The organism is Staphylococcus pragensis (assembly GCF_004785665.1).
Classification (GTDB): Bacteria; Bacillota; Bacilli; order Staphylococcales; family Staphylococcaceae; genus Staphylococcus; species Staphylococcus pragensis.
Map to the genome: position 1 here is coordinate 1 of NZ_SRPJ01000010.1, position 44,948 is coordinate 44,948.

General features: G+C 35.4%; 39 protein-coding genes, 8 tRNA genes and 2 rRNA genes. All 49 read right to left on the reverse strand.

The window, feature by feature from the left end; genetic code table 11:
* Positions 1 to 142: 142 nt before the first annotated feature.
* Positions 143 to 218 (reverse strand) — tRNA-Ala (locus E2558_RS11405).
* 15 nt (positions 219 to 233) lie between these two features.
* Positions 234 to 307: transfer RNA gene (locus tag E2558_RS11410), tRNA-Pro, on the reverse strand.
* Between the two features lie 30 nt (positions 308 to 337).
* Positions 338 to 414: transfer RNA gene (locus E2558_RS11415), tRNA-Arg, on the reverse strand.
* Between the two features lie 14 nt (positions 415 to 428).
* Positions 429 to 517 (reverse strand) — tRNA-Leu (locus E2558_RS11420).
* Positions 518 to 523: 6 nt separating this feature from the next.
* A tRNA-Gly gene (locus E2558_RS11425) sits at positions 524 to 598 on the reverse strand.
* A gap of 23 nt (positions 599 to 621) precedes the next feature.
* Positions 622 to 694, reverse strand: a tRNA-Lys gene (locus tag E2558_RS11430).
* Positions 695 to 699: 5 nt separating this feature from the next.
* Positions 700 to 775 (reverse strand) — tRNA-Thr (locus tag E2558_RS11435).
* Positions 776 to 788: 13 nt separating this feature from the next.
* Positions 789 to 864: transfer RNA gene (locus E2558_RS11440), tRNA-Val, on the reverse strand.
* 10 nt (positions 865 to 874) lie between these two features.
* Positions 875 to 989: ribosomal RNA gene (gene rrf / locus E2558_RS11445) — 5S ribosomal RNA — on the reverse strand.
* 470 nt (positions 990 to 1,459) lie between these two features.
* The gene (gene lysS, locus E2558_RS11450) at positions 1,460 to 2,950 is read right to left on the reverse strand and encodes a lysine--tRNA ligase (RefSeq protein WP_126566309.1); all 1,491 of its coding nucleotides are present in this window, start codon (positions 2,948 to 2,950) and stop codon (positions 1,460 to 1,462) included.
* Between the two features lie 276 nt (positions 2,951 to 3,226).
* Complete coding sequence (gene folK / locus E2558_RS11455) at positions 3,227 to 3,706, reverse strand: 2-amino-4-hydroxy-6-hydroxymethyldihydropteridine diphosphokinase (RefSeq protein ID WP_126566307.1); 480 nt, start codon at positions 3,704 to 3,706, stop codon at positions 3,227 to 3,229.
* Positions 3,707 to 4,072 (reverse strand): dihydroneopterin aldolase, encoded by a 366-nt coding sequence (gene folB, locus E2558_RS11460; RefSeq protein WP_126566305.1) that lies wholly within the window; start codon positions 4,070 to 4,072, stop codon positions 3,707 to 3,709.
* Positions 4,050 to 4,853, reverse strand: a complete 804-nt coding sequence (gene folP / locus E2558_RS11465; RefSeq protein ID WP_126566303.1) for a dihydropteroate synthase — start codon at positions 4,851 to 4,853, stop codon at positions 4,050 to 4,052. The genes folB and folP overlap by 23 nt, the downstream gene beginning before the upstream one ends.
* A 219-nt stretch (positions 4,854 to 5,072) precedes the next feature.
* Positions 5,073 to 6,005 carry a cysteine synthase A gene (gene cysK / locus E2558_RS11470; RefSeq protein WP_126566302.1) on the reverse strand — a complete coding sequence of 311 codons (933 nt, stop codon included), beginning with the start codon at positions 6,003 to 6,005 and terminating at the stop codon, positions 5,073 to 5,075.
* Positions 6,006 to 6,256: 251 nt separating this feature from the next.
* Positions 6,257 to 7,138, reverse strand: a complete 882-nt coding sequence (gene hslO / locus E2558_RS11475) for an Hsp33 family molecular chaperone HslO (RefSeq protein ID WP_126566301.1) — start codon at positions 7,136 to 7,138, stop codon at positions 6,257 to 6,259.
* A gap of 232 nt (positions 7,139 to 7,370) precedes the next feature.
* A complete protein-coding gene (gene ftsH, locus E2558_RS11480; protein ID WP_126566300.1) occupies positions 7,371 to 9,545 on the reverse strand; it encodes an ATP-dependent zinc metalloprotease FtsH in 2,175 nt (724 codons plus the stop codon).
* Positions 9,546 to 9,840: 295 nt separating this feature from the next.
* Complete coding sequence (gene hpt, locus E2558_RS11485; RefSeq protein ID WP_103365378.1) at positions 9,841 to 10,380, reverse strand: hypoxanthine phosphoribosyltransferase; 540 nt, start codon at positions 10,378 to 10,380, stop codon at positions 9,841 to 9,843.
* The gene (gene tilS, locus E2558_RS11490; protein WP_126566299.1) at positions 10,377 to 11,675 is read right to left on the reverse strand and encodes a tRNA lysidine(34) synthetase TilS; all 1,299 of its coding nucleotides are present in this window, start codon (positions 11,673 to 11,675) and stop codon (positions 10,377 to 10,379) included. Before tilS ends, hpt begins: the two co-directional genes overlap by 4 nt.
* A gap of 230 nt (positions 11,676 to 11,905) precedes the next feature.
* Positions 11,906 to 12,307 (reverse strand): S1 domain-containing RNA-binding protein, encoded by a 402-nt coding sequence (locus E2558_RS11495; protein ID WP_126566298.1) that lies wholly within the window; start codon positions 12,305 to 12,307, stop codon positions 11,906 to 11,908.
* 134 nt (positions 12,308 to 12,441) lie between these two features.
* Positions 12,442 to 12,837, reverse strand: a complete 396-nt coding sequence (gene divIC, locus E2558_RS11500) for a cell division protein DivIC (protein WP_126566297.1) — start codon at positions 12,835 to 12,837, stop codon at positions 12,442 to 12,444.
* Positions 12,838 to 12,857: 20 nt separating this feature from the next.
* Positions 12,858 to 13,133 carry an RNA-binding S4 domain-containing protein gene (locus E2558_RS11505; protein WP_126566296.1) on the reverse strand — a complete coding sequence of 92 codons (276 nt, stop codon included), beginning with the start codon at positions 13,131 to 13,133 and terminating at the stop codon, positions 12,858 to 12,860.
* Positions 13,130 to 14,320, reverse strand: a complete 1,191-nt coding sequence (locus E2558_RS11510; protein ID WP_126566295.1) for a MazG nucleotide pyrophosphohydrolase domain-containing protein — start codon at positions 14,318 to 14,320, stop codon at positions 13,130 to 13,132. Before E2558_RS11510 ends, E2558_RS11505 begins: the two co-directional genes overlap by 4 nt.
* Entirely contained in the window at positions 14,317 to 15,858 is a 1,542-nt protein-coding gene (locus E2558_RS11515; protein WP_371869286.1) for an oligosaccharide flippase family protein, read from the reverse strand. Before E2558_RS11515 ends, E2558_RS11510 begins: the two co-directional genes overlap by 4 nt.
* 70 nt (positions 15,859 to 15,928) lie before the next feature.
* On the reverse strand, positions 15,929 to 19,438 hold the full coding sequence (mfd, locus tag E2558_RS11520) for a transcription-repair coupling factor (RefSeq protein ID WP_126566294.1): 3,510 nt from the start codon (positions 19,436 to 19,438) through the stop codon (positions 15,929 to 15,931).
* Positions 19,435 to 20,007, reverse strand: coding sequence for an aminoacyl-tRNA hydrolase (gene pth / locus E2558_RS11525; RefSeq protein WP_126566293.1), 573 nt, complete (start codon positions 20,005 to 20,007; stop codon positions 19,435 to 19,437). The genes mfd and pth overlap by 4 nt, the downstream gene beginning before the upstream one ends.
* A 655-nt stretch (positions 20,008 to 20,662) precedes the next feature.
* On the reverse strand, positions 20,663 to 21,328 hold the full coding sequence (locus E2558_RS11530; protein ID WP_126566292.1) for a 50S ribosomal protein L25/general stress protein Ctc: 666 nt from the start codon (positions 21,326 to 21,328) through the stop codon (positions 20,663 to 20,665).
* A 218-nt stretch (positions 21,329 to 21,546) separates the two neighbouring features.
* Positions 21,547 to 22,512, reverse strand: coding sequence for a ribose-phosphate diphosphokinase (locus E2558_RS11535; protein WP_126566291.1), 966 nt, complete (start codon positions 22,510 to 22,512; stop codon positions 21,547 to 21,549).
* A gap of 111 nt (positions 22,513 to 22,623) precedes the next feature.
* Positions 22,624 to 23,979 carry a bifunctional UDP-N-acetylglucosamine diphosphorylase/glucosamine-1-phosphate N-acetyltransferase GlmU gene (glmU, locus tag E2558_RS11540; RefSeq protein WP_126566289.1) on the reverse strand — a complete coding sequence of 452 codons (1,356 nt, stop codon included), beginning with the start codon at positions 23,977 to 23,979 and terminating at the stop codon, positions 22,624 to 22,626.
* A 223-nt stretch (positions 23,980 to 24,202) separates the two neighbouring features.
* The gene (gene spoVG / locus E2558_RS11545; protein ID WP_103298613.1) at positions 24,203 to 24,505 is read right to left on the reverse strand and encodes a septation regulator SpoVG; all 303 of its coding nucleotides are present in this window, start codon (positions 24,503 to 24,505) and stop codon (positions 24,203 to 24,205) included.
* 66 nt (positions 24,506 to 24,571) lie between these two features.
* A complete protein-coding gene (locus E2558_RS11550) occupies positions 24,572 to 24,952 on the reverse strand; it encodes a RidA family protein (protein ID WP_126566286.1) in 381 nt (126 codons plus the stop codon).
* 16 nt (positions 24,953 to 24,968) lie between these two features.
* Positions 24,969 to 25,793, reverse strand: a complete 825-nt coding sequence (purR, locus tag E2558_RS11555; protein ID WP_126566284.1) for a pur operon repressor — start codon at positions 25,791 to 25,793, stop codon at positions 24,969 to 24,971.
* Between the two features lie 13 nt (positions 25,794 to 25,806).
* A complete protein-coding gene (gene ispE / locus E2558_RS11560) occupies positions 25,807 to 26,655 on the reverse strand; it encodes a 4-(cytidine 5'-diphospho)-2-C-methyl-D-erythritol kinase (protein ID WP_126566282.1) in 849 nt (282 codons plus the stop codon).
* Positions 26,656 to 26,975: 320 nt separating this feature from the next.
* A complete protein-coding gene (gene veg, locus E2558_RS11565; protein ID WP_002461480.1) occupies positions 26,976 to 27,239 on the reverse strand; it encodes a biofilm formation stimulator Veg in 264 nt (87 codons plus the stop codon).
* A 99-nt stretch (positions 27,240 to 27,338) separates the two neighbouring features.
* Positions 27,339 to 28,229 carry a 16S rRNA (adenine(1518)-N(6)/adenine(1519)-N(6))-dimethyltransferase RsmA gene (rsmA, locus tag E2558_RS11570; protein ID WP_126566280.1) on the reverse strand — a complete coding sequence of 297 codons (891 nt, stop codon included), beginning with the start codon at positions 28,227 to 28,229 and terminating at the stop codon, positions 27,339 to 27,341.
* A gap of 3 nt (positions 28,230 to 28,232) precedes the next feature.
* Positions 28,233 to 28,781, reverse strand: coding sequence for a ribonuclease M5 (gene rnmV / locus E2558_RS11575; RefSeq protein ID WP_126566278.1), 549 nt, complete (start codon positions 28,779 to 28,781; stop codon positions 28,233 to 28,235).
* A gap of 147 nt (positions 28,782 to 28,928) precedes the next feature.
* Positions 28,929 to 29,702, reverse strand: coding sequence for a TatD family hydrolase (locus E2558_RS11580; protein ID WP_103298607.1), 774 nt, complete (start codon positions 29,700 to 29,702; stop codon positions 28,929 to 28,931).
* 84 nt (positions 29,703 to 29,786) lie between these two features.
* Positions 29,787 to 31,763 carry a methionine--tRNA ligase gene (metG, locus tag E2558_RS11585; protein WP_126566276.1) on the reverse strand — a complete coding sequence of 659 codons (1,977 nt, stop codon included), beginning with the start codon at positions 31,761 to 31,763 and terminating at the stop codon, positions 29,787 to 29,789.
* A 235-nt stretch (positions 31,764 to 31,998) separates the two neighbouring features.
* A complete protein-coding gene (rsmI, locus tag E2558_RS11590) occupies positions 31,999 to 32,838 on the reverse strand; it encodes a 16S rRNA (cytidine(1402)-2'-O)-methyltransferase (protein ID WP_126566274.1) in 840 nt (279 codons plus the stop codon).
* Positions 32,801 to 33,088 (reverse strand): GIY-YIG nuclease family protein, encoded by a 288-nt coding sequence (locus tag E2558_RS11595; RefSeq protein ID WP_126566272.1) that lies wholly within the window; start codon positions 33,086 to 33,088, stop codon positions 32,801 to 32,803. The genes rsmI and E2558_RS11595 overlap by 38 nt, the downstream gene beginning before the upstream one ends.
* Positions 33,081 to 33,806, reverse strand: coding sequence for a tRNA1(Val) (adenine(37)-N6)-methyltransferase (locus tag E2558_RS11600; protein WP_126566270.1), 726 nt, complete (start codon positions 33,804 to 33,806; stop codon positions 33,081 to 33,083). Before E2558_RS11600 ends, E2558_RS11595 begins: the two co-directional genes overlap by 8 nt.
* A 123-nt stretch (positions 33,807 to 33,929) precedes the next feature.
* Positions 33,930 to 34,328, reverse strand: a complete 399-nt coding sequence (gene yabA / locus E2558_RS11605; protein ID WP_126566267.1) for a DNA replication initiation control protein YabA — start codon at positions 34,326 to 34,328, stop codon at positions 33,930 to 33,932.
* A 16-nt stretch (positions 34,329 to 34,344) separates the two neighbouring features.
* A complete protein-coding gene (locus tag E2558_RS11610) occupies positions 34,345 to 35,148 on the reverse strand; it encodes a PSP1 domain-containing protein (protein WP_126566265.1) in 804 nt (267 codons plus the stop codon).
* Between the two features lies 1 nt (position 35,149).
* Positions 35,150 to 36,076 (reverse strand): DNA polymerase III subunit delta' C-terminal domain-containing protein, encoded by a 927-nt coding sequence (locus tag E2558_RS11615; protein WP_126566262.1) that lies wholly within the window; start codon positions 36,074 to 36,076, stop codon positions 35,150 to 35,152.
* Positions 36,077 to 36,195: 119 nt separating this feature from the next.
* The gene (locus tag E2558_RS11620; RefSeq protein ID WP_126566261.1) at positions 36,196 to 36,525 is read right to left on the reverse strand and encodes a cyclic-di-AMP receptor; all 330 of its coding nucleotides are present in this window, start codon (positions 36,523 to 36,525) and stop codon (positions 36,196 to 36,198) included.
* A gap of 27 nt (positions 36,526 to 36,552) precedes the next feature.
* On the reverse strand, positions 36,553 to 37,170 hold the full coding sequence (gene tmk / locus E2558_RS11625) for a dTMP kinase (protein ID WP_126566258.1): 618 nt from the start codon (positions 37,168 to 37,170) through the stop codon (positions 36,553 to 36,555).
* A 1-nt stretch (position 37,171) separates the two neighbouring features.
* Positions 37,172 to 38,509, reverse strand: coding sequence for an aminotransferase class V-fold PLP-dependent enzyme (locus tag E2558_RS11630; RefSeq protein ID WP_126566256.1), 1,338 nt, complete (start codon positions 38,507 to 38,509; stop codon positions 37,172 to 37,174).
* Positions 38,510 to 38,532: 23 nt separating this feature from the next.
* Positions 38,533 to 39,066, reverse strand: coding sequence for a GNAT family N-acetyltransferase (locus E2558_RS11635; RefSeq protein ID WP_126566254.1), 534 nt, complete (start codon positions 39,064 to 39,066; stop codon positions 38,533 to 38,535).
* 147 nt (positions 39,067 to 39,213) lie between these two features.
* Positions 39,214 to 44,220 carry a YSIRK-type signal peptide-containing protein gene (locus tag E2558_RS11640; RefSeq protein ID WP_135789034.1) on the reverse strand — a complete coding sequence of 1,669 codons (5,007 nt, stop codon included), beginning with the start codon at positions 44,218 to 44,220 and terminating at the stop codon, positions 39,214 to 39,216.
* A 628-nt stretch (positions 44,221 to 44,848) separates the two neighbouring features.
* Positions 44,849 to 44,948, reverse strand: a 5S ribosomal RNA gene (rrf, locus tag E2558_RS11645); the annotation flags it as partial.

A 44,948-nucleotide genomic window follows, 5' to 3' on the forward strand; every position in this document is an offset into this window, starting at 1 on the left:
ATCAAACTCTCCATAAAAAATTTATGATGTTTGATTAGCTCATAAAACTAAATAGTGTTTGTAACTTAAAGTTACATTTATTGGAATTAACGTTGACATATTGTCATTCAGTTTTCAATGTTCATTTTAGAAAATTTATAAATGGTGGAGACTAGCGGGATCGAACCGCTGACCTCCTGCGTGCAAAGCAGGCGCTCTCCCAGCTGAGCTAAGCCCCCATATTATTTAAGAAGTCGGGAAGACAGGATTCGAACCTGCGACCCCTTGGTCCCAAACCAAGTGCTCTACCAAGCTGAGCTACTTCCCGTATTTAATTAAATAAGGTTTGAATTTTAAATGGCGCGCCCGATAGGAGTCGAACCCATAACCTCTTGATCCGTAGTCAAACGCTCTATCCAGTTGAGCTACGGGCGCTATATTTAAAAAGATGGTGCCGAGGACCGGAATCGAACCGGTACGGTGATCTCTCACCGCAGGATTTTAAGTCCTGTGCGTCTGCCAGTTCCGCCACCCCGGCAAAAAATGGAGCGGAAGACGGGATTCGAACCCGCGACCCCCACCTTGGCAAGGTGGTGTTCTACCACTGAACTACTTCCGCATGTGGCTATTAAAATAATCGTATGAGCCATAGAGGATTCGAACCTCTGACCCTCTGATTAAAAGTCAGATGCTCTACCAACTGAGCTAATGGCTCAAAGATGGTGCCGGCCAGAGGACTTGAACCCCCAACCTACTGATTACAAGTCAGTTGCTCTACCAATTGAGCTAGGCCGGCTGTATTATTGAAATGGTGGAGAATGACGGGATCGAACCGCCGACCCTCTGCTTGTAAGGCAGATGCTCTCCCAGCTGAGCTAATTCTCCGACTTAGTAAGCCTGGCAACGTCCTACTCTAGCGGAATGTAAATCCAACTACCATCGGCGCTAAGGAGCTTAACTTCTGTGTTCGGCATGGGAACAGGTGTGACCTCCTTGCCATTGTCACCAGACAACAACTTACTCAATCAATTATACTATCGATTATTTCAACTTTCAATAGTTAATTTTACACTTTGTTAAAATTTCTTTTACAAGCGTTTTACAAAATTAACTTTCGTTTTTGACGACTTTTATATCATATAACATTTAAATGATAATGTCAATAACTTTTTTTGATTTTTTTAATTAGTTTTGTAAGCACTAACTAATTTGTTCTGTTTTTCGAGAACACTCATAATATATTAGCACATCATCTGCTCTGTGACTACTCTTTTTTTCTATAATTTTCAATGAATTTTTCACTCTTTTTTACTTTTGATATTATTGTTGAATTTTGATCTTTTTTAATATTTTTTTAACATTGTGCTAACATCTTTTCAATTTCTCAACATGCTTTACCATATTAACTTGAACATACGTCTTCTAAATAAAAAAACGCTATCTACTAGACTGTAGATAGCGTCGAAATTTTTACTGTTTATTATTTTTGTCTCATGTAAGGGAATAATAATACGTCTCTGATAGATGGTGAGTCTGTTAATAACATAACTAAACGGTCAATACCAATACCTAATCCACCTGTTGGAGGCATACCATATTCTAATGCTTCGATGTAGTCTTCATCCATTTCATGCGCTTCATCATTACCTTGTTCTTTCTCAACAAGTTGAGCTTCGAAACGTTGACGTTGATCAATAGGATCATTTAACTCAGTAAATGCATTTGCATGCTCTCTACCTACGATGAATAACTCGAAACGATCAGTGAATCTTGGATCTTCAGGATTTTTCTTAGCTAATGGAGAGATTTCAATTGGGTGGCCATAAATAAATGTTGGTTGAATTAATGTTTCTTCTACTTTTTGTTCGAAGAATTCATTTAAGATATGACCGTATTTCATATTATCTGTAATTTCAATACCATGTTCTTTAGCTAAAGCTTTAGCTTCGTCATCAGTTTTAACTTGATAGAAATCTACACCTGTAGCTTCTTTAACAGCATCTACAATGTGCAAACGAGTCCAAGAAGATTCTAAATCTATTTCTTCCCCATTATATTGAACTTTTGCTGAACCTAGAACTTCTTGCGCAATATGTCTAACCATTGATTCAGTTAAATCCATGATATCATGATAGTCAGCGTATGCTTCATATAATTCAATCATAGTAAATTCTGGGTTATGGCGTGTTGATACACCTTCGTTACGGAAGACACGACCAATTTCGTAAATTTTCTCAAGTCCACCAACAATTAAACGTTTTAAGTGTAGTTCAATCGCAATACGCATATATAATGTAGCGTCTAATGCGTTATGGTGTGTAACGAAAGGACGTGCAGCAGCACCACCAGCGATTTGATGCATCATTGGTGTTTCAACTTCTAAGTAACCTCTTTGATTTAAATAGTTTCTCATTTCTTGAATAATTTTACTACGATTGATAAATGTACGTGTACTTTCTTCGTTAGTAATTAAATCTAAATAACGTTGACGGTATCTTTGTTCGATATCTTGTAAACCATGGAATTTATCAGGTAATGGTCTTAACGCTTTTGATAATAATGTAAATGATTTAGCTTTAACTGATAATTCACCTGTATTTGTTTTGAACATTACACCTTCAATACCAACGATATCGCCTAAGTCAGCACTTTTCCAAAGGTTATCAAAGTCTTCTTCTCCAATTTGGTCTTTACGCACGTAAATTTGGATTTGGCCTGTTAAATCTTGAACATGTGCAAATCCAGCTTTACCTTTACCACGTTTTGTCATTAAGCGACCAGCAATTGAAACGTGGCTATCGTCTTCTTTATCATGTAATTCTTCTTTAGAGAATTGATCCCATTGTTCTTTTAATTCGCTCGCTGTAGCCGTACGTTCAAAACGTTTACCAAATGGATCGATTCCTAAATCGATTAATTCTTGTAGTTTTTGACGACGGACCTGCATTTGGTCATTCATTTCTTCTGACATAACTTTCTCTCCTTTAGCTTCATTATTCTTGCCAATCATTCCATATATTCATATTGAAATCCTTACAAGCAAGATATCTATCAATTTTTGTTCAGTATTAGCTTGGTTTAATGTTTCGTATGCTTTACTGTTAACTTTTCACGTTTAAGGTACTAAGATGCAGGTTTAAGCATTTTCATTTCACCATTTTCATCTTTTAATTTTACTAAACGATGGAAAGGTAATAAAGCATTTTCTCATTTATCCATACCCGAACCCTTTCCTAATCATAACCTCTTAATCTTTATACTTCTTAACGGTATCGTCAGCCATAACTAACTCGCCAATCGTTTGATGAGAGCGAGGTTCAACTTTATTTGGAGCTATATCATTTAAAGGTATTAATACAAAGGCACGTTCATTCATGCGAGGATGCGGAATACTTAAATCCTCTTCTTCGACTACCTCGTCGCCATATAATAAAATGTCGACATCTAATGTTCTAGGGCCCCAACGAATGTCTCTAACTCTATGCAAATGTTGTTCTGTTTCTAAACAACGTTGAAGAAGTGCTTGAGAGGATAATTCTGTGTTGATTTCTATGCATAAATTTAGAAAATTAGGTTGATCCGTATAGCCGACTGGTGCGGTTTCATAGATTGGGGAAGTTTGAACTACATCGATTCCTTCAGTACTATCAATTAGTCGAATGGCTTCTTGTAATTGCTGTTCTCTATCTCCAATATTACTTCCTAAACCTAAATATGCTTGTACCATTTAACGATTCTCCCTCACTATCTCTATCCCTACACCATCATAATGTCCTGGTATAGGTGGGTTCTCTTTAGTGATTCTGACTTTCGTTTCCATTACACGATTATAGTGTGAATTTATACGTTTTGCAATACGTTCAGCTAGATGCTCAATTAAATTGCAAGGTGGTCCTTCTACAATCTCTTTTACATCTTCGAATACTTCGCCATAGTGTACTGTATCAGTAACATCATCGGATTTACCCGCTTCAGCTAAGTCTACTTTTAATGTCACATCGACTACGAAGATTTGTCCTATTTCATTCTCTGCAGAAAGCGCACCGTGATATCCATAAAAACGCATGCCTTTAAGAAAGATTATGTCGTTCATCTTCATTCTCCTTTAAGAAGTCCATACTTTGACCTAAGCGTGCATTAAGTTGAACATTATGCACGCGTACAGCTTTAACGCCTTTCATTATACCATAGGCCGTAGTAGCAGCCGTCGCTTCATCTCGTTCTAGTGCTTTCGTTTCTGTACCTATCATTTCTTTAATGAATCGTTTACGGCTTGTCGCTAATAAAATAGGATATTCTGTCGCTACTAGCTCATCTAATCGCGCCATCACTTCGTTTTCTTCTTCACGCGTTTTCGCGAAGCCAATACCTGGGTCTAACCAAATTTTATGTTGAGGAATACCAGCCATTTCAGCCTTGTTTGCCTGTGTCATTAAAGATAACAGCATTTCCTCTACTACAGGTTGCTCACGATGTCCATCGCCATTGTGCATTAATACAATTTCCGCGTCGTATTCAGCAACTTTATCAATAATTTTAGGATCGTATAATCCAGCCCATTGGTCGTTAATCATCGTTGCGCCAAGTTTCAAGCAAGCTTCGGCTACTTCACTACGATACGTATCCACTGATATTTGCACACCTAGAGGTACTAATTTTTCTACCACAGGTACCACACGGTCTAATTCTTCTTCAAGTGGCACTTCAGTGTAGCCTGGTCTTGTAGATACGCCCCCTACATCTATTATATCTACGCCTTCTTCAATCATTTCTTTGGCACGTGCCAAGGCGTTTTCTACTGAGTTGTATTTTCCTCCATCAGAGAATGAGTCAGGCGTCACATTTAAGATGCCCATAATTTTTGTTTTCGTCATTATTGTCACCCTTCGCTTTTTTGAAAATGAAAACGTAACTCTACGGCCACGTTTCAATTTTTTATTCACTTTTAATGATACACTCATTTGAACAACATTGCAGTGTTCGTAATTGAGGAATTAGTTTAAAACGAGTACGTGTATTGCAGTGCCTTTTCAAAAATAAAAAAAGCTAGCAAAGCAATGAAGCTTCACTAGCGTATCAATAGCGACGTCTAATTAGTCGTCGAATGAATATAATGGTGTTGATAGGTAACGTTCACCGTTACTTGGTAATACAGTTACAACTGTTTTACCTTTACCTAATTCTTTAGCTTTTTGGATAGCTGCGTAGATTGCTGCGCCTGAAGAAATACCTGCTAAGATACCTTCTTCTTTAGCGACGCGACGAGCTGTTTCCATTGCAGTGTCGTTACCCACTTTAATGATGCTTTCGTAAATCTCTGTGTTTAACGTGTCTGGTACGAAACCTGCACCTAAACCTTGTAATTTATGTGGACCAGGTTCGCCACCGCTTAATACTGGTGAAGCTTCTGGTTCGATTGCAACGATTTCGATGTTAGGATATTTTTCTTTTAATACTTTACCTACACCAGATAATGTACCACCTGTACCTACACCTGCTAAGAATGCATCGATTTGTTTACCTTCGAATTGTTCAACAAGTTCTGGACCAGTTGTTAACGCGTGTACTTCTGGGTTAGCTGGGTTCTCGAATTGTTGTGGTTCAAAGTAACCATGTTCTTCTTTTAATTCTTTGGCTTTTTTAATAGCACCTTTCATAGCTTCTGATCCTGGTGTTAATACTAATTCAGCACCGTAAGCTTTTAATAGGTTACGACGTTCTGAACTCATTGTTTCAGGCATTGTAAATACTGCTTTATAACCTTTAGCAGCACATACGAAAGCTAATCCAATACCAGTGTTACCACTTGTAGGTTCTACGATTGTATCGCCAGGTTTAATTTTGCCTTCTTTTTCAGCTTTTTCGATCATAGCTAATGCGATACGGTCTTTAACTGAACCACCTGGATTTTGATATTCTAATTTTACATAAACATCTGCTGCATCTTCGTCTACTACGTTTCTTAATTTTACTACCGGTGTATTGCCAATGATTTGTGTAATATTATCTACTGGTTTTTGTGCCATTGAAAAAACGCTCCTTTAACATTCTAATTTAAAACTTAGTTTTTCTATCGGATATAGTTATATTCTATCAGAATTTTCTAAAAAGACAAAGAGAATTATTTTTACGCGACTAAAAATGTTACTTTTTTCTTATATATAAGAAGTTTACCACAAACTCATTTTAATAAACTCAGAAGGTTTTTAGAGGAAGTTTGTGGAACTGTAAATTAAAGTATAGCGTCTATAAGTGTTTCTTAAAGTTTAGCAACTTATTATTTCATTGAAGCAAGTAATTCTTCTAATTCACCTTCAGAATATTGGTATTTATTACCACAGAAGTGACATATTGCTTCAGCGCCGTGGTCTTCTTCAATCATGCTTTGAATTTCTGCTTCTCCTAATCCTTTAATTGCGTTTAAGAATTTCTCGTGACTGCAGTTACATTCAAATTGCGCATCCATTGTTTCTAAGATTTGAACATTATCTTCTCCAAGAATTTCATTTAAGATGCCTTCTGGTGTTAAACCTTGTTCGATTAATTTAGAAACAGGTTGCATGTTATTAATCGCTTCTTCTAATTTAGTAACTGTTTCATCTTTTGCACCAGGCATTACTTGAATGATGAAGCCGCCTGCTGCTTTAATTGAATTATCTGGATTAACTAATACACCTAATCCTACTGATGATGGTGTTTGTTCACTCGTAGCAAAGTAATATGTGAAATCTTCACCTAATTCACCAGACACAATTGGACTTGCCCCTGAGAAATAGTCTTTCATACCTACATCTTTGACAACTTGAATTGAACCATCTGTTCCCACTGCACGTCTGACATCTAATTTACCTTGTGCATTAAGTGGGAAATGTGTTTGAGGGTGATCTACATATGCACGTACGTTACCTTGTGCATCCGCATCAGCAATGATACGTCCAATTGGCCCTTTACCATCTACTGTTACTGTTAGTTTTTGATCGCCTTTTAACATTGCTCCCATTAATAAAGTAGCTGTCATTGTTCTTCCCATTGCAGCTGAAGCTGTTGGCCATGTATAATGACGTGTTTGACCTTCTTGGACAGATTCAGTAGTTAAAGCGGCATACGCACGAATTTCTCCATCGAAAGCTAATGATTTTACGATATAATCATGTGTCATTTATTTATCTCCTTTATTGCAGTTTATATTTTTATATTACTTATTTTTTTGAAAATTAAAAACCAAAGTGTCAATTTCTTTAAGGACATTTATTCTACACTGGTTTAATAAGAATATGAAGTAACTTGCTTTATGCTCATTATTCCAAACGATATGACGTATTAAAAAATCTCTTTCAACTAAGGCGCGTACCTTAGTGAAAGAGATTGTAATCTTTGAAGCATGTATTTATCTATTTAGGATCATTTGGATTATACGGTTTGTCGATATTCGGTGATTGTTCGTAGCCTGTATCATCCTCGTCGTCTGAACGTTTACGAGAACCTGAATGATGTTCTTCATGAGCATCATCACGGTAGCGATCCTGTTCATCACGATAAGGTCTACCTTCACGTTGACGATGTCTACGCTCGTTATTAATGTCACGGTGTTCTTTACGGTCTTCCTCTTCTTTTTCACGACCTTCGTCTAATTGTTCTTTGCGAATGTCATCATAAGATTTACCGTATTTACCTTGACTGAATTCTGAATCGTCATCATCTTTTACAACGCGAGCAGCATCGTAATCAACTTCAGGTAATACACCATCATAGAATAATGAACGAATTTGTTCAGCTACTAATGTTTCTTCAGTTAATAATGTCTTAGCAATCAGTTTTAATTGCTCTTCATGTTCTAATAAGATTTGTTTACAACGTTCATATTGTTCTTTAATGATACGTTGTACTTCTTTATCAATTTCATAAGCAATTTGACCAGAGTAGTTAGGTTCACCTTGCATATCTTTACCTAAGAATACTTGGCCGCCACCGCTTGATGAGAATTGTAATGGTCCAAGTTTTTCACTCATACCATATTCAGTAACCATAGAGCGCGCAATTTGAGTCGCACGTTCAAAGTCATTAGAAGCACCTGTAGATACTTCATGGAAGTTAATATCCTCAGATACACGTCCACCTAATAATCCACAAATCTTATCTAATAATTCTGGTTCTGTCATTAAGAAGCGATCTTGCTTAGGTAACATCATTGCATAACCACCGGCTTGACCACGAGGTACAATCGTTACTTTATGCACGACTTCTGCTTCATCAAGTACCATACCAATAACTGTGTGACCAGCTTCGTGGTGTGCTACAATATTACGTTCTTTATCAGAGATAACACGTGATTTCTTCGCTGGACCAGCAATAACGCGGTCTGTAGCTTCTTCAATATCACGCATATCAATTTTATTTTTACCTTCACGCGCTGCGATTAATGATGCTTCGTTTAGTAAGTTCTCTAAGTCGGCACCTGAGAATCCTGGCGTTCTTTGAGAAATCGCTTTTAAATCCACCGTTTCATCAAGTGGTTTATTCTTAGCGTGAACATGTAAGATCGCTTCACGACCTTTAACATCTGGACGACCAACTTGAATTTGTCTATCGAAACGACCTGGACGTAATAACGCAGGGTCTAGGATATCTGGACGGTTAGTTGCAGCAATCATGATAATACCTTCATTTTCACCGAAGCCATCCATTTCAACTAATAATTGGTTAAGTGTTTGTTCACGTTCATCATGTCCGCCACCAACACCAGCGCCACGTTGACGACCAACAGCATCAATTTCATCGATGAAAATGATACATGGTGCATTTTTCTTAGCATTTTCGAATAAATCACGTACACGACTTGCACCTACACCGACGAACATTTCAACGAAATCAGAACCACTGATTGAGAAGAAAGGCGCGCCCGCTTCACCTGCAACGGCACGTGCTAATAATGTTTTACCTGTACCTGGAGGGCCAACTAATAAGACCCCTTTAGGTATTCTTGAACCCATTTGTTTGAATTTTTTATTATCTTTTAAGAAGTCAACAATCTCGATTAATTCTTGTTTTTCTTCATCTGCCCCAGCAACATCAGTGAAACGAACACGACGTTTTTGGTTGTCGTACATTTTTGCTTTAGATTTACCAAAGTTCATCATACGACCGCCACCGCCGCCACCTTGTGCTTGGCTAAGGAAGAAGATAAATAATAAAGCAATAACTAATACTGGAATGAGTGTAGTCAACATGCTGACAAATACACTTTGTTTTTCTTCTTCTTTAACGTTAAAATCTAGTCCTTTTTGACTGCGTGCTTCATCTGTAATTTTCTGTAAGTCTTTATCGTTATTGTATAAAATCGTTGAAGAATAGTCTTCATTATTTTTCGTTTTACCACTTACCAAGTACACATTTTGCTCAGGTTGGATTTGTAAGGATTTAAGGTCACCTTTATCCAATTTTTCTACAAATTGTGAATAGGAAAGTTGTTTCGGCTGAGTGCCATTCCCATTTATGTATGAGAAGATGCCGAATAGAATAACGCCAATCATTGCGATAACTAGCACATTGCGAAAAGCTTTCTGCATGCGTCATTTCCTCCTATTTCTATAATAAAGCTAACAAAAATTGTAACACAACACTTCTGTTGAAGGCTAGCATTTCAACTTTTGTAGCACTTTTCTATTTTTCAATTTCCCAATATCATTATTTCTACATTCGAACCGTTTCTTTATGAAAAAAGAAAGCAAATTTTTAAAAACATCCCATACTTTTCAGAGTAAAAATAATTAATATAAAATGAAGTCTACACTAATTTATAAGTTAAGTATAGTTATAATAATGTAAACAACACTTAATGCATTATTAGTTAAAAATCTTTAATTATTTACTATAAATTTCAGGTTTTAATGTTCCGATGTATGGTAAATTACGATAGTGTTCAGCGTAATCTAAGCCATAACCTACAACGAATTCGTCAGGAATCTTCTTACCTACATATTTCGCTTCAATATCTGCTTTACGACGGTTTGGTTTGTCTAATAATGTCACGATTTCTAAAGAATTAACTTTACGTGATTGAAGTAATTCAGTAATTGATTTTAAAGTTGTACCAGTTTCTAAAATATCTTCAATAATTAACACGTCTTTATTTTCAATAGAAGAACCTAAGTCTTTTAAGATTTGAACTTCTCCAGTAGATTCTGTACCACCGTGGTAACTTGAAACGTCCATAAAATCAATAGCTAAATGTGTATCAATGCGTTTGATTAAGTCAGCCATAAACATAACAGAACCTTTTAAGATACCTACACATACAAGCGGTTTATCTTTATAGTCGCGAGTAATTTGCTCACCTAATTCCTTACAAATCGTTTGAATATCCTCTTCTGTTAATAAAATACTTTTTAAATCGTCCTTCATTTATCATTCATCTCCAATTTTTTAATATCTATATTATTTTTATAATTTGTTTTTATATATAAATGACCCACCGCAATAATAGTATGTTGTTGGTCTTCAATCAATGGCATATTTTCACGTTCATCGTTACTCACTTTATTATCAATGAATAAGCGACTGACTTTTTTATGACCTTCACGTCCATTCATCTTAATTTTATCTCCGTTACGACGTGTACGAATCGTTAAAGGCCACTCCCAGCAAGCGTTTTGAGCATGAATGGTGATGACATATTTTCCGAAATAATAAGTTCCAGGTTGTGTCACCACTTGCGCTTTGAGTGCAGGTGTTTCTTTTTTAGCCATTATTATAAATTTATCATAAGCAATTTGAATTATCCATGTTTCAGAAAGAGTAATCTCAATTTGTGCGACACGACTATTAATTTGTTCAAACCACTCTTCATAATTTTTTTCTGACAATGAAACCCGCAAATGGATAGACTCAAACAACTGATCCAATAATACCATTTTAGTTATATTGTCCAATTGATTAAAAGCATTTCGTGAAAATTGAATACGTGTACGCGCCGTGTTGATTGCAACTTCATGTTGAGTAAATTCATTCACACGTTGGCGTGTATGTTGTAATTGTATATCGTGCCAGGCTTTTAATTTTAATAACTGAGCTGTATCGAGGTCTACATTGTCATCTATAGAAGGTAAAAGTCGATTGCGAATATCATTACGCGCGTATTTATTGTCACTATTTGAAGCATCTTCATAGTAAGGAACCTGATGTAATTGTTGGTAACTATGAATGTAAGATTTATACGTATTTAATAATGGCCGACATAATTTATAATGTCCGCGCCATGACATGTCATCCATGCCAAGTGAACTACGTGTGGACCTTCCAGTAAATATACGATAAAAAATCGTTTCTAGTTGATCATTTAAATGATGAGCGGTTAATAAAACGTCCGCTTCGAGTTGCTGCATCATCTTATCAAACCATGTATACCGTTGTTGTCTGGCATCTGCTTGAATACTTCTCCCTTGTTGCACTAGCTCAGATAAATCTAAGTGTTTTACATAACAAGGCACTTCATGTTGAGCGCAAAAGTGACGAATAAATTCTTCTTCTTGTTGCGAGGCTTCTCTTAAACCATGGTTAATATGTAAACATGAGATACGCGCATAAGTATGGGAAAGATCATAGATTAAGCTATGTAAAAGACACATGCTATCTATACCAGTGGATACTGCGATGACAATATGGTCTTTTTTATCCCATAGTGATGTATTTACTTCCACTTTGTCGACCTCCTACTTCTTTCTTTAACCTTTACAACTGGATGCTATTATCAAAAAAAGGAGTGGGACTGAATTCTAAATATAGAATTCGTGATCCCACCCCGCACAGATAATAAATACCAGAAGTCGATTACCTGTTGCGCACATAAACTATACCTTTTATTTTTTAAAGCATACATGCTCGTATCATATAGCTATAGTTTAACTTTGACCTCTAGAGTATATTCAAATTAACGTCTTGAACCTTTACCGCCACGTCTTGATTCAGTTTGGCGTTTAATTGAAGTTAATTTATCTTCACTATCTTTCAAGAAGTTACTTAATTTCTTTTCAAAATCTTCACCTTTTTGTTGAGGTGTTTTATTTTGATGAGATTTATGATGTGGTCTGCGTGGACGATCTTTCGCTTTTTTAATTGAAAGACTGATTTTACCGTCTTCAGCAATTGATAAAACTTTTACTTCAACTTCGTCTCCAACTGATAAATGGTCTTCTACATTCTCAACATAGTTATCAGCTACTTCACTGATATGAACTAAGCCGCTTTTCCCTTCAGGTAACTCTACGAACGCACCAAATTTTTTGATACCAGTAACTTTACCTTTTAGCTTATTTCCTACTTCGATTGACATATTCTAAATAAATCCTCCCGATTTTGATTCGATTTTAACCTTATTATATTCCTGTTTTAATATTTTCACAATGCTATACAATGATTATTTTGTACAAGATAACCATCACTATTTTCTAACTATCTTCCAATTATCTAGTTGCTATCGGAGGATTGAGAATCTGATGATTTCTTATCATTTGGTAATTTAAATATCACTTCACCTTTATTACTCAAGTAATAATCATCTCTTGCGATTTTTTCGATATAATCTTTATCATTTAAATTATTGAGTTCTTCTTTTAATGCTAATTCTTCATCTTGTTTCTTTTGGAATTGCTCTTCTTTATGTTTACGTTCAACAGCTGCTTGCTCATTACTGTGTTTTTGGACGACAAGCATGATAGATAGAATAAGGATAATGGCTAACAATAAGCCTCCAAAGACTGTAATACGACGACGTACCACACGCATCTTTTTTTGTTGACGTCTTTTCTTACGATTTCTCTCAGAGGTATACTGGTTACCAATATTTTCCACCTTATTACTCATAGCTTGCCACCTCCTTCAATCTATTCTTCATTGAATTCATTGTTAATACGTTCTTCTTTAATCAAATCATACATACCTTTGGCATTTTCTTTCGATGCATGTTCACTTAAACCTGTAACTTTCACAGTAACGCGTTTTTGACCGAAACGAATTACTAATTCGTCTTCTAATTTTACGTCTGTACCCGCTTTGGCTACGTTGCCATTGACTGTGATACGACCTTGGTCGCTGATTTCTTTCGCTAATGTACGACGTTTCACTAGTCGTGATACTTTTAAATATTTATCTAATCTCATGAATTACGCTCCCCTTGTTGTAAGAAATTTCTAAGGGTTTCTTCATCAAAATCCTTATTTTTTGTTTTATCATACAATGACATGAAATGGTCTGCAAATACTTTCTCGAATTTTACGCGTGGCGTTTTGCCTTCTTTACTTTTCGCTGTAGCCCAAAAGTCATTCAAGTCGTCAATCGATTCCGCTTCTTCTTCTCCGAAAATGTGTGGATGACGACGTATCATCTTCGCATTTAAACTTTCAATGATTTCTTTAATATCCATGTAGCCTTCTTTTTTACCAATACTTGCATGTAATAACACTTGCAACAAGATATCGCCGAGTTCTTCAATCATGTGCCAATCATCTTCATTGTCTATAGCTTCAAATAGTTCGAAACTTTCTTCAATTAAATAGCGTTTTAACGACTCATGCGTTTGAACGCGGTCCCATGGACAACCATTCTCGTCGTCTACTAAGCGGTCAATTGTCTGAACTGCGAAATCGAAGTCTTGGTACATCGCTTCATCATCTGTTACTTTAGGCACGAAAACGCTCGTTAAATTATTAAAAATGGCTTCGTCTCGGTCTAACTCGAACAATGGTACTTCTACTACATTAGCACCTGTACTATGAGCGCCGGTTACAACTTTAACTAACATATCATCTGGATAACGTTCCATTAATGTAATTTTAATATCAGCGGCAACCATAGCACTATAGACTTGAGTAATAAGGGTATGCGTGCGAATGTTTAACACATTTTCAGATAAAGCAGTTCCATCTAATAAAGTGAAACCATCGTTAGGATCTTCATCAATCGCTGCAAATACATCATCGATAAAGCTTTTACCACCTAACACTTTAACATCTACATCGTCATGAGTTGCGCTATATTCAAGCAATTTAGCTGTTGTCGTTTCTGCCACACGAGGATGGCCTGGTACTGCATAAACAATATCATCTGTCGCAGCTTTCTCGATCAATGTATCTACAATTTGTTGATAGACTGACGCGAAGTCATCGTTATTCTCATAAATACTGTCGAAACTTTCAAATGTTAATTCATTCTGTAAGCTAGCAATTACTGGATGATCAACTGTACGTGCATAAATATGTTGCTGTTCTTTAAGGAAACGATAGATACCAAGCGGTAAATCATCTATATCATAGTTCCCTAAACCAACAATTGTAATTGTGTGTGTCATGAACGTCTTCCTTTCTTCATAAGATAGAGTTTATCACCGAACGGTAAGTGTTTAAGTTCTTTATATCCTAAAATGTTCATATACATAACTAAGGCGAGTAAAACACCAACACCAATAACGGCTACAATTAGAAGTTCTACCAGTCCACCTAAACGTCCAACGGGTGGCATAATATACATCACGCATTGAACTACAAGTGACATGATAGCTAAAGCGACTAGTGTCTTTAATATAAAATAGCGCATGCGATTAAAACGATAATGTTTTATTACTTCAATGTGTAAAACAATGCCAAATAAAATAAGTGAAACCACAGTACTGATACTTGCGCCTACAATGCCGAAGTGATGAATAAGTACAATATTCAGTATAGTTTTAGATATCAATCCTATTATAACGCCAATGATTATTGGACGAATACGATTAAATACTTGTAGTAAAGCAATATCCATCATGATAAGCGACACGCATATCACTGTTAACATATAAAATCCTAATGTGAAACTTAGGCTATCTGTTTTGAAGAAGACATGGTTCATAATAGGCAATAAATTAATCAATCCGACACCTGCCGCCGCACTGATCAAAATTGTAATTTTAAGTGAAGCGTTCGCGTAGCGATTCATTTGCACTCTATTATGGTCTTCAATCGCTTGTGTTAACAATGGAATGAGTACAAAGCTAAATGTAGTTGTAACAATAAGTCCCATCTGAATGAAAGAGGCACCTCGATCGTATATCCCTTTTTGCATAATAGCTTGTTTGAATTGAAGTCCAAATGACTGTAAGGTATGAACGACTGTGAAGCTATCTATAAATTGCCACATGATGACTAATAGCTGACTTAGGGCAAAGATGACGGTAGCTATTAGTAGTTGTTTCCACGGGATATGGTTTGTTGGGTTCTGCCTTTTCAAAGGGAAAGGCTTGGTGAACATTAGGTATAGGCTTGAGCCTAGGAATCCTAGTGCTGAGGCTAGGATGGCGAGTGTGCCGGCTTGGTATATGGTCCAGTGTTTCAGCGTGAATAGTGCGATGGCAATGATGATGATGCCAACGCGGATGAATTGTTCTATTACCTGGGAAATGGCAGGTATGTGCATGTGTTGTCTGCTTTGATAGTAGCCGCGAAATACGCCGAGTACGCCGATGAAGAGGTAGCTTAGGCTTGCCATTCTCAGCATGGGTGCAAGGTGTGGATCGCCCATGAGTCTCGCGATGGGATGAGCTAGGACTAGGATGATGGCGAAGATGGCCAATCCTAGTATTTGGAATCCGATAAGCACTCTGGAAAAGGCAGAGGCCTGACCGTTGCTACCTAGTGTTTGTGTGACGGCGCTTGGGATGGCATTCATTGACAGGATCATGCCTAATGCAACGATTGGATAAATCTGTTGATAGGCATAGAGTCCAGTATCGCCAAGTACATTTTGATATGGGACACGGTAAATGGCGCTTAAGATTTTCACGATGACGAGTGCTAAGGTGAGTACGACTACTCCATTGAAGGCAGCATGTTGCTGAGATGACTCTGTCAATGATGCTTGGTTCGTTGATTTCTTGTTAATTGTCGGTGATGCTGATGGTGGTGCTTGTGTTGATTGGTGTTTAGAGTTCATGTTCAATAACCATGCTTCCTTCTAAGCATTTAACTAAGAATTTCAGATTCTCGAGCCATTGTTTCGATTTCGTTAAAGTGATGTGCATTTTACCTTCTTTTACGCCGAGTTTCATTGCGCGTCCTAAAGGTTGGGTTTGTTTAAATAGTTCTTCACCATTAATTTGTTCTGTACCTTTCGCTGATAAGAAGACTTCAATTTGCTTGCCTTTATCTTTGATTAGCGTCACACCTGCATGTAAGGCATGTATTTTAATTTCTACCATTTCTAATAGGCGTTCTACTTCTACTGGATAATCGTTGAAACGATCGATTAATTCGTCTTTGATATCGAAAAGTTGTTCTTCTGTTTCTACTTTACGTAGCTTTTTATAAATTTCAATTTTAGCTTGTTCATTTTGAATATATTGCGCTGGTAGGTAAGCATCAAGATGTAATTCCATTTCGACTTCTGGTGCATCAGGCGCTTCTTCTTTGATGCCGCGTTTTTCATTAACGGCTTCTTCAAGCATTTGTGAGTACAAGTCGAAACCGACTGAGTCGATGAAGCCATGTTGTTGTTTACCTAACAAGTTACCTGCGCCACGGATGTTTAAGTCACGCATTGCAATCTTAAATCCTGAACCTAATTCAGTAAATTCTTTAATGGCTTGTAAACGTTCTTCGGCAGTTTCAGTTAATACTTTGTTTGCTGAATGTAAAAAATAGGCATAACCGATACGACTTGAACGTCCTACGCGTCCACGTAATTGATACAGCTGACTTAAACCAAAGCGATCCGCTTCTTCAATAATTAATGTATTGGCATTTGGTACGTCGACCCCTGTTTCAATAATGGTTGTAGTAACTAAAATATCATATTCGCCATTGATGAAACTTAACATGGTTTCTTCAAGGTCACGCTCAGTCATTTGACCATGTGCGACCGCAATGTTAGCTTCTGGCATTAACATTTGGAGTTGCTCACGCTTTTCGTAAATCGATTGTACTTTGTTATAAAGGTAGAACACTTGTCCATCACGTGACAATTCTCGTTCTAAGGCTTCTTTTATAAAGTTACTATTCTGTTCAAGGACATAAGTTTGTACAGGGAAGCGGTTCTCTGGTGGTGTTTCAATCACTGATAAGTCACGTACCCCTAGCATACTCATGTGCAATGTTCTAGGAATTGGCGTAGCTGTAAGTGTTAATACATCGACATTGGTTTTTAATGTTTTAATACGTTCTTTATGACGTACACCGAAACGTTGTTCTTCATCGACAATCAGTAAACCTAAATCTTTATATTGAATATCTTTACTCAATAGTTTGTGGGTGCCGACAACGATGTCCACGTAACCAGACTTCAAGCCTTCTTTCGTTTCTCTTACTTCTTTTGCAGAGCGGAAACGACTTATAAGTTCAATTTGGACTGGGAAATCCTGCATACGCTCAATTAATGTTTCATAATGTTGCTGCGCTAAAATTGTAGTTGGCACTAGGAACGCCACTTGTTTCCCTTCCATCACTGCTTTAAAGGCTGCACGAACGGCTACTTCTGTTTTACCGTAACCTACGTCACCACAAAGTAAGCGATCCATAGGACGTTCACGTTCCATGTCGCCTTTGATTTCTTCAATTGATTTCGCTTGGTCTGGTGTTAATTCGTAAGGGAAGTCCATTTCAAACGCGGTTTGTTCTGCCGTATCTTCTCCATATTGATAGCCAACAGACATTTCACGTTCTTTATAAAGCGCGATAAGTTCATCTGCAATGTCTTCAACACTTTGTTGAACTTTCGCTTTCGTTTTCTTCCATTCAGAACCGCCTAATTTATTAAGACGCGGTGATTTATCTTCCGAAGCGACATATTTTTGAACTTGATCCATTTGATCAACAGGTACAAATAATTGGTCCGTACCTTTATATTGCAATTTAATATAGTCGCGGTGCACGTCGCCAACTTCAAGCGTTTCCACACCTAAATAACGGCCTACACCATGATGTACGTGAACAATATAGTCACCTACATTTAAATCTTGGTAAGATTTAATCTTTTCAGCGTTAGACATCGTTTTCGTACGTTTACGTTGCTTTTTCTGTTTCGTTTTGAAAAGCTCTCGCTCAGTAATCACGACCAATTGCATATACGGAAGTTCGTAACCTTCAGATAAACTACCTTCTGTGACGATAGCTTGGCCACTTTGAACTTCACTATGAATATTTGTCACGGTAGGAATATGCATTTCATTTAACATCGATTGAATACGGTCGACTTTCGTTTCCGTTTCGACAAGTACGACAATTGTATAATCATTATGAACATATCGTTGGAATTCAGAACGCATGATATCGTATTGACCATAAAATTGTTGTACGGGTTTACATGAGAACTTAATAATGTGTTGTAACCTTACTGGCATTGAAGACGTAAATAATGTGAAATAAGTGACAGGATATTGTCCAATAAGCGTTTCAAAGCCATCATATTGCATGAATGATTGTCCGATAAAACCATTACCACTTTCAATTAGATTTTGGATAAAATCATCCACTTCAGTAGTTAATGTCTTCTCAGTTTCTTTAATACGATTATACTCGTCGGCTACTATGATGGCGTCCTTTTCAAAATAATCAATAAGCGTAGACGGCTTCTCATACATAAATGCCACCAGACGACGTAATAATTGATGATCGAAAAATGTCGATTCAAATAATTTGAAACTTTCGTAAGTTTCCTTCAAATCATTACGGACGGATTTATCGATTTTAGGACGTGTATGTTCATAAGCGGCTTGCAACTCTGTTTGAAGATGTTGAATGACTTCATCAGTAATCACGTAATCGCTCGCAGTTGTAATATCAACGCTTTCAATATTGTCATTTGAACGTTGAGTTTCAACGTCAAAATCACGAATCGAATCTACTTCTGTATCAAATAATTCAATTCTAACCGGCTGTCCTATTAATGGATAAATATCGATAATGCCCCCGCGTAGAGAGAATTCACCAATATGAGATACGACGCTTTCACGACGATAACCCATATTAACCAGTTTATTTAATAAACCGTCGACATCAATATCATCACCAACGTTTAGCGTGATTTGATGGTCTTTCCACATATCTACTGGTGTGAGCCATTTTTTCAAACCATTTAATGGAACGATAAATAACCCTTTCTCATTATGAGCTAAGGCAGTTAACGTGCGTACACGTTCACTCATAAGTTGAGGGCTTTGCGTTGAGAATTCTTCCGTCATAATATCTTGAACTGGATATTTATAAACTTCTGAACTATCTACATATTGTAAGATGTCTGTTTCTAACTTATCTGCTTGATATAAATTATTTGTAATTAATAACATTTGGCGCTGATCACTGAGATACTTTTCAGCGATAATCGTCGCTTTTGCCGAGGGAGAGAGGCCTGTTACGAGAATATTCTCTTGGCCGAAGACTTGGTCGAGTTCCTGGAATCGTTTATCTTTCTGAATATAATCTGAAATGATGGTTCTCAATTGACTTCTCCATTATATTCATTCATCACATGGTCAAAGCGTGAACTTTCAATAAATGATTCTACCGCTTGTGCAGCATGTTCAATCACTTTCTCCATTGTTATCATTTCATCTTTTGAAAATTTCTGTAATACATAATCCGGAACTGACATACCGTTCGTTGGTCTCCCTACACCAATACGAATACGTTTAAATTGATCGGTACCAAGATGTTTAATGATGGATTTCATACCGTTATGACCGCCAGCACTTCCTTTTTGACGCAAGCGAATGTGACCTTGAGATAAATCTAAATCATCATAAAGAACAATTAAATCTTCTACATCAACATTATAGTAATCCATTAAAGGCCCTACTGCTTCTCCTGACAAATTCATCATTGTCATCGGTTCGATAAATAGAACTTTATCGCCATTAAGGTGTTCAATCGTATAAGCACCTTTAAACTTTTGTTTATCTAATGAAAAGTGATGTTTCTCTAAAAGATAATCAATCACTTCAAAGCCGATATTGTGTCTTGTTAGTTCGAAACGTTTACCTATATTTCCAAGACCCACAATACATTTCATACGTGCAACCTCCAATGTGTTTTAATAGACGTTTTCACCAGTTCAGATGTCCGTCATATTGATTAATCATTATTCTATAACATTCCCTATCATAACACAAAAAAGGAGTGGAACAGAATTCATTGTTCCACCCTTACAAAGATCTCTAGAGCTAAGAACAGCTTACATATAAGTGTCTCCTCAACTCAGTTCACTACTGTGAATTTACCTTGTAGTTTTAAAATATTATCTTTTATCCTAGATTCTTAAAAAACAAATTATCATTTGTTAAATTATCCAATATGATAATAATCCGATGAACTATTCTTGAATTTATAGATAACTCACAAAGGAACAGACTATGAAGAACTTAAATACGCATACACTTACGTAAGTAGTTCTAAAATGGATAATGAAACGTAGTTGAGTGACGCCTGAGGGAACAGGATGAGTGTTGAGACCAAGGCTCAACCCAGCCCCCTAGGCAAGCATCTCAACTTAAGTGAAATGATCATCCATTTAAGAACTACTTTAGAGACAGCACCCCTGGAAAGTGAAACAACTTAAACGAGTGAATATCTATCTAAGAACTACTTTACGACCCATTCCCCTAAAAAACATGCGCATAAAAAAACTGCCCACAAAGTCTGAGACTTTGTCGACAGTTTGAGACGAATTATTCTTCGTCTTTATTTTCTTCGTCTTCGCTATCTTCTTTTTCTTCGCCAGCAACTTCTGGTTCTTCAGTTGCAGCTTCACCTTCCATAGCTTCGATTTCCTCTTCACTTGGTTCGTCAGTTGGAGGTACTACTGTTACTACAGATTCTTCAGGATCGTTTTCGATAGTGAAGTCACCAGATACTTTGATATCAGCAACTGAGTAGCTATCATTGATTTGTAATTCAGTGATGTCTACTTCGATTGCTTCAGGAATATTTTCTGGAGTAGCTGTAACTTCTAAGTCGAATAATGGTTGTTCAACTACGCCGCCTTCTTTAGCGCCAGCAGCTTCACCAACTAAGTGAACTGGTACTTCAACAGTACGTTCTTCAGTCATGTTGATTGCTAAGAAGTCGATGTGTGTAATTTGGTTTTTAAGTGGATCAAATTGATAATCTGATACCATTACTTTAATTGTTTTAGAACCTACGCCTAAATCAATTACACCGTTACGTCCAACTTCACGAATAACTTTGATGAATTCAACTTCATCAACTTTAACTGAAGTATTTCTAGTACCGTAACCATAAACTACTGCAGGTACTTTACCTGTGTTACGTAATTTTTTAAGGTCAGAACGAGTTTGTTTACCTTGACGGATGATTGACTTTAATGAAGCCATTCGTATTTCCACCTTTCATAATTAAAGTTTTGACACGTACTATTATCTGACAACATCTGTCTATATGTGATGCTCTCATATATAAATAAATGGTCTAAACTTATCCTCACTTACCCATCAACTTAAAAAGTTGCTTGCAAGTGTTTATTCGTTCGTAAAACCACGAACGAATGTATTATACACGGTTGGAAATGAGAAGTCAAACGCATTTGTAAATTTTAGTCAAATAATACACTCACTGATTCTCTTTCGTATACGCGAATAATTGCTTGTGCTAATAATCCAGCTACAGATAATTCTTTTGTGTTTGCTGGTTTGCGACTATCGTCAAGTAAAATTGAGTTAGTCACGATTAATTCTTTAATTGCTGAATTTTCGATACGCTCTTTAGCAGGGCCTGATAAAACAGGGTGTGTACAACATGCATAAACTTCTTTAGCACCTTTATCTTTAAGAGCTTGTGCAGCTAATGTGATTGTACCTGCTGTATCAATAATGTCGTCAATAATAATCGCTGTACGGCCTTGAATATCACCAACAATATTCATAACTTCAGCTACGTTTGGTTTTGGACGACGTTTATCAATAATCGCAATCGGAGTTTTTAAAATGTCAGCTAATTTACGTGCACGTATTACACCACCATGGTCAGGTGAAACAACTACGCATTCTTCTGGATTAATGTTAGGGTCATTTTCAAAATGTTGACCAATAATAGGTACGCCCATTAAGTGGTCGATTGGAATATCAAAGAATCCTTGGATTTGAGGCGCATGTAAATCTAATGCGATCATACGATTTGCACCAGCTGTTTCAATTAAATTAGCTACTAATTTCGCTGTAATAGGTTCACGGCTACGTGCTTTTCTATCTTGACGTGCATAACCATAATAAGGAACTACAATATTAATATTCGCTGCAGATGCACGTTTACAAGCATCAATCATAATTAATAATTCCATTAAATGTAAGTTAACAGGGTATGACGTTGGTTGAATAATGAAGACATCACAACCACGAATACTTTCTTCGATATTAATTTGAATTTCACCATCACTGAAGCGTTTTACAGAACATTTACCTAATTCAATCCCTACTCGATCAGCAACTTCTTGTGCTAATGGTTCATTCCCTTTTAAAGAGAAAATCTTTAAAGATGAATTTTTGTATTCATTATTTAACATTTATAGTCCTCCAATTTTTTACTTAGACACTCTTATTATATAAAAAATCAATAACTTTTACTATGTTCAACAAAAAAACTAAAAAAAGAAGTTCTTTATATTATTAAAAAACTATTTTTTAACATAGCCTTCTTTAGTGACTTGACGCGCACGAGCAAGTGCTAAGCTATCTTGTGGAATATCGTCTGTAATCGTAGATCCTGCTGCAATTAACGAGCCATCGCCAACAGTTATCGGTGCTACTAAGTTTGTATTACATCCGATAAATGCATCTTTGCCAACCGTTGTCTTAAATTTATTAACACCATCGTAGTTAACCGTAATAGAACCGCAACCAATGTTCGTACGTTCACCAATTTCAGCGTCACCAATGTAACTTAAGTGAGATACTTTCGCACCGTCTTTGAGTTCTGCTTTTTTCACTTCTACGAAATTACCTACTTTAACTTCATTGCCTAAATTTGAGCCTGGACGTAATTGAGCAAATGGACCTACTTTTGTTTTATCGCCAACTACTGAATCATTAATTACAGATTGTTTAATGTCAACATGTGAACCAATCTGACTATTATTGATTTCTGAGTATTGACCAATCACTGTTTCTTCACCGATTTTAGTTGTACCATTGATGCGCACACCGGGTTCGATAATTGTATCCATACCAATTTCCACATCTGGTCCAATAAATGTAGTCGTAGGGTCGATAATTGTTACGCCATTTCTCATATGTTGAATGTTAATGCGTTGTTGTAACGCTTTTTCTGCATTACTTAGCATCACACGATCATTCACACCCATAATTTCGTTAAAGTCATCCGTATGATAAACTTCTGCGATACCTTTATCTTCTAAAATTAAGGCAATCACATCAGGCAAGTAGTATTCACCTTGGGCATTATCATTTTTAACTTGAACAAGCTTTTCAAATAAAACTTTATTATCAAATGCAAAAATACCTGAACTAATTTCAGTTAAACGTTTCTCTTCTTCTGTCGCATCTTTTTCTTCTACGATACGGCTAAGTTGATTGTTGTCATCGCGTACAATGCGTCCATAACCAAATGGAATTTGAGCCGTAGCAGATAACACCGTTGCTTGTGCTTTAGATTGTTCATGATGTTCAATTAATTTATTTAATGTTTCAGCTGTAATTAAAGGTGTGTCACCACATACAACTAGAGTTGTGCCTTCTTTATTTTCTAAATGCTCTTGTGCCATTTTAACCGCGTGTGCCGTTCCTAGTTGTTCTTCTTGATAACTATATAACGATTGATCACCCAAAGTTTCTTTTACTTGGTCCGCGCCATGACCTACAATTGTTACAATTTGGTCTACGCCTGCGCGTTTTACATTTGTTAGTACATGGTCAATCATTGATTTGCCAGCAACTTTATGTAGCACTTTATATTGTTTTGATTTCATTCTTGTGCCTTTACCAGCTGCTAATATTACCGCGTTTCTTTGCATGAATGGTAACCCTCCAATAATTTTTACACTTCATAGTTATTATAATTTAACTCAACTTCGAGTTTCAATATAGGAAATAAACAGAAAACTAATTTGATACAAAAAGACTTCGTCTCCTCGACTTTTATTCTCATTTTTAAAATATCTTTATGTACTCATATTTTCATAAAAAAACAGGCTCAACAAAACGTGCGCTGAACCTGTGGAAATTTTATATATTTGATTAAGCTTCGTCTGATTCTTCTGATGAAGCGTTTTTATCAGGAATAACTTCATCTGTTTCGTCATATACTTTCATAACGGCATCTTGAATCTCTTGTCTCATGTCAGAGTTGATTGGATGCGCGATATCACGGAATTCACCATCTGGTGTACGTTTACTTGGCATAGCAACGAAAAGACCTGAGTTACCTTCAATTACACGTAAATCATGAATTACAAAAGCTTCATCAAGTGTAATTGAAACAAGTGCTTTCATTCTACCATCTGTTTGTATTTTTCTAAGTCTTACATCTGTCACTTTCATGCAGTGAGCCCCCCTGGTATATATCTTTGATTGGTTAGAAGCTTGACAATTGCTTAATTAAGAAAATTATATTCCTTTAACTTTACCTACTACTTCAATTTCAACTTTAACGTCTTTAGGTAAACGTGCAACCTCTACGCAGCTACGCGCTGGTTGATGTTCACTAAAGTAACTTCCATAAACTTCGTTAATTTGTTGAAATTCATTCATGTCAGAAATAAAGATAGTTGCTTTAACAACAGATTCTAAATCTGAACCCGCTTCTTCAAGTACAACTGATAAATTTTCAAGTACTTGTTTTGTTTGTTCTTTTACATCATCGCTAACAATATTTCCATCAGTATCTAATGGAATTTGGCCTGATGTAAATACTAAATTGTTCACGACCATTGCGTGTGAATATGGTCCTAAAGCTTCTGGTGCTTTATTTGTATTAATTGTTTTCATGCTGTAAAAACTCCTTTTACGAAAATTTAGACAAACTATTGCCAGGTTCTACTTTAAATTCCTGATTATATTCATCAACATCTGATAATTTGACTAAAGAAGTATAATCCTCAATCAATCTTTGTTTAACTTCTTTCGATTCTACAAGTACAGATACCCCTTTTACGTGTGCCTTAAACTCATTCATAAGATTCATCACACCATTAATTGAGCCACCTGCTCTCATAAAATCATCTACAACGAGAACATTTGAATTTTCAGCTAATGTTCGTTTAGAAAGTACCATAGTTTCTATTTTTCGAGATGAACCTGAAACATAATTGATAGATACAGTAGAACCTTCAGTGACTTTGTTATCTTTTCTAATTACCACTACAGGTAAATTTAATACGTTCGCTACTGCATTGGCAAGTGATATCCCTTTTGTGGCAATCGTCACGACAGCATCTAGCTTCTCATCCATATAAATACTTGCGATTAATTTACCTACTTTATTTAATAAAGAAGGATTGCCAACTAAGTCAGATAAGAATAAATAACCACCTGGCAATAAGCGTTCTTTCTCTTGTAGTAAGGCAATAATTTCATCAATGATCTCTGTAGCTTCCTCTTTACTCATCATTGGTTTATACGTTACCCCACCGCTTGCGCCGGCAGTTGTAATCACTGTTCCTAACTTTTCTTTTTGGAAAGTGTTCTTAATAATTTGAACGTCTTCGCTAATTGAGGACTTTGCTTGTTTAAATTTTTTTACGAAAAATGTTAAAGGTATTAACTGATTTGGATGATTCATTAAATATTGTGTCATAAAGACGATACGTTCGCTTCTTTTATACCTCATAAGTTCAACCCTTCTATCCTAGTAATCTAACTAAATATACTTCATTACAACAGCCATTGACTGCATTATAAACTTTCTTCGCTTGACTTTCCTTTTGTGCAAGCGCATAAACTGTAGGCCCACTTCCGCTCATAAGTGCGCCGTCTGCACCACATTGCAACATATTATTTTTTATCTTTTCAATTTCAGGATGCAATGACATTGAAACAGGCTCTAAACGATTAGATAAGCTTTGGCACAACCTTTGATAATCGCCATCATTAATCGCCTCTTCACACATCTTCGTATGTACATGATGCGCATAATTTAAATTAAGTGCTTTAAATATATCCGGTGAAGAAATCCCTAAGTCTGGTTTAGCTAAGACCACCCATGCAGATGGTGGTTTATTTAAAAACGTAATCTTTTCTCCTCTACCCGTGCATATAGCAGTTTTATTATATATACAAAACGGAATGTCTGTACCGATTTGTATACCTAATTCACTTAATTCATCTAAAGGTCTATTGAGATTATATAAACGGTTCATGCCTCGCATGGTAGCAGCAGCATCAGCAGAACCTCCTGCTAATCCAGCTGACACTGGGATATCTTTATCAATCGTGATAGTTACACCATGCGTTAAATCATATGTATCCATCATCAATTTAGCAGCCCGATAAGCAAGATTTTTATGATCATTTGGAACATAATTATGCTCTATATCTACAACAATTTTTTTATCATTTCTTTTTTGAAAAGAAAGGCGATCATTTAAATCCACAGTTGTCATGACCATCGCAATTTCATGATATCCATCATCTCTTTTGAAAAGTGTATCGAGCGTCAAATTTATCTTGGCAGGTGCCGTTTCATATATCATTTTTCCGCCCTCTCTTCATCAATAGTAATAAGATGATTTTAACATAAAGACTTAAAATATTTGATAGATACACCATAAATTTATGTAAAATCTTAATGTAAGCCATTTTAAATTCTCTTAATATACGTTTTCTACGATGAATAACAATATTAATATAAATAGTGCGTAAAATTTTATGTAAAATAGTCTTTTTGAGTTTTTATTTTAAAAAAACAGCAATAATGAAAAAGAGCATTGAACTCAATTTAAGCCCAATACTCAATCATTTTTATTATAGAGTTTGCATAACACTGAACTACTCTATGTTTATTATGTTCAAATTAGTGTGCAACTGCTTCTTGATGATTATCCTCTTCAAATGAAACTTGTACGTTCTCTGTAAGAACATCCGTATATGTATACGAAACTCTTTCAAAATTATGCTTATCTTGGTCTAATTCAACAATGAATACTGAAGGATATGTTTCTTTTAACACACCACAACGTTCAATTGTTTTTTTACGACCCCCGTTGGCTTTTAGTACAATACGATTTCCTAAATGACAATCAATAGAATTTTTGATGTCCAAAATTGATTTTGGCATATTGCTCCACCTCGCTACAAGTTACATAATACCACATTTTGTAGCAATTTGTCAAATAAAATTTAAATTTTATCAGTGTAAAAGCACTTTGTCAACAATTTAATTTTCTAATTCTGGGAAATTTTTCTTTTCTTCATACAAACGTGCAAAATCTTGTATTGAAAGTGTTTCACCACGTCTTTTAGGATCGATATCTGCTTGTTCAAGCCATTTTGAGATACTCTCTTTTAATTGTTTACCGTCTTTAAAGAAGTTTTGGTAATTATTATTTATTGTTTTACGTCGCTGTGCGAACGCTGCTTTAGCAAGTTTAAAGAAAGCCTGTTCATCGTCGACTTTAACAAGTGGCGTTTCTCGTTGCATTAACTTCACTACAATAGAATCCACATTCGGTGGTGGCATAAAGACAGATTTCGGCACAGTTAAAACTTTGCTTGTTTCGGTATAATATTGCGTGACGATAGATAAAGAGCCATACGCCTTTGTGCCTACTTCAGCATTTAAACGTTCGCCGACTTCTTTTTGCATCATTACTACATAGCCATCAATAGGAATATCTTGTTGCATTAAGTTAAGTAGGATAGGTGTTGTAATATAATATGGCAAGTTAGCCACAACCATAATTTTATCGCAATCATTTAAATGCGTTTCCACTGCTTTCGCTATATCCGCTTTTAATATATCCTCATTAATGATGGTTACATTATCATATGGTGCAAGTGTGTCTTTAAGTACAGGGATTAAACGTTGATCAATTTCAAACGACATTACCTTTTTCGCATGTTTAGCCAATTGCTCTGTTAAAGACCCCATACCTGGTCCTACTTCAATCACGCCAGTCGTTTTATCGATTTGGCTTGCATCAATAATTTTATGAATAATATTTACATCTATTAAAAAGTTTTGTCCTAAACTTTTTTTGAAATTAAAACCATATTGATTTAATAGTTCTTTCGTTCGAGAAGGTGTTGCAATATCTTTTCTTTCCACCTTTTATTCACTCTCCTTATCCATTGATAAAGCTTTACGTACATCCATTTCAGTATAGCCGAATGCATTAAGTTTTTTTAGTAATTGTTTGCCATTTGAATGTCCAATATGCAGTTTTTGACCTAATATTTCTCTTTTACGTCTTGCATCTTTGCCGATAATCAATCCTAAATCGATGAGCACACTTTTATCGATAGTTTCGTGTGCTTCTTCAAACGGTGAACTGACATGCATGAGGGCTTCTCTAATGTCTTCTGGATGTGCATGTTCAACGCCAATCTTTCCTCTTTTATTTTTAGCTTTTTCGCGGTCAATATATGCATGTTTAACACCCTTAACATGCTCCGTGATAGTGTTTCTAATTTTATCTCCTGGAAAATCAGGATCTGTTAACACAATCACACCTCGAGTTTCTTGTGCATTTTGAATAACAGCTAGTGTTTCCTTGTTAATGGCACTTCCATTCGTTTCAATCGTGTCACATTCTACTGCTGACTTAACACGTTCCGTATCATCTCTACCTTCTACAACGATAAATTCATTTATCTTCATAATTGATTATCATTACCTTTCAAGCTATTTCATCATTATTTTAACTTTTCAAAAATAAAAAATGAGAAAGATGCTGGTATTTATATCGTGATTTCCTCATAAAATGATACCACGACATCACTTGTTCAACATCTTTCTCACAGCAATTTATTGATTTAAATTAAATAATCGTTCTGCATTCTCAGTCGTTTGACGACATACTTCTTCGTATGTCATATCACGTAATTCAGCGATTTGTTGAGCAACAAGTGTCACTCTTTCAGGTTCATTACGTTTACCTCTATAAGGGTGTGGCGATAAATAAGGCGCATCTGTCTCCACAAGCAATCTATCCATCGGTACATGCTTAGCTACTTCTTTCGGTTGTTTAGCATTTTTAAATGTCACAGGGCCACCTAAAGATACGTAGAAGTTCAATTTATTAATGACTACATCTGCAATTTCAGGAGAACCACTAAAGCTGTGCATAATGCCTCCAACTTCTTCAGCATGTTCTTCCATTAAAATATCTACGCAATCTTGAGTCGCTTCACGATTATGGATAATAATAGGTAATTTCACTCTTTTAGCGAGTGCAATTTGTTTTCTAAATACTTCTTTTTGAACATCGGCAGGCGATTTGTCCCAATGGTAATCAAGACCCATTTCGCCAATACCAATAATTTTAGGATGCTGTGCTAATTGTTCAATCCACTCAAGGCGCTCTTCAGTGAAATCAATCGCATCAACAGGATGCCAACCGATAATACCGTAAATAAAGTCATATTTATCGATTAATTCCATCGCACGTTCAATCGTAGGTGTATCAAATCCAACCACAAACATGCGATCTACACCTGCTTCTCTAGCACGAGAAATAACTTCTTCTAAATCTTCATTATATTGCTCATCATTTAAGTGAACATGTGTATCGATTAACATTCTATCTCTCCTAACGTTCAAGGCTGGCCAAAAGACGTCATCTTTGTGACTCAGCCTCTTTATATTTTTATCGACAAGTCAGTTCTATTTTACAATCGCACCATTTGGAATAGCGCTTGGTAAGCTTACTAAAGTTAAAACGCCATCTTTTTCAGCAGATAAAATCATACCTTCAGATTTTTGGCCCATTAATTTAGCTGGTTTCAAGTTAGTAACGACTGCCACTTTCTTACCAACGATATCTTCTGGACGATAAAATTTCGCAATACCTGAAACGATTTGACGTTGTTCATTACCTAAATCGATTTGAATTTTTAATAATTTATCAGATTTAGGAACATTTTCAGCTTCAGTAATCGTTGCTGCTTTAATTTCAACTTTATCAAAGTCTTTAATATCAATTTGTGCTTTACCTGGTACTGCCTCTTCTTCAGTTGCTGCTGGTTGATCTGGTTGCATAGATTCTTTAATATACGCAATTTCAGCTTCAGTATCTAATCTTGGGAAGATAGGCGTTGGTTTTTCAGTAACCATAATTGGTTGTTTCAACGCGCCGTAGCTTTCAAGGCTAGCTAATTCGAATAATTCAGGATTATTAATATTTAATTGTTTAAAGATTTCTCTTGGAGCATTAGTTAAGAATGGACGTAATAACACTGCTGCGAAGCGAATATTCTCAACTAAATGAGCCATTACATTGCCAAGCATATCTTTTTGACTATCATCTTTAGCTAATACCCATGGTGTTGTTTCATCAATGTATTTATTTGTACGGCTAATGAATTTCCAAACAGTTGATAAAGCAACTGAGAATTGGAAGCTTTCCATATTCTCATTGAAGTTTTTCACTGTTTCAAGCGCAAGTGCTTCCATATCTTCATCTAATTCATGTTTTGGACCTTCATAAGCTGGAAGTTCACCTTGGAAATATTTGTTAATCATAGAAATCGTACGGTTCACTAAGTTACCTAAGTCATTTGCTAAATCATAGTTTGTACGTTCTACAAAGGCTTCTGGTGTGAACACACCGTCTGAACCAAATGGTAATTCACGCATTAAATAATAACGTGTAGCATCTAAACCATAACGATCAATTAATACGTTAGGGTCTACTACGTTACCTTTTGATTTACTCATTTTACCGTCTTTCATTAAAATCCAACCATGCGCAAAGACTTTCTTAGGAAGCGGTAAATCTAAAGCCATTAATAAGATTGGCCAAATAATAGAGTGGAAACGTACAATTTCTTTCGCCATTAAATGCACATCTGCTGGCCAATATTTTTGGAATAATTCATCATCATCTGATAAATAACCTAATGCTGAGATGTAGTTAACTAATGCATCAATCCATACATAAACAACGTGTTTAGGATTTGAAGGTACACGAACACCCCAGTCAAATGATGTACGTGAAACTGCTAAATCTTCTAAACCAGGTTTAATAAAGTTGTTAATCATTTCATTCTTTCTTGAAGGTGGTTGAATGAAATCAGGATTTGCATCGTAAAATTCTAATAAACGGTCTGTATACTTATTAATATTAAAGAAATAACTTTCCTCTTTAACTAATTCCACTTCATGACCTGAATCAGGGCTTTTACCGCCAACAATTTTTCCATCTTCATAGACAGGGTCTACAAGTTGCGATTCAGTGTAATATGTTTCGTCAGGAACTGAATACCATCCTTCATATTCGCCAAGGTAGATATCACCTTGTTTTAATAAACGCTCGAATACTTTTTCAACCACTAGTTTATGGCGTTCTTCAGTTGTTCTAATGAAGTCATCATTAGAGATTTCTAATTTTTTCCATAAACTTTTAATGCCGTTGATCATTTCATCAAGATATTCTAATTCTGTTTTACCAGCTTTTTGCGCTTTTTCTTGAATCTTTTGACCGTGTTCGTCCGTACCCGTTAAATAACGTACGTCGTAACCTTGCATACGTTTATAACGTGCAATTACGTCACCTGCAACCGTTGAATATGCGTGGCCGATATGTAAATTACCACTAGGATAATAAATAGGGGTTGTAATATAAAATGTTTCTTTCGCCATCAATGGTCCTCCTCTTCCTATATAACATGATGCTTAATATCATGTAAGCCCACTTTAAAGACTTATAAGTTAATGTTTTTCGTTACATTTCAATTATAACTCATATATTAAATTTATTGTCGTATCTTATTAACATTACCACAAATTGATTATATTATGGAATATTTCAAGCCCTTTTTGAAGGTCTATTTTTGAAAATGATTGTCTCTCTTATCCTGATTTCTACACCACAAAGTTATTTAATTTCATGATAAATATCATATACTTCGCCCGTCTTCATATGACGGTCTTCAGCTACTAATTTAATCGCTTTTTTAGGTTTCAAATTCTGTTCAGTAATATAATGGTTAACATGTTCTTCAATAGACAATGACTCAAACCATTGTTCTGTTTCAAGCGGTTTCGCACCTTCAATAAGAATGACAAACTCACCTTTTTGTGGAATCTCTTCCTTGTCAAAAGCAGCGAGTAACGTTTCCGCTTCTTGCATAACAATTTGTTCAAACTTCTTCGTTAGCTCTCGTCCTACAGCTACACGTCTTGAAGCATCTACTTTCATAATAGCTTTTAAAGTTTCTGTTACTCTAAATGGTGACTCATAAATAATTAACGTGCTATCTTGATACATTCTTTCTTGTAGAACCTCTATTTTTTCTTTTTCCTTACGTGGTAAGAAACCTAAGAACGTATACGTAAACGATGGTAGACCACTCGCCATAAGTGCTGTTAACCCTGCGTTAGGGCCAGGCACTGTTTCCACTGAAATATGATGTTGATGTGCTTCAACGACTAATTCATAACCTGGATCACTTATTAATGGCAAACCTGCATCTGATACTAAAGCAATATCATTTCCTTCATTCAATAAATTAATTAAATATGCTGTTTGTTGTTCTTTATTATGCTCATGATATGATTTTAACGGTGTTTGAATATCATAATGGTGACATAACTTCTTCGTTACTCTTGTATCTTCACATGCTATAACATCTACATTTTTTAACGTTTCAATCGCTCGAAATGTAATATCACCTAAATTACCTATCGGCGTGCCCACTAAATATAAAGTCGCCATCTGCATTCTCCTCAATTAATTTTATTTTTTGTTGTCTTGTGAAGGTCTTTATTTCGTATTCTCTACGCATGGCTTCTGATTTCGAAGTGTACGTTTCTTGATAAACTAACTCTACTGGCCGTCTTGTTTTAGTATATTTGGCCCCTTTTCCAGCATTATGGGTCGCTACACGTGCATCAACATCTTTCGCGTACCCAGTATATAAACTATTATCTTTACATTTTATAATATAGACATAATGGTTATCCATAATACACTTCTCTCATTTCATCACTATATTCCCCATCACTATTGTAGATATAAAAAGGAGGCGCAATTTCTAGCCCTGGTTTGCCATTCATACGTCCTTCCACTACAATTGTGACCGCTGATTTATTTACCTTACTATAAACAAACACTACTTTTTTAGGCTCAATACCAGCCTTGCGCATTTCCGTTAAGACGTCCATCAGTCTATCCGCTCGATGGACCATCATTAAACGGCCACCTTGTTTTAATAAATGACGGGCAGCTAACATGCAATCTTCTAACGTACACATAATTTCATGACGCGCAATTTTGTGCGCTTCTTTTTGATGTTGATGGAGCTGGTTCTCTTTAAAGTAAGGGGGATTGCAAGTAACGAGTGTATATTGTGATGGTTTAAAATAGCGATATACCTCTTTTAAATCCAAATGATGCATCTTCAAACGATGGTTGAGTTGATTATACTCATAGCTACGACGCGCCATATCTACAAGTTTCTCTTGAATCTCAACACTTTCAATCATTTGTGTACCCTTCGCAGACAATAATAATGAAATCACGCCATTACCAGCACATAAGTCTAAAATCTTGTCTTTTTTTCTCACTTCAGTAAAATGCCCTAATAATAACGCATCAGTTGAAAAAGAGAACACATCATCATTTTGAATTATTTTTAAATCTTCTTTTATTAATTCATCCAATCTTTCTTGATCTTTCAGCATATATTTACTCCTAAAAAAGAGATGTCTTTACAACACACTTAATAAACAACTCGTGTTGAAATCCATCTCTGTCTATTAGAAACTGGCATAAACCTCTATATCCAGTATTAAAATTTTTCGTTGTTAACTATTTAACACGTTCAAGCATAGTAAACAATCTTCACCTAATCGATGTTTACCAAATAATTCACCATTGCAAATATGGAAGCCTTCACTATATAAAACAGCTAAATTATCTTTACTTGGTAATGGTTTTTTCACATTTTTAGTAGAACGTTTGTCTTCTTCATTATCTTTTGAAGTTGTCCCTTTTGGTTTTGTAGGATTAACAGGTTTGTTCACTTCGGAATCTTGTTCACTTTTTGCCATTAATGTTTTTAAATTATCATTTTCAACTTGTAACGCGACATTTTCTTCTATAAGGTCAATCGTTAGTGATTTAAGTTCGGTCATATCTTGATTTAAACGTGTTACATTGCTTTCAAGTTGAATTATCTTTTCAAATAAATCATTACGATTCAAACGTGACGCACCTTCCTTAATTAAAAGCTTTTAATTCTTCCATTTTATACTCTAGCGGTTGTTCAAGACCTTCAATTTTAACTTGCATTGAAATATCTAATATATTCAAACCAACTACTCGACCTTGACCTTCTGGCGTTTCCACTTGGTCGCCTACATCTGGTAATTGTGCTCTTGCTTCTTCATAGAAATCATTCTCATATTTAAGACAGCACATCAAACGTCCACATGCGCCAGAAATCTTGGTAGGGTTAAGAGATAGGTTTTGATCTTTCGCCATTTTAATAGACACTGGCTCAAAGTCACCTAAAAATGTAGAACAACATAATGATCGACCACATGGACCGATGTCTCCAAGTAATTTAGCTTCATCACGCACACCAATTTGTCTTAATTCGATACGTGTTTTTAAATTTTGTGCCAAAGCTTTTACTAATTTTCGGAAGTCGATACGATCATCTGCAGTAAAGTTGAATATCACTTTAGATTTATCTAATGTATATTCACAATTCACTAAACGCATATCTAATTGTTGTTCTTTCACTAATTCTTTGCATAGTATTAGTGCATCCTCAGCATCCGCTTCATTACGATAATATGTTTGAATATCTTCGTCAGTTGCTATTCTTATAATTTCTTTTAAAGGTAATGTAACATCCCCTTCTTCCACCTCTTTAGATGGAAATCGTACATTACCAATTTCAATGCCTCGCTTTGATTCGACAACGACCCAATCGTCTTTCTGTAAGTCTAAATCTTTAGGCGCATAGTATTCCAATTTCCCTGCTTTTTGAAATTGTACACCTACGATGTTTGGCATTTTATCTCACACCTTTTATAACTATTTGTTCAAATACAAGCGTCGGATTAACATTTTGCATTAATTTTTTGTGTGCTTCTGTAATTTGGTCATACATCAATATAATTTGATTAAATGTTAGTTGTTTAGCATATGATTCAATTTCAGCTTGTAAATCCGAATAAATATAATCTTTTTTTGTCTCTACTTTAGCATGCATAATATCTTCAAAGAAAGCATTCACTGCAGCTAAAGTGAGCGTCTGTAATTTCCGACTCTTCGCATTTTTTAATAAATCAATAATCCCAATTAACGCCATCGGTTGATTCGTAATTAACAATTCACACCAGTGAACAATCACTTTCCTAAGCGCTACTAAATCATGTTCTTCATTTAAATCTTTAGCAGTATCTAATTGTGTTGTATATGTACTCAACATTTCAGCTACTGCACGATTCACATCATGTTCAACTAATCTATCTATAAAATGTTGCTTATCACTCGGTTTAAAGTAAACATGTTGGCAACGTGAATGAATGGTATCTAAAATCTGTTCAGGTTTCGTAGACATTAAAATCGCCACTGTATTATTAGGTGGTTCCTCTAAAAATTTTAATATACTATTTTCCCCTTGAACAGTTAACTTTTCAAAATCTTCTATTACATAAACTTTATATGTACCTTCAATTGGAAGTTGATTCATGCGATGCACAAGTTGCTCAATCTGTTCTTTCTTAATTGCATTTTCTTCTGAAGCTACATACATAAAATCCGGTTGATTATAGTGATCTACTTTCAACTCGCATTGTTGGTCTCCGTCACAAAGAATAAGTTTTGCAAATTCCATAGCTACATAACGCATGGACTCAGCATCATCGCCTTCGAATAAATACGCATGAGACAATTTATTCGAACGGTACGCATTATCTAATTTGTGTAGTTCATCCATTTTGCATACCCCTTATTCATTTTACTTATATAAAAAGGCTGCCTATCACAGCAGCCGAATATTGTATCATCATCTAAGGTGTCATTAAATTCTAGTTTCTACATTAATTTTCTTAGTTATTAAAATCTGTGGAATGCTTCGACTGGCATTACAAATACTGTAGCGCCTCCAACTTCAACTTCAACAGGATAAGGTATGTAAGAATCTGCACTACCACCCATTGGTGTCATTGGAGAAACAAGTTGATCTCTATTACCACAAGTATGATCAATTACAGATAAAATTTCATCAACGCGGTCATCATCAACACCACATAAAAATGTCGTATTCCCCGCTCTTAAAAATCCACCAGTAGTTGCTAATTTTGTAGCTCTAAAGTTATTTTTAACGAGTTGGTCTGAAAGTTCTTGACTATCTTGATCTTGGACGATCGCTATAATCATTTTCATTTTAAAACACCTCTTCTAGTTATTATATCATAATTTTTTTAAAAAATTTAAGATTATCTCATATGTTTCATCAACAACTTCATCAATACTACGAGTAGCATCAACCACGCTAAAACGTTCTGGTGTTGCTTCAATCACTTGATGGTAACCTTCAATGACTTTTTCATGAAAAGCCATATCTTCTTTATCAAGTCGATTCTGGTTGCGTTGATTTTTTAATATTCTATCTCGACCAACTTCAGCAGTAATATCGAGATAAATTGTTAAATCAGGATATAAACCATTAATAGCAAAATCATTTAATTTTTTAACTTCTTCAATACCTATACCCCGTGCGTAACCTTGATAAGCGAACGAACTATCAATATATCGATCGCATAAGACAATTTTATGATTTTCTAGTGCTGGAATCACTTTTTCCACTAGATGTTCTCTTCTCGAAGCCGCAAATAGCATCGCTTCAGTACGCATGTCCATCGTGCCACTTTCAAGTACCACTTTACGAATCTCTTCCCCAGTTGGTACGCCACCTGGTTCTCTTGTCGTTACTAGTTCATAATTTTGAGCTAATTTATCAGATACACGTTGAAGAACTGTAGTTTTACCTGAGCCTTCAGGTCCCTCAAATGTTATAAATGCAGACATATTATTCATCCTTAATTAATATTTTTCCATTATTAATACCTTCTACTCTGTTGCCATTTTGAAGATAATATCGCATCAATTTTACCATATTCTTTGTCATCCGCTCTCCTTTTAGGAAAATGGGAATTCCTGGAGGATATGGAATAATGTGTTGCGCTAAGATTTTGCCAATAGCATCCTCTAATTCAATCCAATTCGTTTGAGAAATATGCTGAGAATCATAGACGCCTGCCTCTAATGTTATAGGCAACATGACTTGTTCCTTTTTACGTTTAGGTGGCAATGTTATCGTTTCTATCTTTTTTAATAATAAATCAAATGGGTAAACGTCATCTTTATGCCATAACGGAAGTATAAGTAACACTTGATACTCATCTGCCAACTCTACATAAATGTGCGCTTGTTCAAACCATGTTTGAATGTCATAACCAGAATAACCAGAATACTGAATTAATAATTTTGAAGGGTCATCCACTTCGATAACGTCAAAACCTTTATTATTAAGCGTTGTAACAAATTGTGTTCTCTTTTCAAAAAATAGAGTGGTTTCGTAAGTTTCAAAAAATTGATGTGCTAATTCAATACTCGCCATAACTAAATAAGAAGGGCTCGATGTTTGAAAGTAACCCAAATAACGAATGACATCTTCTTTAAGTGGAGCATTCTTATGTATAAAAAGAACTGAACCCATGGTTAATGCAGGTAATGTTTTATGATAAGACTGCACAACGTAGTCAGCGCCTGAGTCTAAGGCCGATTTAGGAAATCGCGTTAAATTGAAATGGGCCCCGTGTGCTTCATCTACAAGAACTGGCACATTGTATTGATGTAATTCTTCAACTATCTCATTAATATCATAGGTCTCTCCATAATAATTAGGATAAGTTAAAATTGCTAATTTCTGATTGTTAACCGTTAAATTTTTTAAATTAGGACTTAAATATTGATGGCTAATATTACTTTGTAGCATTGGCATAAGATCAGCGCCTTGTTGAGCAATATCTATCCCATGAAATACAGATTTATGGACATTTCTACTAATTAAATACTTACCTTTTATGCTGGAAAATGCTTGAACAACTGACAATATACCTGACGTCGTCCCATTAATTAATAAATATGCATCATAATCAGGATGTTTATTAATATTTTGCATGCTCTCTAGGATAATTTCTTCGGGATGATGTAAATCATCTAGCCCTGTAATTTCGGTCATATCCATTTTTAAGTCTAATTGATTTAGGAAGCCAATAGTCATATTTTTATGGCCTGGAACATGTAATGAAATAGCTTTTTCATTTTTCAAAACATTAAGTTGTTGATTAATTGGAAGTTTCAATGAGGACACACTTTCTAAATTTTTTATCGAACTTGTGATAAATCATCGTCTCCATTTCGCTGATTGATCCAATTCGATTTACTTAATCCCATAATATAGCAATCTCTATATTCACCACGAGTATAAAAATGTTCTTTTAGCTCACCTTCTACGGTAAAATTTTGACTTTTATAAATGTGGACTGCTTTTTGATTATTTACATCAACATATAAATATATTTTATTCATATTCAATACTAAGAATGCATAATCAATCGCCATTTTGAACGCATTTTTAGCGTAGCCTTTATTACTATGTTGAGGGTCTATGATAATTTGAATCTCACAATTTCTATGAATAAAGTTAATTTCTACTAATTCAACTACGCCTATAGAAATATTATTATCTTCAATAATGAAACGACGTTCCGATTCATCGAGGATATGTTTTTGATATAAATTTTGTAACTCACTAAGTGACTGGTAAGGTTCTTCAAACCAATATGCCATAATTGAATATTCATTGTTTAAATGGTGCACAAATTTCAAATCAGTTTCTTCTAAAGCTCTAATTATCATTTATAAGCACTCCCTTAATTGAAATTCTAGGGAATTGATTAAGAAAAGTAAATAATAATGACAAAAAAGAGATGTACACCTCTAAGTTAGTTTGAGTCTAACTTTCGGTATACATCTCAATTAGATGATTATAGACTTTGAGAGATATTAATTTTTATGCGTCTCGTCTTTTTTTCTTCTCAGTATAAATATTGAACCTAATGCTAACAATATACTTGCAAGAGCACTTGAAGGGTTAGTATTAGTTTGTCCAGTTTGTGGTAACTCCACTTTATGTGGACTGAGTTTATTCTCTTCTTTGTGAGTATTTACAGATATTGGTGTAGATGAATGTAACGGTTTATCAGTACGTTTAGGTGACGCTTTGAAACGACTTACTTTATGTGTTTTATCGACTTTTTTATTATCAACTTTTTCATACACATACGTTGTAATGCCATCATGTTCAATAACTATACCAGTATATCTCCAGCCACCTGGAATTAATAAATACGGAGGCTTGTTACCTTTTTCCACTGTAGTAATTTCATGTCCATTTTTATCAATATAACGCGTTATATGGAGTTCTGGAATTTCTACCTGTGGCGGATTATTCGGTATATTCGTTTGGATCTTTTCGTATACATATGTTGTAACGCCATCTTTCGTTGTTACTTTTCCTGTATATTGCCATTTATCTCCCACTACGCCTGGCGGTGGTAAAGTTCCTTTCTCTGTACCTTTCACTTCGTTACCATCAATATCTATATAACGTGTTATATGAAGTTCTGGAATTTCCACTTGTGGTGGATTATTCGGTATGTTCGTTTGGATCTTTTCATATACATATGTTGTAACGCCATCTTTCGTCGTTACTTTTCCTGTATATTTCCATTTGTCTCCCACTACACTTGGCGGTGGTAATGTACCTTTTTCTGTACCTTTCACTTCGTTACCATCGATGTCGATATAACGTGTTACTTGTAACTCTGGTATTTCTACCTGTGGTGGATCATTTGGGATATTTGTTTGAATTCGGTCATATACATACGTTGTAATGCCGTCTTCTGTTGTCACTTTTCCTGTGTACTCCCATTTATCTCCAATCATTCCCGGTGGCGGTAATGTGCCTTCTTCTGTTCCTTTCACTTCGTTACCGTCGATATCTATATAACGTGTTACTTGGAGTTCTGGTATTTCTACCTGTGGCGCTTCATTAGGTACTTGTTCATAAAGTACTACAGGTTCGTACACATAATGAACTTCAATTGTTTGCTTACCAACAACTGTCCCTGTTTGATTATCAGGGGTTGCTATTAATCGATAACTTATCGTCTTTTTAACAGGCCCATTATCATCTGTTTCATAACTTACTCGATTAGGTATTGTAGCTGCGGTTGCTGTATAACTTGTTCCATCTACTTCATGATCAGCCACAGTAACTTGAGGGCTTAAAACTTCTCCATCAGTTGTTTTAAAATCAGCAACTACATTTCCTTCAAAGACCTCAGTATAAATCAAATGAACTTTTTTCGTTTGTGCTTTTACATATTGACCCAAAATAGGATCCATTTGTTTATCAACTTTCACAAATCTATAGTGGTGACCTTGATTGTTAATTAGTTGAGGAACGCTTGCTTGATATTCTGTATTCTTTGCTCCTTGAGACGTAGTTGGGCTCTGAATTACATTACCATCTTCGTCTGTATAACTAACTACTAATGTTCCTCTATTATCTTCAGTTTCTAATTCAACTTTGTTACCTGCTAACCAAGAATTATCTACACCACGTGAAAATATTTGTGAGTGTGACTTAGTTAATATTGGTGCATCAGGTGGCACTGTTACTCGCACATTAGTTTGGAAATTTTCTCCTTTTCTTAATACAAGTGGCGTATCAAATACATATTTTACAGCTGTAACTTTTGTTAAATCAGTAGGGTTAGAAGTGTACGTTCCATTTTGAACATCGCTATCAGTAGTATAAACTACTCGATATTTTGTAGTATCTGGTACTAAAGCAGTTAAATTCGTTTTCACATTATCTTTTGGAATGGTAACTACTAATTCTTTTATTACTCCATCACTATTAGTGAAATTGACTGTATTAGTTTGTAAATTAACACTATCTCCTAAATTAACATCAACTTGTGATCTATCAAAACTATTAGTCGAATCTTTACCAATAGTTAAAGTTGAGGCAAATTCTTTAGCAAGTGCAATTTTAAAAGGTATATCTATCACAGAAACATATTTTTCATTTGTACTTAAATCATCTGTAATTACATCAGATAGTTCAAGTTGATTTTGTGTTAATGACTGTTCATTAGTAGGACGAACAATTTCTGAATTTTTATCCCATATCGTAGCATATCTAATTGAATATGTACCATTAGGCAATGTTCCTTTATTATAAATGTCAAATGTAATTTCTTGTGTATCCTGTGTTAAAGAGCTACGCGTACTCGTTGCATTTTTTTCAGATTCATTCCAGTCATAGCCTTCTGGTGCCTTATAAAGATATAGTGTTCTTCCACTATTCTTATAATTTTTAATCACTTTCACTGGATCAAGTACAGGTCTAGTTTTTAGTTTATTTCCATTAGTAGTTTCATAATATGCGTCATTCCACCAAGTTGAAGTTCGTATAAGTTTATTATTAGTCCATGATCTTACATTGCCAAGTGCTGTACCATCTGGAACACTTAATGATAGATAAACATTTTTGATGTTATCTAATTTATCGTCTACGATGTCAGAACTGTTATCTAAAAGGTCTTTACTTAAATATTTCATATAATCTTTTGTATTTGCCTTAACTAAAACATTGGCTTTGTCATTATAATTCAGTAAATTTCCAGAAGACCCATTTGTATTTCTAACAATAGGACTTGTTAATATATGCGGGAACCCCTCTTTAGTGTGAATATAAGAAAATCCACCATTTAATAAATAACCTGACAAACTACGAGTTGGAACTGCGCTTGCTGCTTCCAATGTATTTTGAGGCACTTGGTCGATAACAATTCCGTTTTGCATTTGTCTAACATTATCGTCCTTAGCTGCCGTTTCCCATCTATGTTCATCTACAGCATAAGTTAACTCAGCATTCCACTCGAAAATGTCTTTTTGCTGATCACTATCAGGAGAAACAGTATCTCTAATTACTGGTGTTTGTAAAATAAGATGTTGATATTTAGCATCTCCAAAGTTATATGTTTTATTGTCATTATTAAGTTCTGACCACTCAGCAAGTTTAGTTGTCGTACCATCATTGTTAACACCATATAAAATAAATGGAGATTTTAAGGCAATACCTTTTGCAGCATTCTTATCTCCTGATCCATTGTTATACCGAATTTTCTCAAGTGGCCAAGTTAAAGATGTGAAATAATCACCATCTTGTCCTGGCGGTAGTTGTATAGAATGCATATATGCTGGTGCATATTTATTAGACTGATCACGGTCATTAATGTATTTAGTCACTCTAAATTGTTCATGCGTATGATCGGCTTTAGTAAATAAACGGGATGGTTCTAAAGTACGCGTAGCAGCAAAATAAACTTTATCTGTCGCTTTACCAGCTTCGTCAATCATTTTAAATTTAATACCTTCAGGATCAGGTACATTTTGAATGTAATCTTGTCCATTTGGTAAGCGACCTACTGTTTGCCAATTCATGTTAACTTTAATGAAACCATCTCTCTTAAACTGTTGAAGTACCTCAGGTGTAAGCGCAGATTTTTTCAACTTTAGAACTGGACGATATCCTACATATGGTAATTTTTGTCCTTCAGTTAAATGCATATGAATGCCAGTATCATCTTGAGTCCAAAATTGATTACTTGGCGTTTCTGTATCGAGTTCAAGCCAACTAGGTATGTTTTGTATATTATATTTAAAGTCAGTGTAACGGCTATAGTATCTTGGTGTAATCGCATCATCACGATTTTCTAAGAACCAATTATCGCTTGGTAATGGAACTTGGTAACGATAGTTATCCGATTTATCTGAGACTGTACCATCTGATTTTATAACGCCGATAGTTGGTGATGTGCTTGAAGGAATTTTAGGTGTTATTTGCCAAACAGATGTAGGTGCTGGTTGACCACGATCAACATATAATCCACCTTTAACGTTATCAAAAGTCGCGTTAGTTTGTTTAGTCGTAACTAATGTATCTCCTTGATACATTTTCATAGTTGAGGTAACTACATCCCCATCTCCCGGTCCAGTCCAAATCATCCCACCAATAACTTGATTGATGTTAATTTGTCCAGCAGAAGTTCCCGCAATTGGTCTTAAATCAAATTGATAACGCCACGTATCTGTATCTGATAAATCAGTCTTCTTCGTCACATATTCTGAATTAGAAAAAGTAGGCGCTGTCAAAATGAATTTCTTAGGCGCTTCGTAAACCAACTTCCCATTATTAATAGCTCCGTGTCCGGAACCAGTAAATGAAAATGATGTATTAGTTTCACGTCGGTTGTTAATTAAATCAGAAGTAATATTATATCTTTTATCAGATGAACTTGTTCCACTAAATACAAAATCTCCTGCCAATTGATCATCTGATGAATCGGCATCACGTCTAACACGTTTTTTAACAACTTTAGCTGCATCAACTGGAGTGATATTATTAAACTCAGTTTGTTTATTTTTATCAAACTCATTATTATCTGATACTTTGTCATTTTCTCGAATATTACTAGTGCTCTGAACTTGCTTATTAGTCAATTGATTTTCAAGCAATTGACTATTATCAACTTGTTGAGTGTTGTTAGTTATTGAAATTTTATCGTTATTATCAGCCTTTTGCTCATTTAACTGTAATTTACTATTTTTAGAAACATTCAGCTTTTCATTACTTACTGTTACATCATGAACTTTGTCCTGATTTTGAGCTATATTTTTATTATTATTATCTTGAGGTGTTTTAGCCTTATCATTATCTATATTTGTTGAAGGCAATTTGTTATTTTCTTCTTTATTTTGTTTATCAGAAGCATTAACACTATCTTTTGCTTCGGCTGCATGTGCCTCATTATTAACCCCAAATACTAGAAAAGATCCTACTAAAATTGATGCGATACCTACTGAAAATTTTCTAATCGAATACTTATTTTGGATATTCGGTTGAAAGAAGTTATTCTTGTTGTTATTTCTGTCCAATTATTTCTTTTCTCCTTATTAATATACTATTGTGAGGCTATTTCTTTATTTCTCCATACTCATAGTTAGAATACTATGTACAGAAACTTAAATCAATATAAATATTATTTAATTTTTATAAAGTTGCTAGAAATAAAAATCAGCCTATCTCTGCACTATAATTAGGTTTATTTCTTAAAACTTTATAACTATAGTTATACATCTTACATTAATGGTTTAATCTTCTTTTAAAGTAAAAAAAGAGACCTTACGGTCTCGATATCGGCTCATCGCATCCATACGATTTAATTGCCTGGCAACGTCCTACTCTAGCGGAACGTAAATCCAACTACCATCGGCGCTAGGGAGCTTACTTTACTTTGAGGCAAGCGCTCGCATCTTTCTTCATTATCGTCTTTCGTTTGCTCATTTAGCCCAACTAAACTCGCTGCTCTCTTTCCTCAATTCATCAGCTTCAATCGCTTTCTCTTCGAAAAGCTAAATAAACTGTTTCAAAGTCTCTTCGAAATTTATATTTTTATTGCTTAGAATTTCTTTCTTTTCGCCTACGGCCTTATTATCTTTTTAAGCATAAAAAAAGAGACCTTACGGTCTCGATATCGGCTCATCGCATCCATACGATTTAATTGCCTGGCAACGTCCTACTCTAGCGGAACGTAAATCCAACTACCATCGGCGCTAAGGAGCTTAACTTCTGTGTTCGGCATGGGAACAGGTGTGACCTCCTT

Coding starts and splice junctions, on each gene's coding strand:
- lysS (WP_126566309.1), bottom strand. CDS start 2,950: ATGTCAGAAGAAATGAATGACCAAATGCAGGTCCGTCGTCAAAAACTA.
- folK (WP_126566307.1), bottom strand. CDS start 3,706: ATGGTACAAGCATATTTAGGTTTAGGAAGTAATATTGGAGATAGAGAA.
- folB (WP_126566305.1), bottom strand. CDS start 4,072: ATGAACGACATAATCTTTCTTAAAGGCATGCGTTTTTATGGATATCAC.
- folP (WP_126566303.1), bottom strand. CDS start 4,853: ATGACGAAAACAAAAATTATGGGCATCTTAAATGTGACGCCTGACTCA.
- cysK (WP_126566302.1), bottom strand. CDS start 6,005: ATGGCACAAAAACCAGTAGATAATATTACACAAATCATTGGCAATACA.
- hslO (WP_126566301.1), bottom strand. CDS start 7,138: ATGACACATGATTATATCGTAAAATCATTAGCTTTCGATGGAGAAATT.
- ftsH (WP_126566300.1), bottom strand. CDS start 9,545: ATGCAGAAAGCTTTTCGCAATGTGCTAGTTATCGCAATGATTGGCGTT.
- hpt (WP_103365378.1), bottom strand. CDS start 10,380: ATGAAGGACGATTTAAAAAGTATTTTATTAACAGAAGAGGATATTCAA.
- E2558_RS11495 (WP_126566298.1), bottom strand. CDS start 12,307: ATGTCAATCGAAGTAGGAAATAAGCTAAAAGGTAAAGTTACTGGTATC.
- divIC (WP_126566297.1), bottom strand. CDS start 12,837: ATGAGTAATAAGGTGGAAAATATTGGTAACCAGTATACCTCTGAGAGA.
- E2558_RS11505 (WP_126566296.1), bottom strand. CDS start 13,133: ATGAGATTAGATAAATATTTAAAAGTATCACGACTAGTGAAACGTCGT.
- E2558_RS11510 (WP_126566295.1), bottom strand. CDS start 14,320: ATGACACACACAATTACAATTGTTGGTTTAGGGAACTATGATATAGAT.
- pth (WP_126566293.1), bottom strand. CDS start 20,007: ATGAAATGTATTGTGGGTCTTGGAAATATAGGTAAACGTTTCGAACTA.
- E2558_RS11530 (WP_126566292.1), bottom strand. CDS start 21,328: ATGGCTTCATTAAAGTCAATCATCCGTCAAGGTAAACAAACTCGTTCT.
- E2558_RS11535 (WP_126566291.1), bottom strand. CDS start 22,512: ATGTTAAATAATGAATACAAAAATTCATCTTTAAAGATTTTCTCTTTA.
- glmU (WP_126566289.1), bottom strand. CDS start 23,979: ATGCAAAGAAACGCGGTAATATTAGCAGCTGGTAAAGGCACAAGAATG.
- spoVG (WP_103298613.1), bottom strand. CDS start 24,505: ATGAAAGTGACAGATGTAAGACTTAGAAAAATACAAACAGATGGTAGA.
- E2558_RS11550 (WP_126566286.1), bottom strand. CDS start 24,952: ATGAAAACAATTAATACAAATAAAGCACCAGAAGCTTTAGGACCATAT.
- purR (WP_126566284.1), bottom strand. CDS start 25,793: ATGAGGTATAAAAGAAGCGAACGTATCGTCTTTATGACACAATATTTA.
- ispE (WP_126566282.1), bottom strand. CDS start 26,655: ATGATATATGAAACGGCACCTGCCAAGATAAATTTGACGCTCGATACA.
- veg (WP_002461480.1), bottom strand. CDS start 27,239: ATGCCAAAATCAATTTTGGACATCAAAAATTCTATTGATTGTCATTTA.
- rnmV (WP_126566278.1), bottom strand. CDS start 28,781: ATGAAGATAAATGAATTTATCGTTGTAGAAGGTAGAGATGATACGGAA.
- E2558_RS11580 (WP_103298607.1), bottom strand. CDS start 29,702: ATGTTAATCGATACACATGTTCACTTAAATGATGAGCAATATAATGAA.
- metG (WP_126566276.1), bottom strand. CDS start 31,763: ATGGCGAAAGAAACATTTTATATTACAACCCCTATTTATTATCCTAGT.
- rsmI (WP_126566274.1), bottom strand. CDS start 32,838: ATGGCGACTTTATATTTAGTGGGCACGCCGATAGGTAATTTAGGTGAT.
- E2558_RS11595 (WP_126566272.1), bottom strand. CDS start 33,088: ATGGATAACCATTATGTCTATATTATAAAATGTAAAGATAATAGTTTA.
- E2558_RS11600 (WP_126566270.1), bottom strand. CDS start 33,806: ATGCTGAAAGATCAAGAAAGATTGGATGAATTAATAAAAGAAGATTTA.
- E2558_RS11610 (WP_126566265.1), bottom strand. CDS start 35,148: ATGCCAAACATCGTAGGTGTACAATTTCAAAAAGCAGGGAAATTGGAA.
- E2558_RS11615 (WP_126566262.1), bottom strand. CDS start 36,076: ATGGATGAACTACACAAATTAGATAATGCGTACCGTTCGAATAAATTG.
- E2558_RS11620 (WP_126566261.1), bottom strand. CDS start 36,525: ATGAAAATGATTATAGCGATCGTCCAAGATCAAGATAGTCAAGAACTT.
- tmk (WP_126566258.1), bottom strand. CDS start 37,170: ATGTCTGCATTTATAACATTTGAGGGACCTGAAGGCTCAGGTAAAACT.
- E2558_RS11635 (WP_126566254.1), bottom strand. CDS start 39,066: ATGATAATTAGAGCTTTAGAAGAAACTGATTTGAAATTTGTGCACCAT.